Annotated in this window: 45 protein-coding genes and 1 tRNA gene (1 of these 46 running past the window's edge); 16 read left to right on the top strand and 30 right to left on the bottom strand. The window is 41.8% G+C overall.

Going from position 1 to position 57,671, the window contains the following annotated elements; genetic code table 11:
• Nucleotides 1-691: 691 nt before the first annotated feature.
• The 15 genes from AC1DYB_RS26425 to AC1DYB_RS26495 all read right to left on the bottom strand — a co-directional run bounded on the left by AC1DYB_RS26425 (nucleotide 692) and on the right by AC1DYB_RS26495 (nucleotide 19,823).
• A complete protein-coding gene (locus AC1DYB_RS26425) occupies nucleotides 692-1,936 on the bottom strand; it encodes an aminotransferase class I/II-fold pyridoxal phosphate-dependent enzyme (protein WP_295721509.1) in 1,245 nt (414 codons plus the stop codon).
• 274 nt (nucleotides 1,937-2,210) lie between these two features.
• The gene (gene ftsZ / locus AC1DYB_RS26430; protein WP_295721507.1) at nucleotides 2,211-3,824 is read right to left on the bottom strand and encodes a cell division protein FtsZ; all 1,614 of its coding nucleotides are present in this window, start codon (nucleotides 3,822-3,824) and stop codon (nucleotides 2,211-2,213) included.
• Between the two features lie 126 nt (nucleotides 3,825-3,950).
• A complete protein-coding gene (gene ftsA / locus AC1DYB_RS26435; protein WP_295721505.1) occupies nucleotides 3,951-5,291 on the bottom strand; it encodes a cell division protein FtsA in 1,341 nt (446 codons plus the stop codon).
• Between the two features lies 1 nt (nucleotide 5,292).
• Nucleotides 5,293-6,153, bottom strand: a complete 861-nt coding sequence (locus AC1DYB_RS26440) for a cell division protein FtsQ/DivIB (RefSeq protein ID WP_477439454.1) — start codon at nucleotides 6,151-6,153, stop codon at nucleotides 5,293-5,295.
• Nucleotides 6,146-7,504 carry a UDP-N-acetylmuramate--L-alanine ligase gene (gene murC, locus AC1DYB_RS26445; RefSeq protein ID WP_477439456.1) on the bottom strand — a complete coding sequence of 453 codons (1,359 nt, stop codon included), beginning with the start codon at nucleotides 7,502-7,504 and terminating at the stop codon, nucleotides 6,146-6,148. The genes AC1DYB_RS26440 and murC overlap by 8 nt, the downstream gene beginning before the upstream one ends.
• Nucleotides 7,505-7,557: 53 nt before the next feature.
• A complete protein-coding gene (gene murG, locus AC1DYB_RS26450) occupies nucleotides 7,558-8,661 on the bottom strand; it encodes an undecaprenyldiphospho-muramoylpentapeptide beta-N-acetylglucosaminyltransferase (protein WP_295721497.1) in 1,104 nt (367 codons plus the stop codon).
• Nucleotides 8,662-8,763: 102 nt separating this feature from the next.
• Nucleotides 8,764-9,909 (bottom strand): FtsW/RodA/SpoVE family cell cycle protein, encoded by a 1,146-nt coding sequence (locus AC1DYB_RS26455; RefSeq protein WP_295721495.1) that lies wholly within the window; start codon nucleotides 9,907-9,909, stop codon nucleotides 8,764-8,766.
• 125 nt (nucleotides 9,910-10,034) lie between these two features.
• Nucleotides 10,035-11,426 (bottom strand): UDP-N-acetylmuramoyl-L-alanine--D-glutamate ligase, encoded by a 1,392-nt coding sequence (murD, locus tag AC1DYB_RS26460; protein WP_477439458.1) that lies wholly within the window; start codon nucleotides 11,424-11,426, stop codon nucleotides 10,035-10,037.
• Nucleotides 11,427-11,507: 81 nt separating this feature from the next.
• Nucleotides 11,508-12,749 carry a phospho-N-acetylmuramoyl-pentapeptide-transferase gene (gene mraY / locus AC1DYB_RS26465; RefSeq protein ID WP_295721490.1) on the bottom strand — a complete coding sequence of 414 codons (1,242 nt, stop codon included), beginning with the start codon at nucleotides 12,747-12,749 and terminating at the stop codon, nucleotides 11,508-11,510.
• Nucleotides 12,750-12,898: 149 nt separating this feature from the next.
• Nucleotides 12,899-14,359: a UDP-N-acetylmuramoyl-L-alanyl-D-glutamate--2,6-diaminopimelate ligase gene (locus AC1DYB_RS26470; RefSeq protein WP_477439460.1), complete on the bottom strand. Its 1,461-nt coding sequence runs from the start codon at nucleotides 14,357-14,359 to the stop codon at nucleotides 12,899-12,901.
• Nucleotides 14,356-16,467: a penicillin-binding protein gene (locus AC1DYB_RS26475; RefSeq protein WP_477439462.1), complete on the bottom strand. Its 2,112-nt coding sequence runs from the start codon at nucleotides 16,465-16,467 to the stop codon at nucleotides 14,356-14,358. The genes AC1DYB_RS26470 and AC1DYB_RS26475 overlap by 4 nt, the downstream gene beginning before the upstream one ends.
• Nucleotides 16,457-16,870 (bottom strand): FtsL-like putative cell division protein, encoded by a 414-nt coding sequence (locus AC1DYB_RS26480; RefSeq protein WP_477396129.1) that lies wholly within the window; start codon nucleotides 16,868-16,870, stop codon nucleotides 16,457-16,459. The genes AC1DYB_RS26475 and AC1DYB_RS26480 overlap by 11 nt, the downstream gene beginning before the upstream one ends.
• Nucleotides 16,867-17,769, bottom strand: a complete 903-nt coding sequence (gene rsmH / locus AC1DYB_RS26485) for a 16S rRNA (cytosine(1402)-N(4))-methyltransferase RsmH (protein ID WP_477439463.1) — start codon at nucleotides 17,767-17,769, stop codon at nucleotides 16,867-16,869. Before rsmH ends, AC1DYB_RS26480 begins: the two co-directional genes overlap by 4 nt.
• A complete protein-coding gene (gene mraZ, locus AC1DYB_RS26490; RefSeq protein ID WP_477396125.1) occupies nucleotides 17,762-18,226 on the bottom strand; it encodes a division/cell wall cluster transcriptional repressor MraZ in 465 nt (154 codons plus the stop codon). The genes rsmH and mraZ overlap by 8 nt, the downstream gene beginning before the upstream one ends.
• 475 nt (nucleotides 18,227-18,701) lie before the next feature.
• Nucleotides 18,702-19,823 carry a lipoprotein N-acyltransferase Lnb domain-containing protein gene (locus tag AC1DYB_RS26495; RefSeq protein WP_477439466.1) on the bottom strand — a complete coding sequence of 374 codons (1,122 nt, stop codon included), beginning with the start codon at nucleotides 19,821-19,823 and terminating at the stop codon, nucleotides 18,702-18,704.
• Nucleotides 19,824-20,042: 219 nt separating this feature from the next.
• Between AC1DYB_RS26495 and AC1DYB_RS26500 the strand changes: the two genes are divergently transcribed.
• A complete protein-coding gene (locus AC1DYB_RS26500; RefSeq protein ID WP_477439468.1) occupies nucleotides 20,043-21,056 on the top strand; it encodes a methyltransferase in 1,014 nt (337 codons plus the stop codon).
• Nucleotides 21,057-21,562: 506 nt separating this feature from the next.
• Here the strand turns inward: AC1DYB_RS26500 and AC1DYB_RS26505 are convergent.
• Nucleotides 21,563-22,774, bottom strand: coding sequence for a PepSY-associated TM helix domain-containing protein (locus AC1DYB_RS26505; protein WP_477439470.1), 1,212 nt, complete (start codon nucleotides 22,772-22,774; stop codon nucleotides 21,563-21,565).
• A 67-nt stretch (nucleotides 22,775-22,841) separates the two neighbouring features.
• Entirely contained in the window at nucleotides 22,842-25,304 is a 2,463-nt protein-coding gene (locus AC1DYB_RS26510) for a TonB-dependent siderophore receptor (RefSeq protein WP_477439472.1), read from the bottom strand.
• A 172-nt stretch (nucleotides 25,305-25,476) separates the two neighbouring features.
• Between AC1DYB_RS26510 and AC1DYB_RS26515 the strand changes: the two genes are divergently transcribed.
• Nucleotides 25,477-26,787, top strand: coding sequence for a polysaccharide deacetylase family protein (locus AC1DYB_RS26515; protein WP_477439474.1), 1,311 nt, complete (start codon nucleotides 25,477-25,479; stop codon nucleotides 26,785-26,787).
• Between the two features lie 48 nt (nucleotides 26,788-26,835).
• Here the strand turns inward: AC1DYB_RS26515 and AC1DYB_RS26520 are convergent, their stop codons facing one another.
• Nucleotides 26,836-27,267 (bottom strand): hypothetical protein, encoded by a 432-nt coding sequence (locus AC1DYB_RS26520; protein ID WP_477439476.1) that lies wholly within the window; start codon nucleotides 27,265-27,267, stop codon nucleotides 26,836-26,838.
• A 283-nt stretch (nucleotides 27,268-27,550) separates the two neighbouring features.
• Nucleotides 27,551-29,416 (bottom strand): CocE/NonD family hydrolase, encoded by a 1,866-nt coding sequence (locus AC1DYB_RS26525; RefSeq protein ID WP_477439478.1) that lies wholly within the window; start codon nucleotides 29,414-29,416, stop codon nucleotides 27,551-27,553.
• A gap of 430 nt (nucleotides 29,417-29,846) precedes the next feature.
• Between AC1DYB_RS26525 and AC1DYB_RS26530 the strand changes: the two genes are divergently transcribed.
• Complete coding sequence (locus AC1DYB_RS26530) at nucleotides 29,847-31,085, top strand: endo-beta-N-acetylglucosaminidase H (protein WP_477439480.1); 1,239 nt, start codon at nucleotides 29,847-29,849, stop codon at nucleotides 31,083-31,085.
• Nucleotides 31,086-31,168: 83 nt separating this feature from the next.
• On the opposite strand, the gene AC1DYB_RS26535 is transcribed toward AC1DYB_RS26530, so the two are convergent.
• The 10 genes from AC1DYB_RS26535 to AC1DYB_RS26580 form a co-directional block, all read right to left on the bottom strand.
• Nucleotides 31,169-32,884, bottom strand: a complete 1,716-nt coding sequence (locus tag AC1DYB_RS26535) for a GMC oxidoreductase (protein WP_477439482.1) — start codon at nucleotides 32,882-32,884, stop codon at nucleotides 31,169-31,171.
• A 127-nt stretch (nucleotides 32,885-33,011) separates the two neighbouring features.
• The gene (locus AC1DYB_RS26540) at nucleotides 33,012-33,440 is read right to left on the bottom strand and encodes an N-acetyltransferase family protein (RefSeq protein ID WP_477439484.1); all 429 of its coding nucleotides are present in this window, start codon (nucleotides 33,438-33,440) and stop codon (nucleotides 33,012-33,014) included.
• Nucleotides 33,441-33,513: 73 nt separating this feature from the next.
• Entirely contained in the window at nucleotides 33,514-34,704 is a 1,191-nt protein-coding gene (locus AC1DYB_RS26545; protein WP_477439486.1) for a phosphoglycerate kinase, read from the bottom strand.
• Between the two features lie 100 nt (nucleotides 34,705-34,804).
• The gene (locus AC1DYB_RS26550; RefSeq protein ID WP_477439488.1) at nucleotides 34,805-35,239 is read right to left on the bottom strand and encodes a GNAT family N-acetyltransferase; all 435 of its coding nucleotides are present in this window, start codon (nucleotides 35,237-35,239) and stop codon (nucleotides 34,805-34,807) included.
• A 27-nt stretch (nucleotides 35,240-35,266) separates the two neighbouring features.
• Entirely contained in the window at nucleotides 35,267-36,274 is a 1,008-nt protein-coding gene (gene gap, locus AC1DYB_RS26555) for a type I glyceraldehyde-3-phosphate dehydrogenase (protein WP_477439607.1), read from the bottom strand.
• A 108-nt stretch (nucleotides 36,275-36,382) separates the two neighbouring features.
• The gene (locus tag AC1DYB_RS26560; RefSeq protein ID WP_477439490.1) at nucleotides 36,383-37,486 is read right to left on the bottom strand and encodes an MraY family glycosyltransferase; all 1,104 of its coding nucleotides are present in this window, start codon (nucleotides 37,484-37,486) and stop codon (nucleotides 36,383-36,385) included.
• 751 nt (nucleotides 37,487-38,237) lie between these two features.
• Nucleotides 38,238-39,236: a GTPase ObgE gene (gene obgE / locus AC1DYB_RS26565; protein ID WP_477439492.1), complete on the bottom strand. Its 999-nt coding sequence runs from the start codon at nucleotides 39,234-39,236 to the stop codon at nucleotides 38,238-38,240.
• 111 nt (nucleotides 39,237-39,347) lie between these two features.
• A complete protein-coding gene (locus AC1DYB_RS26570; RefSeq protein WP_477397613.1) occupies nucleotides 39,348-39,920 on the bottom strand; it encodes an adenylate kinase in 573 nt (190 codons plus the stop codon).
• 56 nt (nucleotides 39,921-39,976) lie between these two features.
• Nucleotides 39,977-40,050, bottom strand: a tRNA-Arg gene (locus tag AC1DYB_RS26575).
• A 266-nt stretch (nucleotides 40,051-40,316) separates the two neighbouring features.
• The gene (locus AC1DYB_RS26580; protein ID WP_477397610.1) at nucleotides 40,317-40,778 is read right to left on the bottom strand and encodes a redoxin domain-containing protein; all 462 of its coding nucleotides are present in this window, start codon (nucleotides 40,776-40,778) and stop codon (nucleotides 40,317-40,319) included.
• Nucleotides 40,779-41,008: 230 nt separating this feature from the next.
• Between AC1DYB_RS26580 and AC1DYB_RS26585 the strand changes: the two genes are divergently transcribed.
• The 6 genes from AC1DYB_RS26585 (at nucleotide 41,009) to AC1DYB_RS26610 (ending at nucleotide 48,494) form a co-directional block, all read left to right on the top strand.
• Nucleotides 41,009-43,399, top strand: coding sequence for an ABC transporter permease (locus tag AC1DYB_RS26585; protein WP_477439494.1), 2,391 nt, complete (start codon nucleotides 41,009-41,011; stop codon nucleotides 43,397-43,399).
• Between the two features lie 84 nt (nucleotides 43,400-43,483).
• Entirely contained in the window at nucleotides 43,484-44,479 is a 996-nt protein-coding gene (locus AC1DYB_RS26590; RefSeq protein ID WP_477439496.1) for an NAD(P)H-quinone oxidoreductase, read from the top strand.
• Between the two features lie 151 nt (nucleotides 44,480-44,630).
• Complete coding sequence (gene atpD, locus AC1DYB_RS26595; protein WP_477397604.1) at nucleotides 44,631-46,136, top strand: F0F1 ATP synthase subunit beta; 1,506 nt, start codon at nucleotides 44,631-44,633, stop codon at nucleotides 46,134-46,136.
• 82 nt (nucleotides 46,137-46,218) lie between these two features.
• Nucleotides 46,219-46,473 carry an ATP synthase F1 subunit epsilon gene (gene atpC / locus AC1DYB_RS26600; protein WP_477439498.1) on the top strand — a complete coding sequence of 85 codons (255 nt, stop codon included), beginning with the start codon at nucleotides 46,219-46,221 and terminating at the stop codon, nucleotides 46,471-46,473.
• 275 nt (nucleotides 46,474-46,748) lie between these two features.
• Nucleotides 46,749-47,237: a hypothetical protein gene (locus tag AC1DYB_RS26605; RefSeq protein WP_477439500.1), complete on the top strand. Its 489-nt coding sequence runs from the start codon at nucleotides 46,749-46,751 to the stop codon at nucleotides 47,235-47,237.
• A gap of 306 nt (nucleotides 47,238-47,543) precedes the next feature.
• Complete coding sequence (locus AC1DYB_RS26610; RefSeq protein WP_477439502.1) at nucleotides 47,544-48,494, top strand: energy transducer TonB; 951 nt, start codon at nucleotides 47,544-47,546, stop codon at nucleotides 48,492-48,494.
• A gap of 20 nt (nucleotides 48,495-48,514) precedes the next feature.
• On the opposite strand, the gene AC1DYB_RS26615 is transcribed toward AC1DYB_RS26610, so the two are convergent.
• Nucleotides 48,515-49,303: a Fic family protein gene (locus AC1DYB_RS26615; RefSeq protein ID WP_477439504.1), complete on the bottom strand. Its 789-nt coding sequence runs from the start codon at nucleotides 49,301-49,303 to the stop codon at nucleotides 48,515-48,517.
• Nucleotides 49,304-49,824: 521 nt separating this feature from the next.
• Here AC1DYB_RS26615 and ilvD point away from each other — a divergent pair.
• The 7 genes from ilvD to leuD form a co-directional block, all read left to right on the top strand.
• On the top strand, nucleotides 49,825-51,537 hold the full coding sequence (gene ilvD / locus AC1DYB_RS26620) for a dihydroxy-acid dehydratase (RefSeq protein WP_477439506.1): 1,713 nt from the start codon (nucleotides 49,825-49,827) through the stop codon (nucleotides 51,535-51,537).
• Nucleotides 51,538-51,621: 84 nt separating this feature from the next.
• A complete protein-coding gene (gene ilvB / locus AC1DYB_RS26625; RefSeq protein ID WP_295719994.1) occupies nucleotides 51,622-53,376 on the top strand; it encodes a biosynthetic-type acetolactate synthase large subunit in 1,755 nt (584 codons plus the stop codon).
• A gap of 42 nt (nucleotides 53,377-53,418) precedes the next feature.
• A complete protein-coding gene (gene ilvN / locus AC1DYB_RS26630; protein ID WP_477398285.1) occupies nucleotides 53,419-54,021 on the top strand; it encodes an acetolactate synthase small subunit in 603 nt (200 codons plus the stop codon).
• Between the two features lie 153 nt (nucleotides 54,022-54,174).
• Nucleotides 54,175-55,233, top strand: a complete 1,059-nt coding sequence (ilvC, locus tag AC1DYB_RS26635) for a ketol-acid reductoisomerase (RefSeq protein ID WP_295719998.1) — start codon at nucleotides 54,175-54,177, stop codon at nucleotides 55,231-55,233.
• Between the two features lie 159 nt (nucleotides 55,234-55,392).
• Nucleotides 55,393-56,808: a 3-isopropylmalate dehydratase large subunit gene (gene leuC / locus AC1DYB_RS26640; protein ID WP_477439508.1), complete on the top strand. Its 1,416-nt coding sequence runs from the start codon at nucleotides 55,393-55,395 to the stop codon at nucleotides 56,806-56,808.
• A gap of 115 nt (nucleotides 56,809-56,923) precedes the next feature.
• On the top strand, nucleotides 56,924-57,334 hold the full coding sequence (locus AC1DYB_RS26645; protein WP_477439510.1) for a GxxExxY protein: 411 nt from the start codon (nucleotides 56,924-56,926) through the stop codon (nucleotides 57,332-57,334).
• A gap of 118 nt (nucleotides 57,335-57,452) precedes the next feature.
• On the top strand, nucleotides 57,453-57,671 hold the 5' end (the start) of the coding sequence (gene leuD / locus AC1DYB_RS26650; RefSeq protein ID WP_477439512.1) for a 3-isopropylmalate dehydratase small subunit. 372 nt of this gene lie beyond the right edge of the window; only the first 219 of its 591 coding nucleotides appear in the window; the start codon lies at nucleotides 57,453-57,455; its stop codon lies beyond the right edge, outside the window.

A 57,671-nucleotide genomic window follows, 5' to 3' on the forward strand; every position in this document is an offset into this window, starting at 1 on the left:
GTTATGTTATAATACTTTAAAAAACTTCTCGGATCGGTATCATGAGCTGAATAGAAATCTTTGGCAAACCTAAAAATAGTATGTTCACCACGCTTTACCTGTTCATATTCACCGATTAAAAAACGGTACTTGCTCAGGTAATTTCGCTTTAAGGTAAGATCGTTGTTTATGTTCCGCATAACTTTTAGCTTTATTAGTTAAAGCTAATTCTGTTACCGAATTATCTGACCTTTACAATTGCGAGGCACGAAATTTCGCGAAACCCTATAGGATGAAACGACGTTTTAAAAGGTTTGTCATCCTGAGTTTTAAAATCCGTTTTGGCCTCTGAAGGAGAAAATGACGTAACAAAAATGGCTGTCATCCTGAGCCTGTCGAAGGATAGTGGGCAAAGGCCTCTCCGCGCGAGTCTTCGACAGGCTCAGACTGACAAGCCCACACGCCTCAAAACCCAATACGTCATGGGTAGGAACGAAGGATCTATTCGCAGACTGTACAGGGCGAAAAAGCATGGCGAATAATAGATCCTTCACTACGTTCAGGATGACAAAAAATTTTTTAGCAATACATCAACGGAGACATATAAACCACAAATGGCTTCAAAATTGAAGCCATTTGTGGTTTATATTACGTTTATCCCAGTGCACAGATCATCTGCACATCTAAAATCTGCACATTTGCACATCTGAAATTACGCTATTTCCAGTTTGTTTTCTTTGTAAAAACCTGCTTTTAGTTTTTCACCCATTTCGCTGTAGGCATCAAGGGTGCGCTGTACATCCGCTAATGAATGTGAAGCTGTTGGTATCAGGCGCAGTAATATTAGTCCTTTAGGTATAACCGGATAGATCACTATGGAACAAAAGATGCCATAGTTTTCGCGCAGGTCGCGGGTTAGACTGGTGGCTTCGAAAAGGTTGCCCTCTAAAAACACAGGAGTAACCATGGTATTGGTAACACCCAGGTTAAAACCACGCTCCCTTAAACCTTTTTGCAGTGTTGACGAGATCAACCACAATTTTTCGCGCAGTTGTGGTTGCGTGGTTAATAGCTCGAAACGTTTTTTCAAGCCCAATACCATCGGCATAGGCAATGCTTTAGCAAATGTTTGCGAGCGCATGTTATAACGCAGAAAATGAACTATCTCTTCATCGGCAGCAACAAATGCGCCTATACCTGCCATTGATTTGGCAAATGTGGCAAAGTATACATCTACACCATCAATACAATCCTGTTCCTCATGTGTACCGGCACCGGTTTTACCCATAGTACCAAAACCATGCGCATCATCCACCAATAAACGGAAGTTGAATTTCTTTTTTAATTCGATAACCTCTTTCAGTTTACCCTGCGCTCCCGACATGCCAAAAACACCTTCGGTGATCAGCAGTATCCCGCCACCGGTTTGTTCGGTTAATTTTGTTGCACGCTCCAGTTGTTTTTCGCAACTTTCAATATCATTGTGCTGATAAACAAAACGCTTACCCATGTGCAGGCGCACACCATCAATGATACAGGCATGTGATTCTGCATCATAAACAATAACGTCATTCCTGTCAACCAATGAATCTATAATTGATACCATGCCCTGGTATCCGTAGTTTAATAAAAAAGCGGCCTGTTTACCCACAAATTCAGCCAGGTTATTTTCCAGCTCTTCATGGTGAATAGAGTTGCCAGACATCATACGCGCACCCATAGGGTAAGCCATACCATAATCGGCTGCAGCTTTAGCATCAGCTTCCCTTACTTCGGGATGATTAGCTAAACCCAGGTAATTATTAAGGCTCCAAACCAAATGTTCCTTGCCATTGAACTGCATGTGCGGTCCAATTTCCCCTTCCAGTTTAGGAAATGAAAAATAACCATGTGACCATTTTTGGTGCTGACCCAATGGCCCACCTAAGCTTTTTGTTATTTTATCAAATAAATCCAAAATAATTTACCTTTTAAATAGTGAATAATTGCAAATATAGCTGTAAATACGACTTACTACAATAGCTATAACTTTTTAGAATAGGTTATAACTAAGAAGGACGAAGGATTTTTGGAGCAAGGAACAAGGACTAATAGATTAAGGGCGAAACTTTAAATAATAATCTATTTAAACTAAAACAGGAAAGTTATCTTATTTAGATAGCTTTCCTGTTCTTATTATATTCCTTTATCTTCTAATCCTTGCTCTTTGCTCCATTAGTCCTTACTCTGTCTTAATCAGCATTATCATGCAAAAATGAGTTATTTCTGCGGATCTCGGTGTTGCCTTCATTATCAGGCATCAGGCTGAATCTTGATATCTGGCTCTCGTCAGATTGTGGTGTATCCTGCAGGGCTATTTCCTTACGTTTATAGGCCGGTACATTTTCCAACTCCTGTATGTTGCCTGTACGCAATTTCATGCTCAGGTCTTTTAAGCGCATGATCCGCTCGCGCGATTTTTTCAGCTGCTCCTCAATTGATTCATTTGTTTTATGATCATCAGCGCCAAAAGCAGGTGTAGGCTCGGGTGCTGGTTCTGGCACCGGCTCTGGCTTACGCTCCTCTTTTACCGGGGCGTATGATTCAGGCTCGGCCATTTTGAAGGTAAAACCAGCTGTATCCTGTTCGTGATCTTCTTCCTTATCTTCATCGGCAAGGTTGTATTTCACTACAGTTTCCTGTTTCTCATCAGGGCGGGCAAACATATCAAACAGACCGGTTTGCTTTGGCTCTTCTTTATGATGTTTAATATAAGGCTCGGCTGTAGCATTGGCTTTAACCGGGTTTATAAATTCATTAAAAGCATTAACAGGTTTTACCAAAGGTGTATTTTCCGGAACCAGCATCGATACTATCTTTTTGTTGCTGTGTTCTTTTTCACGCTCATCTTTGGTTTGGAAACCAGTTGCAATGATGGTTACCGAAAGTTTATCTTCCAGGTTTTCGTCAACACAATTACCCCATATCAGGTCGGCAGCCAAACCGGCTTCTTCCTGTATATAATCGGTAATGATGCTCACCTCATCCATAGTAACCTCTTTAAGGCCAGAGCTGATATTAAGCAAAATATAACGTGCGCCTTCTATCTCGTTATCTTTCAACAAAGGCGATGACAATGCACCCTCAACGGCTTTCAGCGCGCGGCCTTCGCCTTCGGCTGTGCTGCTACCCATGATACACACACCGCTATCTTTCATTACAGTGCGCACATCCTTAAAGTCAACGTTGATATAACCTGGTAAGGTTATGATCTCGGCAATACCTTTAGCAGCTGTGGTTAATATATCATCAGCCTGGCCAAAAGCCGAGCTCATAGTTAGGTTACCAAATATCTGGCGCAGCCTGTCATTTGATATCACCAGGAATGAATCAACATATTTTCTTAATTCCTCCATCCCGGCATCGGCCTGCATTTTACGGCGTTTACCTTCAAAAGAGAACGGCGTGGTTATAATACCAACCGTTAATATATCCATTTCGCGGGCAGCTTTGGCTATGATTGGGCTTGCACCTGTTCCGGTACCACCACCCATACCTGCGGTAATAAACAGCATCTTGGTATTAACACCCAACATCTGCTTAATATCATCGATATTTTCAATAGCTGAATTTTTCCCAACTTCGGGTATCGAACCGGCTCCCATTCCTTCTGTAAGGCTGGCACCCAATTGTACTTTGTTAGGTATGGGGCTAAGCTCCAATGCCTGGGCATCAGTGTTGCAAATAATAAAGTCAACACCGGTAATTCCTTGCCTGTACATATGGTTTACCGCGTTACCACCACCACCGCCAACACCAATTACCTTGATGATTGACGATTTTTCTTTTAACATCTCAAACTGCATAATCTTCGTTTTCAGCTATATGTGATTCAACCAATATTTAGATTTTACCATCGTAATAATAATACTTTTTCAACAATAGTTTTCCACAAATGTCAATATGTGGAAAACCTTAACTGTTGTGTATAATTATTTCAAAAAATCCTCGTCGTTTATATCGTCTTTAATAAATGTGATACTTTTTTTCAGCAACCTGTCAAACAAACCACCTTCTTTACCTTTAGTTTCAAACTTAGGCTTCAATGCTTTTTCTACAGGTATATCTACATTCATATATTCTGTTTTCTGGATCCCTTTTATCAGCAAGCCTATACCTGTTGCAAACGTTGGGCTTTGCAGCTCTTCGTAAATATTTTTAGGTAACACTTCGTTCTTAGCCAGGTGCTCTGTTGGGTAACCAACGCGGCAATCCAAACCGGTAACAAACTCTACCAGCTGGCGTAAGTGTTTCAGCTGTGCTCCTCCACCTGTTATTACTATCCCGGCAATCAGTTTTTTCTCGTAGCCTGATGATTTAATTTCGTAATAAACATGCTCCACAATCTCTTCCATACGAGCCTGGATAACGTAAGCCAGGTTTTTAACGCTGATCTCCTTAGGTTCGCGGCCACGTAAACCCGGTACACAAACAATCTCGTTCTCTTTGTTCTCGTCAGCCAGCGCCGATCCAAACCTTACCTTCAGCTGCTCGGCAATGTTGCGCATTACGGAACAACCTTCTCTAATATCCTCGGTAACACTATTGCCACCAAAAGGGATAACTGCCGTATGGCGGATTATGCCTTCATGAAAAATAGCCACATCGGTAGTACCGCCACCTATATCAACCAACACCACACCGGCTTCTTTTTCTTCTTCGCTCAACACAGATTCAGAAGATGCCAGTGGCTCCAATATCAGGTCCTGGCTATCCAGGTTGGCCTTATTAACACATTTAACAATATTTTTAATTGCTGTAACCTGGCCCGATATAATATGGAAGTTGGCCTCAAGCCTAACACCTGCCATACCAATAGGATCTTTAATGCCCGGCTCATTATCCACAGTAAATTCCTGCGGCAATACGTGGATGATGTCCTCGCCCGGAGGCATTACCAGGTTGTACATATCCTCTATCAGCTTATCAATATCTTTACGCCCTATCTCTGATTGCAGATCGCGACGGGTTATTAAACCGCGGTGCTGCAAACTTTTAATATGCTGACCGGCGATACCTACAAATACTACCTTTATATCCACATTTGATTGCGCGCCTGCAATCTCCACCGCCTGGGTAATACCTTGTACAGTTTTATCTATGTTTGATACCATTCCACGGGTAACACCCGCAGATTCTGCTTTACCAATTCCTAATACCTCAATCTTCCCATTCTTGCTCCTGCGACCCACAATGACGCATATCTTAGTAGTCCCGATATCCAATCCTACTACAATTGGTGAACTTTTTTCTTGAGTTGAGCTTTTGTCCATATTACAATTTTATTTGAGATTTCTCTTTTTTCATTTTTAGCGAATCCAGCTTAAGTGCCTTGGCTTTAGCCGAATCTGCTTTTGTCAATTCGTTTTTTATACCAATAACCTGGTTGGTATATTTAACATTTATTGTTTTGTATTTATCCCAGCCTACCTGTGGCAACACCTGTTTGTAAAAAGCTACCAGGTTTCTAAGCTTTATATTTAATGAATCGGCATTCCCTATCAGTATCCTTTGGCTGCCCACCCTTGGGATCAGCTCAATCTCCCGATCGGTATTTACATATATCTGCGCTATCTGTGCATCCCACAACGAATCTTTGCGAATAAAATCTGCCGTTCTGTACAGGTCCTTCGCCAACCGTGTGTGTAATGAATCAACATGATTGGTAAAAAGTTCATCAATAAAACCATTAGCCACCAGTACCCTTGCGGTAAAGTTTGATGAAAGCGGAATTTTTAAACCATGCTGATCTATATAAAAATCCATATCGTAATGGTTCATCACCCGCAATATGGGTTGGCGCTGGCTTACCTCAACCCTCAATATCCCATCCATCTCTGTATAAACTTTTGCAAACTCAATAAATGGATTTGCCTTCAATTTGTTCTCCAGTTCCTGAATATTTATATTCTCCAGTTTTCGCCCTATAAGCGTGTGACTGTTTGTCTGCAAAATCTGGTCGACTTCCTGCTTATCTATAAAATACTGGTTACCCGGAATATTTACCTTTACGGCAGTACAAACCACCGAAGCTTTTTTCTTTTCAATGAAACTCATCAGCACCACAAGGCCACCCAGGCAAATTACCCAGGCAAAACCTACTAACAGGCGCTTCCAGATGAGCTTTCTATCCATGTTGTAATATTTCGTTTAAAGGATGCACCAATGTATCAATATCACCGGCGCCTACTGTTAACAGCAGCTCGGGCTTTTCATTTTTAACGGTATCCAATGCTTGTTGCTTGGTTAGTTTACGTTTATTTACCAGCTGCATTTTATTTAATAACATATCTGATGTTACCCCTTCAATAGGCAGCTCGCGGGCCGGGTATATATCCAGCAATATCAACTCATCTACCATATCCAGCACTTCGGCAAAGCCATCGGCAAAATCGCGGGTGCGGGTGTACAGGTGCGGCTGAAAAATAGCGGTCAGCTTTTTATCGGGATACAATCTTTTTACTGATGATATGCAGGCCCTTAATTCTTCGGGGTGATGGGCATAATCATCAATATAAATATGCTCTGGTGTTTTCACAATGTATTCAAACCTGCGCTTAACTCCCTTGAAAGATGCCAGCGCGCTTTTTATGGAATCGGCAGGAATATCAAGCCTCAACACAGCCTCAATGGCGGCTACAGCGTTTTCGATGTTATGCGTGCCTGCAATACCCATTTTAATATCGCTAATACTTAAATCGGCGTTCACAAAATCGAAATAGAAATCCCCCCCTTCAATGCGAATGTTTGCTGCATGCGCATCGGCGGTTGCATCATCAATAGCATAGGTATAACCGGTATCTAAAGGCAAACCCTTTTTATGTACCAATGTACCGCCTACTTTTATCTGCGAAGCAAACAGCTTAAATGATTCTGTTAAATGCGCGTGATCACCATAAATATCCAAATGGTCGGCATCCATCGATGTGATGATGGCAACATCCGGGTACAGTGTTAAAAACGAGCGGTCATACTCATCGGCCTCAACCACCATTACATTATTTTTACCATACAACACGTTGCTTTGGTAGTTGGATGATATACCCCCCAAAAACGCCGAGCAATCATTACCCGAAGCTTTAAGCAAATGCGCTACCATAGTTGAGGTGGTAGTTTTGCCATGGGTACCCGCAACAGCAATAGTAAAAGAACTTTTACTTATTAAACCCAAAACCTGCGAACGCTTAAATAGTTCGAAGCCTTTATTTTTAAAATAGTTCAATATCGCCGAATCCTTAGGAATAGCTGGCGTGTATATAATAAGCGTATCATTGCATGGCTCCTGAAAACTCATTGGTATCCAATCCGCCTTATCATCAAACACCACCTGGATACCTTCGTTATGCAAATCGTTAGTCAAATCCGTCGCCGTTTTATCATAACCGCAAACAATACAGCCCAAATGTTGGAAATAGCGGGCCAGCCCGCTCATACCGATGCCGCCAATGCCCACCAGGTAAACCCTTTGTATGTCGCGTAGTTCCATGTTAGTGTTTTTTAAAAAAGGCCCTCCCCTTTTGGGAGAAGAGGACCATAATTTTAATTGTTATTTATTAATTGTATAAGCTCTTTTGCTATCACTTCATCGGCATTTGGCATAGCCATTTTACCTATGTTGGTGCTTAGTTTTTTCTGCAATGGTTTATCATCCAACAATTCAAGCGCCCTATCAACCAGCTTTGCTTCGGCATCTCTGTCGGCAACAAAAATGGCAGCATCTTCCTGTACCAGCGCCAAAGCGTTTTTAGTCTGATGATCCTCTGCCACATTTGGCGAAGGCACCAGGATCACCGGTTTTTTCACCATACACAACTCCGCAATAGTGCCCGCTCCGGCTCTTGATATAATAATATCGGCAGCTGCGTAAGCCAGGTCCATACGGGTTAAAAACTCCTTTATTTTAATATCCGGATGATGATCGTCGCCCAGTTTCTCTATGATCGTTTTATAATAAAATTTCCCTGTTTGCCATATAATCTGTACATCCGCAGCTATGAGTTTATCCAAACCAGCCATGATGCTGTTGTTCAAAGTACGTGCGCCAAGGCTGCCGCCGGTTATCAATATGGTTTTTTTAAACGTTGATAGCTTAAACAACTCCAGCGCCTGCATGTGCTTACCGCCAATGTTCACCGCATCCTTGCGGATAGGGTTACCTGTTTTGATGATTTTACCCGCAGGAAAAAACTGCTCCATATTATCAAAAGCAACACATATTTTTTTGGCGCCCTTGCCCAGCCATTTATTAGTAATACCGGCATACGAATTTTGCTCCTGTATCAGGTACGGTATCTTTTTCATGGATGCGGCATACAACAGCGGCCCCGAGGCATATCCTCCAACACCCACAGCGGCATCGGGTTTAAAATCCTTAATAATTTGCAGGGCCTTGCGTACACTGTTCACCAGCTTAACCGGGAACAGGACGTTTTTCCAGATAGAATCGCGCTGAATACCCCGGATATCCAACCCGATGATCTTATACCCCGCCGCCGGAACTTTTTCCATTTCCATGCGACCTAAAGCCCCCACAAACAGAATTTCGGTAGCCGGATCAATATTTTTTAAAGCATTGGCAATAGCAATAGCAGGGAAGATATGTCCTCCTGTTCCGCCACCACTGATGATAATTCTCTTTGCCATGTTTTTTAAAATTCTAAACTCTAATTTCTAAATCCTAAATTAAGCAGCCCATTTTCTTACTCACTACTCACTACTCACTACTCACTACTCACTACTCACCACCTAAACCGTCCTTATCTCTCCAACTACTACCTTCTTCGGCTCTTCAATATCGCGGCTTACCGATAGTATGATGCCGAAAGCCACACTCGTGAATAATAACGATGTCCCTCCCATGCTTACAAAAGGCAGCGGCACCCCGGTTACCGGACCAAGCCCTACTGCTACCGCCATATTCGCGAACGCCTGTATAGCAAGGCTGAAGCTTAGCCCACAGGCCAGCAATGCGCCAAACGCCTTTGGCGCTTTGGTTACTATTTTAATACACCTGTATAGTAAAAACAGGTAAATACCTACCAATACAAAACCACCTAACAGGCCATATTCTTCTACAATGATGGCATAGATCTCATCCGAGTATGACTCGGGCAGGTAATTTCTTTCGGTACTGTTACCAGGGCCCTTACCAAAAAGACCACCACTGGCGATAGCTATTTTGGCATGATCGGCCTGAAATGATTTATCAGTCTTAGTTGAATCCGGATGCAGAAAGGTATTTACGCGTGATACGTAAGTATGCCTTCTCGGCCCCAAAAAGATAACTCCCAATAATAATATAAACCCTGCCGCACATACTATGGCTATTTGCTTTATACTGATACGCCCTATGATCAACAGCAAAATGCTTACGCCAAACAACATCAGCGCGGTTGATAAGTTAGCCAGCGCTATTAATATAAATACCAAACAAACAGAACCCATGATAGGTAAAAACGATTCCTTTACATCCTTAATATTCTCCTGCTTGCGCGATAGTGTACGCGCCAGGTAGGTGATCAAAGCCAATTTGGCCAAATCGGATGTCTGGAAGCTTAAACCTATCACCGGGATATTGATCCAGCGACTGGCGTTATTGATGTGGCTACCAAATACCAATGTATATATCAACAATGGTATAGTAACGATCATCATAATTTTCGACAGGCCGGCGTAGTAACGGTAATCCAGCTTATGCGAAATATACATCAGCATAATACCACCTACTACCATAGCCAAATGCTTCATCAATATCGACTCGACCCCTACACCCCGCTTATAAGCCAGTGTACCGGTTGAACTGTATACCGCCAACAAGGATATAACAGAAAGCAATATGACTATAAGCCATATCCACCGGTCGCCTTTTGTGTTATTTAATATCCTATGCATTGAGCCCCCTCTAAATCTCCCCCTGAAGGGTGAGACTTTTTCTTTTATGTTCGTTAATAATCTCTTCTATAGTCAAACTTTACTTTTTCATCATCTGCACATCTGCTTATTTGAAATCTGCACATTTACAATTCCCTTACCGCCGCTTTAAACTGGTTTCCCCTGTCTTCATAATTTTTAAACAGATCGAAACTGGCGCAAGCCGGTGATAACAATACGGTATCGCCTTTAGTAGCCAGGTGATACGCCACCTGTGCTGCTTCCTGTGCCGAAAATGTATTCACAATCACATCTACATCGTCCTCAAATGCATCATGGATGCGCTTGTTATCCTTACCTAAGCACACAATGGATTTTACCTTGTGTTTAACCAGGTCTTTAAGCATACCATAATCGTTGCCTTTATCAACACCGCCTAATATCAGTATTACATCGCTGCTCATACTTTCCAAAGCGTACCAGGTTGAGTTAACGTTGGTGGCTTTTGAATCGTTGATGAAACGGATGCCTGAAATATTGGCAACAAACTCAAGCCTGTGTTCAATGGCTTTAAAGTTGCCCATGCTCTCCCTCATCGTTTCATTGCGCAACTCCAGCACTCTGGCTACAATACCTGATGCCATAGAGTTGTAAATGTTGTGCTTACCCTGCAGGGCCAGTTCTTTAATTGACATTGTAAAATGTTCTTGATTTGTGTTGATGACAATATTGTCGTTTTCGAGATATGCTCCCGGTTCAATCTTTTTTTCAATGGAAAAGGGTAATAGCTGTGCCTCAAATTTCCTATCAGCCATACCTTTTATGGTTTCGGGGTCATCGGCGCAGTAAATAAAATAATCTGCCGCTGTTTGATTTTGCGTTACCCTGAATTTGGATGCCGCGTAATTTTCCAGCTTATAATCATACCTGTCTAAATGATCGGGCGTGATATTGAGCAATACTGCTATATCCACCTTGAACTTAAACATATCATCAAGCATAAAACTGCTTAGTTCCAGTACATACAGGTCAAACTTTTCGGTAGCTACCTGGTAGGCAAAGCTTTTACCTATGTTACCCGCCAGCCCAACATTTAAACCCGCATCTTTAAGGATGTGGTAGGTTAAGCTACTGGTAGTAGTTTTACCGTTAGATCCTGTAATGCCGATGATCTTAGCAGTGCAGTACCTGCCTGCAAACTCTATCTCGGATATTACGGGAATACCCTGCTCTTTAAGTTTTTTAATGATCGGCGCCTTATCAGGTATCCCCGGGCTTTTGATCACCTCAACCGCGTTCAGTATCAACTCCTCGGTATGTTGTTTTTCTTCAAAGCTGATGTTCCAGTCTTCCAGCTGTTTTTTATAATGATCTGCAATAGCCCCAAAATCAGACACAAAAACATCATAGCCCTGCTGCTTGGCAAGGTATGCCGCACCTACACCACTTTCGCCAGCGCCAAGAATAACAAGGCGCATAGCCCCCCCCGCCCCCTGAAGGGGGTGCTTTTGATTGGGTATATTGTTATTCTCGTTCATCCTTCTTCTTTAAATCTTTTAATTTTTCTTCTCTATCTATCTTCACCATTGTTCCCCCTTCAGGGGGTTAGGGGGCTTCTTCTACCTTAATTTCAATGTTATAATCGTTATTATCGCCAGCAATATCCCGATGATCCAAAACCGGGTTACTATCTTGGCTTCATGGAAACCTTTCTTTTGGTAATGGTGATGTAGCGGCGCCATTAAAAATACCCGCCTACCTTCGCCAAATTTCTTTTTGGTGTACTTAAACCAGCCCACCTGCATAATTACCGACACATTCTCCACCAAAAACACACCGCATAATACCGGCAGCAACAATTCTTTACGTATCATGATAGCAAAAACAGCTATGATACCACCTATTGCCAGGCTGCCCGTATCGCCCATAAATACCTGTGCGGGATAGGAGTTATACCATAAAAAGCCTACACAAGCACCTACAAAAGCACCCGCGAAAATTACAAGCTCGCCCGAGTTGGGGATGAACATGATATTGAGGTAATCGGCAATCTCTACGTTACCGGATACGTAGGCCAGTATAGCCAGCGTAATCCCGATGATGGCCGAGGTGCCCGTCGCCAGTCCGTCTATACCATCGGTTATGTTTGCCCCGTTGGATATAAAGGTGATGATGATAATTGCAAAAAACAGGAATACCACCAGCGCGTATTGCTCATAACCTGTACCTATAAACTTAAGTACCTTGGCATAATCAAACTCATTGTTTTTGTAAAAGGGCATGGTTGTTTTGGTCGACCGTACATCCTGGGTATATACCGGAACATTACGTTTCAAATGAAAATCAACCGGCACATCGGCCTTTACGGGCAGCTTTACTTCCTGCCTTATTACAATATTGGTATTGAAATACATTGTCCACCCAATGATGAGCGACAAGCCAACCTGGCCAATGATCTTGAACCTGCCGGCCAAGCCTTCCTTATTTTTCTTAAATACCTTAATATAATCATCTAAAAAACCAATGGCACCCAGCCATACGGTGGTGATGAGCATTAAAATAATATAAATATTACCCAGCTTGGCAAACAGCAATGTTGGCACCAAAATACCCAGCAAAATAATAAGACCACCCATAGTAGGTGTACCCGATTTTTGCATCTGACCTTCCAGTCCCAGGTTCCTTACCGTTTCACCAACCTGTTTAAAACGCAGGTAATCAATTAAACGGCGACCGTAAACCGTGGTTACTACTAACGATGTTATAACAGCCAATGCCGTACGAAACGTGATATACTGAAATACCCCGAATCCAGGAATGCTGTAATTTTTATTTAAGTATGTAAACAGGTAGTATAACATCTTTTGCTTTTGATTACACCGATTTAATATGATGATTCACCGATTAAAGGTGAATCATTGATTCTGTTAATTTTTTAATTCTGTTAACGGCAACGCCTTCTTGAACACCGTCGAAACAAACAACAAGTGAAAAATTCTGATTCAGACAATTACAATAACAATTTAAACTGCTCTTCCAATTCTTCCATATCATCAAAGTGATTTTTCACTCCGTTTATATCCTGGTATTTTTCATGGCCTTTACCGGCTACTAAAATAATATCACCGGGTTGAGCCAGCATGCAGGCGGTTTTAATGGCCTCTCTTCTGTCAACAATACTTACGGTATGCCTTTTAAATGCCGGGTCAACGCCTTCAATCATATCTTTAATAATCTGGGCCGGATCTTCCGAACGGGGATTATCAGAGGTAAGGATCACCTTATCGCTCCACTCACTGGCTACACGAGCCATAATAGGACGCTTGGTTTTATCCCTATCGCCACCGCATCCAATAACAGTTATTACCTTTTCGGTACCCTTGCGGATATCGTGTATGGTACTCAGCACGTTTTGTACAGCATCAGGCGTGTGGGCATAGTCAACTATACCTATTACTTTATTTGGTGCTACTATATACTCAAAGCGACCTTCGGCACCTGTTAATTTACTCAGGCTGGTTAGTACTTTGGCTTTGTCCTGCTCCAACAACATGGCTGTAGCATACACAGCAAGCAGGTTGTAAGCGTTAAAGGTGCCTACCATTTTAAACCAAACTTCCTCGCTATCTATGTGCAAAAGCAGGCCACCAAACTGATTTTCAAGGATCCGGGCCTTATAATCTGCCATGCTTTTTAATCCGTAGGCTTTTTTGTGGGCCTGGGTATTTTGCAGCATCACGTTGCCATTTTTATCGTCACTGTTGGTAAGGGCGAAAGCACTTTTAGGCAAACCATCAAAAAAGGTTTTTTTGGCCTTTAAATAGCTATCAAAGGTTTTATGATAATCTAAATGATCATGTGTAAGGTTGGTGAATACACCGCCCGAAAACTGAAGATTAGCTATCCTGTGCTGCGCCACCGCGTGCGAGCTCACTTCCATAAAGCAATAATCACAACCCTGTGCTACCATTTCTTCCAACAAGCGGTTAAGCTCAATAGGATCAGGGGTAGTATGTGTAGACGGGATCACCTGGCCATTGATCTGGTTTTCTACCGTTGATAACAAACCGCATTTATACCCCAGATCACGAAACAATTGATATAATAAGGTAGCAATAGTTGTTTTACCGTTGGTGCCGGTGATGCCTACCAGTTTTAACTGTGCCGATGGATTACCATAAAAATTGGCCGCAACCAAGCTTAATGCTTTACCAGAATCAGCAACCATTAAAAAATCAACCTCACCTGCTGTATGCGCGGGCAGATCTTCGCAGATAACTGCTATAGCTCCTTTTTTAATCGCCTGCTGAATGTAATCGTGCCCGTCAACCAGAGTTCCCTTTACGGCAACAAACAACGAACCCGGAGTTACCTGCCTCGAATCAAAAGCTACCGAAGATATTTCCACATCGGCACTGCCCTGCAGTTCTGTAAAGGCTAATCCATCCAATAAATCACTTAAATACCTCATTGCAATTCAATTGTTATGCGTGAACCCTTTGGTATTAAACTGCCGCCAGTAACCGATTGTGTGGTTACCATGCCGCTGCCGCGTACCGTTACTTTATAACCTGCATTGCCCAAAACATACAAGGCATCGCTTAAGCCCATTCCGGTTACTGCCGGAACGGTACCTTCTTTAAATCTTACTTCCTCAAACGGAATACCGTTACTGGTATCAACACCGTTATTTGCCGCATTTGCAGATGCGTAAAGTGGTTTTACACCCAATTTACTGTACACATGCTTTAATGCTTTTAAGTTACCCTGCTTTACTTTAGGCATTGATGTATTGCCTACAAACCTTACCGGCGCGGGTTGGTTTATTTCCATATCATTGGCATAAACCATATCGGCAACCTGCCTAAACACCGGACCAGCAACTTTTGCTGCCAGATATGAGCCTCTGGTAGGGTTATTAATAACCACTATCATAGAATATTTAGGACGATCGGCTGGAAAATACCCGCAAAATGAGGCCTGGTACCTTTTCATTTTATATCCCTTTGTACCATCCGCTACCTGTGCAGTACCTGTTTTACCAGCTACACTATATAGTTTATTCTTGATTACGTTTTTACCGGTACCATTAAGTACTACGCCCTCGAGCATACCTCTTACTTTGCCCAGTGTAACATCAGAGCATACATTATCTGTAATTACCCTCGCTTTAAACTGCTCAATAGTATTACCCATTCTACGAATTTCGCGCACAAAAATCGGCGCTATCATTTTGCCGTTATTAGCTACCGAGTTGTAAAAAGTGAGCATCTGCAAAGGCGTAATGTTCATTTCATATCCGTAGGCCATTTCGGGCAGGGTGTAATATTTGTTCCAGCTGCGGTTTGATGGATTTTTTATGACTGGCCTGCCTTCACCCTGAATCTGCAATCCCAGTTTCTCATTTAAATGATAGCTATACAGCTTATTGATAAACTGCCATGGATTATCCTTATAGTTACTATAAACCAGTTTTGCCGCCGCCACATTTGATGACTCTTCAAAAGCGCGCTTAACACTCATTTCGTAGTTATCATGTTCCGTATCGGTAATGGTTGGGCCTTTTGGAAATTTGTATTTACCTCCCTCTGCATTCACAACAGTGCTGGTATCCAATTTATGCTGATCAAGCAGGGTCATATACGATGCCAGCTTAAAAGTTGAACCCGGGTCAATAGCATTGCTGATGGCATAGTTCATTTTTTCCTGGTACAAACCATCTTTTGATCTTGTAAAGTTTGCAATAGCACGTACTTCGCCGGTGGCCACTTCCATTAACACCACGCAACCATGATCGGCCGCGCTTGAATCCAATTGACGTAAAAGAGCAGCCTGGGCTATCTCCTGGAAGTTTACGTTAATGGTTGATATAATATCAGCTCCGTCTTTCGCGGCTATTTCATCCTCATCATTATTTACAGGCATCCAGGTACCACCGGGAATACGCTGCATTAAACGCCTGCCGTTTTCGCCATTGATATAAGAGGAATAGGCACCTTCAAGCCCTACCGGGTTTTTTACATTTTCGTTTTTATAACCGATGGTACGCGCAGCCAATGAGTGGAAGGGAAGTATACGCCTGTTCTGCTGTAATACAATCAGGCAGTTCTTGGTTTTCCTGCTTTTAAATATCGCGAACTCGCGGATCTTTTTTAACTCCTGGTAAGTTACCCTGCGTCTTAATAACTGGTATCGCGAACCGTCCTTTCGGGCATCACGCAGTACCCTTGAATATTCACGGGGTGTTCTGTCGCCAAACATTTTGGATAAGTTTGCCGCCAGTATATCAACATTATCATTAAAAACACTATCAGCAGCAATGCCGCCGGCCAGCATATCCATGTGCAGCTCATACTCTGGTACCGATGTAGCCAACAGGCTGCCATCTTCAGAAAAAATATTACCGCGTGCTGCTTCAACATCCCTGAATTGCGCAGACATATTAACAGCCTTAGCCCTCCACTTTGCACCCTGTACAAATTGAACCCGGCAAAGCTGCACCACAACCGCAAACGCGAAAAACAATATCAGGCCAAAGGCGATGTACACCCTCAGCAATATATTGGTTCTAATTTTCATCCTTCTCCTCCTTCACAGTTATCTTCTTCGGCGGCTCAACAGATTGCCTGATCCCAATGGTATCGGCACGTTTGGCCACTTCGGTTAATGTACTTTTAAAAGCCATATCGGCTTTGGTGGTTTTAAAATCCCAACCACGCTCTTTTACCTCTTTTGTGAGATCATCAATATCACGGATAGTTTTTTCGGCAAGGTGCATATTGCCAATGTACACCATACCTAAAAAAGCCAGGAACAACACAAACGGTAATGCGTTAGTAGCCTTTTCGCTACTAATAAAACGTTTGGTGAAAAATTGCGTAAAAAAGTTGTCAGGAATTTCCCGTTTGGGTTTTTCCTCCACAACAAGCTCTTCCGCTTCTTCTTCCTCCTCCTGAATTTCTGTACGCAAACGATTGGTCATCTTTTTACAGCTATTCTTAATTTAGCGCTCCGTGCCCTGTTATTGTTACTGATCTCCTCTGCCGATGCTGTGATAGCCCCGCGGCTTACAGCATCAAGCGGTTTATTATTGTTACCGTATAAGTCTTTCTCTACTTCTCCGCTGAATTTACCTTTGGCTATGAAATTTTTCACCAGCCTGTCTTCCAGTGAATGATAGCTCATAACTACCAACCTGCCGCCAACAGCCAATATATCAGCTGCCTGTACCAAAAACTCCTTTAAGGCTTCCAACTCCTGGTTAACTTCAATACGCAGCGCCTGAAAAACCTGGGCCAGGTATTTATTTTCTTTTCCCTTCGGGATGCGTGCACTTATCGCATTTTTTAAATCGGCTATGGTTACTATAGGCGCGTTAAGCCTCGCGGTAACAATAGTTTCGGCCAGCGATTTCGCATTTTGAATCTCGCCGTAAATGCCAAAAATGCGGTGCAGTTCGGCACCTGTATAATTATTTACAACATCTTTAGCCGTCAGGTCGCCCAATTGGTTCATGCGCATATCCAGCTCGGCGTCAAAACGGATAGAAAAACCGCGCTCGGCCTGGTCAAACTGGTATGATGATACACCCAGATCGGCCAGAATACCATCAACCGGTATAGCGCCATGCAGGCGACAAAAATTCTTCAAATACCTAAAATTCTGATCGATTAAAACAAACCGCTCATCATTAATTGCATTTTGCTGCGCATCAGCATCCTGATCAAAAGCAAGCAATGTCCCTTCAGGCCCTAAATGCTTCATGATCTCGCGCGAATGGCCACCGCCACCAAAAGTTACATCCACATAAGTGCCATCCTTTTTGATGTCAAGTCCTTCGATGCATTCCTGCAACATTACCGGTGTATGGTACTCACTCATCTATCCTCCTTGCTTTACTACCCATTACCGCCTCTGCCAACTCGGCAAAATTATCGGGCTCATTATTTATCATTTCGGTATAGGCAGCCTTATCCCACACTTCAATTTTGTTTAATACACAGGTTAACACTACATCGCTGCCAATGCCTGCAAATTCAAGCAAACCCTTTGGCAACAGTACGCGGCCGGCTGCATCTGGCATCAAAGCCGTCGCGCCACCGGTGAAATATCTTATGAAACGCAGATTTTGTCTGTCGTATTCGTTAAGTTTGCTTAATTCATCCAGTCTTTTGTCCCATTCGGATTTTGTGTAAATAACCAAATACTTCTCCAGGCCGCGATTGATCATAAGGCCCTCTCCGTCAGCTTCAGGAAGCTGCTTTTTGAGGCCCGCCGGGATCATCATCCGCCCTTTGGTATCCAGTTTACATTCAAATTCTCCGGTTAAATGCGGCATTATTAGACTATGGCTTAATTTAATAGGTAAAAGTAATTTTCTTTTACCACTTTTTACCACTTTCTACCACCAAAAAGTTTTCAACATTTTTGGTGGGTTTAAGGCTGTACACATAAATGCAAAAAACCGGGCGGGCGCCTGGTTAAAGATTATAGTTCCTAATATCAAACAATCATTTTATCCACATAATTACCTGATTATTAAATAGATAATACAGACAAGCCGATGGCGTACCTGTTCGAGATCAGGCCTGGATACAGGTAGTTAACTGCCAGAACGCGGCGGTAGCACACCTCTCAACCGGTTCAGCAAAAAAGAGAATTAATACTAAACAAAATGCGAGAAATCAAATTGCCAATTCCCACAATAGGAATAGGCGCATAACTTGCCGTTATTTCGTTAACCGCTTGATTTTCCTGCAATAATTGATGTTTTACAAGACAGCTAACCATGGTGGAAAAGAGAACTTGGCTTTCTACGTAGGTTGATGATCTATTGAGTGACTTTGTCCGCTACAGTCCAAATTACTGATCATATATTTCTTTAACTTGTATAGCAAAATGAAAACATTTAGCACTATAAGTGGAGGATAATCTATTTTTAGAAAAAAGTACAACAATATATATAATACATTGAACAGAAGAGAAATAAGAATAAAGCCTTTATAGTTGCGAAGTTTAAAAATAAGAAATATGTCTATTGGATTAAAAATTAAGATACTGTAATTAAATTTAAATTCGCTTCGAAAACTAAATATCATCAAGCCTATCAAGAAACTACCTAAGATCAGATTGATGATGGCTTGTGACTTGAAATTTGACCAAACCATCACACAAATTATGGTTATTACCAATATAATCTCCAATAGGTAGCTATTTGATCGTTTGAGCAATTTATCAAATAAGATATTTGGTGGGCCAAGCATCGATTTGTAGGTAGATTTCGCTGAAACTTTAGATAATTCTGTAACGAGTGAATCGGGAAGAAAAGAATTAGTGGTAGAATTTAATTTCGTTTCACCTAAGACTCCCAAAAGAACATTAATGCCAAATCTCGACATCGGGCTATTATTTAAGTTAGCGTTAATCGATTCTCTAAAAGTAGTTTTATATACCTTTTTTGGCCAATTAAACGAATGATTATTGCCATTGAGTAAAGCGTAAATCCTCGTTGAGCAGTTGTCTTTAAGAAATTGATATTTGTAAATCCTATCAGCAGCATTACTATAAGTGGCTTCCAAAGATTTCTTTAGTTTCAATGCGTCGGCTGAAGTGAGTATGATTGGATACTCTGTAACACTTCGGGATTCACTAACATACTCATCTAAAAAAGAATGAAAGCTATCTTTAGAAAGGAAATAGTTTAGATCACCACTAATAAATTTAGATCCAAATCCAGGAGTTTCAATATCAAAAGTACCAAAATTGAAAACCACATCACTTGTGTCGCATTTTATTCGAACTGCAGAATGGCCAAATATTGAATATAAATCATTCCCCTTGCCGCAAATTAATATAGAAATGCGCGGACTCGTAGAACCTAATAACTCTGTTGATAATGATAGTAGTATAGATATAAAGCAAACTATTTTTTCCACTTATTTATATGTAGTTCATAAGTAAAGTTCTCAAAAAAAACGAGAAGACAATATTTTGTTTTAGACGACGTGACACAATTTATTTGAATAAGGAACGCCAAACCCGCCACAAGCCTCCTGCAGGAGAAACCTTCACAGGAAACATATTATCATTTTTAAACCTCATTTATTTACCAAAAACTTATTGTAAATTGCTATACCATTATAAAACAACCTCTTATGACACAAGAAACCCCTCCCCCAGTTCAGTTAATGCAATTGCTTTTTGGTTTTGCTGTTTCACGTGCCATTGGTGTAAGCGCGGAACTGCACATTGCCGATCTTTTAAAAGACGGAGCAAAAACAGCGGAAGAATTAGCACGGCAAAAAAGTGTTCATGCCCGTTCCCTTTACCGGGTATTGCGGGCTTGTGCCAGTGTGGGCGTCTTTTCAGAAGATGCTGAAAAAAGATTTTCACTTACCCCTTTGGCTGAGCCTTTATTAAGCGATGCACCGGGCAGTTTACGTGCTTTTGCAGAAATGATCACTACCGATTGGCAATTCCAAACCTGGGCAGAATTACCCTATAGCGTAAAAACAGGGAAGCCTTCTTTTGAAAAAGTGCATGGTATGCCCGCCTTTGATTATTTCTGGAGCAACGAGAAAGCCGGCCGGGTATTTAATGATGCCATGACAAGCAATAGCGCCTTTTCGAGTGTGGCTGTAGTGAATGGCTATGATTTTTCGTCCATAAAGCTCCTGGCTGATGTAGGAGGAGGGCATGGCTTTTTACTGGCATCCATCCTTGCCAAATATGAAACAGTAAAGGGCGTGCTGTATGACAGGCCGGCTATTGTTTCGGAAGCAAGAAAGTTATTAGTGGCACATGGCGTATCAGACAGATGTGATTTGGTAGGCGGTAATTTTTTTGAAAACGTACCGGCAGGTTACGATGCCTACATCATGAAACATATTATTCATGATTGGAATGATGAGCAATGTATTACACTGCTCCAAAATTGCCGTAAAGCCATGGCCGATGGAGGCAAGGTACTGGTGGTAGAAATGGTAGTACCCGAAGGTAATGAACCATCGCCCGCAAAGCTCCTTGATTTACAAATGCTGCAATATCTCCCCGGCTGCGAACGAACAGAAAATGAATACAGGCAATTGTTTGATAATGGAGGTTTCCATTTAACCAGGATAATACCAACAATGTCGCCCTTTAGCATTATAGAAGGGGTAAGTAAGTAGTATATATAACCTATACATATAGGCTTGCGTCGCGGTTGTTTGTGGCCTCGGTATAGGTGTTCGGAAGATATAAAAAGGCATGGGCAATGTGCGATTCCTTCCTCGGGGAAGGGGAGGTAGGGGTTAAATCAGGCGTTCAAGTACCGCTGCAGATGGCATGTCGGCGAAACCCCTCCCTGCCATTGCGCGCATTTCGGCCGCACCCCTCCCGTTGGGAGGGAATAAAAAACCGTTAACAAAACTTTCTGAAGGCCTATGATGTGGTTACCATAGGCCTTCGGAAGATATAAAAAGCGGGGGCAATGTGTGATTCCTTCCTCGGGGAAGGAGGAGGAAGGGGTTAGATCAGGCGTTCAAGTACCGCTACGGATGGCATGTCGGCGAAACCCCTCCCTGCCATTGCGGGCATTTCGGCCGCACCCCTCCCGTTGGGAGGAAATTAAAAAAAAGTTAACAAAACTTCCTGAACACTTACGGCGATGAACCAACCTTAGGCCATGAAACACCTATACCAAAGTCAGCTTACTTACCTGTTTACCCTTTTTCTTTGTGCGGTTAAGCCACATCATTATCCCGGTAACCGGGAATATCAACGATAGTAAACATATTATAAAACTAATGATCCTGGTTGGCAAACCATATACCGAACCGGTATGCACGGGTTTTACCAATGCCCGTACCCGCTGCCCTAAACTTTTGGCAGCAAACGTTTGCGACCCAGCCAGGCTACCGCTATATTGATCTATATAATAGGTATCGCCCGCGTTTTCAATAGCACCCTGGGGCAAAATATTTACACTGTAAGTTCCGGCGGAATCTTTTGGTATGCGCACCGTATAGTATTCGGCCGATTGGGTTTTAGCTGCTACATTTTGTAATGCGGCATCAACAGTTAATGCCTCAACCCCCACCTGGTATTTTGACTGTGGCGACTTAGGCTGCTCTTTTTCAAGCTTTGAACCTGTAATGACAAACAAGGCCTGGTTGGCCCATTTAAACGTCATGATTAACCCGGTTAAAACAATGATGATTAAAAAAACCGAAGTGTAAAAGCCGGTAACTATATGCAGATCATGCACCAGTCGTTTAGTGCTGCCATCCCACTTTATTTTTAGCCTTTGGCGCATAATGTTTTTAGTTTTTGGCCACCATAACACTACTCCGGTTATGAGTATGAACAGGAAAATGAAGGTAGAGATTCCAACTATCCAATCGCCAACACTATCCTTCCCGGCTAACAAAAACCGGTGAAACATCTCAACGTTATACAGGAACGTTTGCCTGCGGTTATATTCGCCCGTTACCTGGCCGGTATACGGATTTACAAAAACCGTTAAATTGGGCTTGCCACTATCTTTACCATCCTTACCTGCTTTACCCGGTGCGCCTGCATGTTTTTTTCCATCTGCCTGGGCCGGCTTCTCTTTTTTGTCTTTATTCCCGGGCACTATTAAACCAATTTCTACAGTTCTGCGGGCGTCGCCATAAACCATAGCCGTAGCAAACTTAGCTTTTGGCTTTTCTTTTAAAGTACCTTTTATCAGTTGAGCTAAAGGCATTCGTACTTGCTGCGCTTCCACATAGTACCGTTTGGGGTGCAGCGTATGCTCTATCTCCTTTTCAAAAACCAGCAGGGTACCGGTAAAGCACGAGCAAAAAATGATAATACCTGCCGCAAGGCTTAGGTAAAGGTGTATGGTGCGGAAAAATACTTTCATAATTTTTTATTACAAAAACCGGGTATGCCTAAGCACATCCCGGTTTTACATTTATTTTGCAAATTTATTAAAAGCTATATGCCAGGGTAGTTAAAAACTGTCTCGGAGGAATTGGGTTGATGCTGTAATTTTCATGCACGTTATAATTTAACACATTACCGATATTAGATACCTTACCTATAATGGAGATCTTTTTATAAGTATATCCTACTGATGCATCAACAGTGGTAAAGCCCGGTACGTTAACCAGCCTTGATATAGTTTGTGCCTGCCCCACGGTATTAGCATTCCCTGCAATGCGGTTACCTAAATAATATACTGATGCGCCCACTTTAAAACCGCGCAGGTCGCCGTTATAAAAATTATAAAATGCGCTGGCATTGGCAGTATGCTTTGGCACATTAATTAACGGTTGCCCAGCTATGTTACTGCCCACAGAAGTTGACGTTTTTGAATAACGCGCGTTGGTATAGCTATAACCGGCCAACAGATCAAGACCTTTAACCGGGTGCCCGGCAATATCAAGCTCTACACCATCACTTTTGGTTTGGCCAACAAGTTCTTTAATATTGGTATTGATGTTTACCGTTGTACCATCGGCCAAAAATGGCGCTGTTTGCGCAAGATTATTATTGATGATACGGTACGCCGTTACATTTATCGCCAGATTACCATTCAGGAAATCATTTTTTATGCCTGCTTCAAACTGATCAACCAATGATGGAGAAAGCGGTTTGTTGTTAACATCTGTACCTGTATTGGTTATAAAAGAATTGGAGTAACTGGCAAACAGTGATGTATTGTTTATTGGTTTATACACTATACCAACCCTTGGCGAAAATGCTTTATCTGTTTTGCTTGATGCAGGCGCAGCCAAAGCCGGTAAATAATAATTAGTAACCGCAGTTGGTGCAATATACTGGTATGACCAACGGATACCCGCAAGTACTTTTACTTTATCAGATACACTGATGAGATCATTAAAGTAAGCGCCAAAACGGTTGGTTTTTGTAAGGATGCTATAAAAAGGATTCATCACAGGCTTATCTGTGCGCAGGTTATATTTATCTACATTAAAAATATTAATAGTGTCATAAACGGCTGATTTTATAGAAGTACCCTGATCCCAGTAGCTCGAAACCTTATTAACTGTAGCTACATAGGTATAAGCTGTATTGTTATATCTATCCGCATCAACCCCTACCAAAATATTATGTTTAATGGAACCTGTATTGAACTGGCCGGTAACATTAAACTGGCCGGTGTAATAATCTTCCAGTGTTTTTGCACGGTTAAGGGTACGGCCCCAATCGCCGGTTGCATTTGGCAATACACGCTCTGTTGTTTGGTACTGCCTGTTAAAGTGCTGGTAATTGATACCTCCACTTATTTGCCATAAGCTATTTATCTGGTGATTTATAGTAGCAGTGGCTGTACTTTGCTTGGTATTACCGGTTGACCATGATGCGCCCAGGTAACGGTTACGTGGTACATTGGCTATTACGTTATTAATTTGGCCGGTACCAAAATCGGGGGTAAAATTATAATTCAGGTAGTCACCTTCAACAATGATGGTTGTTTTATCGCTTACTTTATACAGGAACGAAGGATTGATATACTCCCTTTCGGATTTTACATGATCGCGGAAGCTATTTGCTTTTTCATAAGTACCATTCACGCGGTACGCCAGTTTAGAAGATATAGGACCGTAAACATCAAACGAAGGACGATACAGGTCATAGCTGCCATAAGTCATGGATACCTTGCCGCCTTGTTCAAACAATGGCTTTTTGGTAACCATATTTAAAATACCACCAGGTGCAACGTTGCCGTATAATAAAGCCGCGCTGCCTTTTAAAACCTCAATACGATCCAAAGAGCTCACTTCCGGTACTACGCCGGAGTTAATACGAAACCCGTTTTTGAACATATTGGTGCTTGAAAAATTATATCCCCTTGCGCCAAATGTTTCCTGGGTATTGCCGCGTGCGCTGTACAGGTAAACTCCATTAACATTCCTGATCACATCGCTTAAACGAATGGATTGTTGCTGAACAAGTGTATTGCTGCTGATAACCATAGCACTTTGCGGAAGATCCATAGGTGCCACGTTCATCTTGCCTGCGCTTAGCGTTTTACGATTAATAGTTTTTGTGGATGCTATGATCACCTCATCAAGCTGCGATGCGCTTTCGTTCAGCGTAATGCTTACGCGGGTAGTTTGATTGGCAATAACGGTAACTGCCTGCTCGGCACTTTTGGTACCTATAAAACTAATCACCAATGTATAAGCACCTGGTTTTATATTAAAGAAAGTAAATGATCCGTCATCAATGGTAACAGTACTTTTGTTAAGCCCTTTTATGGCTACATTAACAAGAGAGGCCGGTTTGCCATCGTTGGTTTTAACAAAACCGCTTATCTTACCGTTATTGCCATCGTCATCGGCCTTTAAAGTGAGGATATTTATAAATACAAATAAAACTAGGAGAGTGAATTTTTGCAGGTAGTTATGTAATTTGTTTGCCATTCTATTTATATTAAGTCTAATTAAGCGCAAAAATAAGAAGACATTTCTTTTCTGCAAGTTTTATTTAGAATTAGTTTAAATAACATTAGCCTGAGTCAATGGGATAACTATTTCGTTACACGCCCCTAAAGCCTTTATCTTCTGATTATATTAGCCTCATAAACCTATTGTTATGAAAAAGTCACTACTCGTTTTTATTGTTTCGCTGGCATTTACAGGTTATTTAAAAGCACAGCCGGGTAAAACGGAAATAACACCCTGGCAGTACGCCCGTAATGGCGCGGTTTCCATTACCTGGGATGATGGCTCTATCAACCAATTTAAAATAGCGATCCCTATCCTGAACAAGCTTAATATCAAAGGCACTTTTTTTATTATTACCGGGCAGATACCCGGCTCGCAATATCATGGTAAGTTTATTGGCCGACCAGTAAAAGAGATCATTTCAGAAACAGCAACTATACCTACCAATAAAACCAATTTTTATGAACGCGCTTCGGCGGCCGGTTATTTAGGGCTTGTTGGCACACTGGATTACCATTACAAAGCCGGCTCATTAATTGATGATAACAAGCCCGAAGCGGCTTATAAAGTGATTGACGATCTATACAGCAAGGTACGCCATGGCGATTTTAAACCCGGCATCGAGCATAACACCGAATATAATGATGCGCACGGTACAACCTGGCCCGAGATAAAAAAGTTCGCCGCCCAGGGTCATGAGTTTGCCAGCCACATGATAACCCATCCCCGCCTGGCCGCGCTTGATGAACCGAATATTATGTACGAGATGGAAAAAAGCAGGCTGGATATTTTGCACAACCTGGGCCTGCGTTATACTTTTAGCGCCGAAGGCCCATTTGGAACCGAAAATGAACGCGCCGTGAGTTACTTAAGCAAGGTTTACCCCGCCCTGCGTAACCGCATGCCCGAGCCCTGGCTAAAGGAAATAAGCCGCGGCAACAAAGAGACGCCCGGCAATACTAATAAAGAGTACGTTCAATACCAGCGCGGTGCTACCACCAAAACGCCACTGCCAATGATGAAGGCCTGGGTTGATACTACCCTGAACCGACACGATACATGGCTGGTGCTTACTCATCACGGTGTAGAAGGAATTGGCTGGGAAGCCCTGCCTGCTACAGAACTTACGGAGTATTTCACCTACATCAAAAATCACGAAGACAAGCTTTGGATTGCCACCTTTGCCGATGTCACCAAATACATACGCGAACGGAAAAGCGCAAACCTGACCTCTGGTGTTGTAAATGGCAAATTGACTATAAAAGTTAGCCACCCGCTGGATAAGCGTTTTTATGATATCCCCCTTACGCTTAAAACTTATTTGCCTGCAGGATGGAGAAAAGTGGGCGTTATGCAGAACAGTAAAAAAATTGAGGTTAAATTTATGACGGATAATAAAGGCGACTACCTACTTTACCAGGTAAAAGCCAACATACCTGTGGTTATAACAAAACTATAAACCTTTTATAAAGATGAATTAATTGTGCCCGGGAAGCGCTCGATTGTCTTAATCAAACACAACCTTATCCGGACCAGAAACTTTGGTTACATGGCAGCCACAACCACCTGCTATTTTTAAAGTTGCTGTCTTGGTTTGATTTGTTGCCGTATTTGTTGCAGAAATTTTAACATCATCCCCATCGGTAGAAAAATCTTTGATGTTGGCATCTGAAGCCAATAATACAAAACCTGCTACAAAATCAATATTAATGTTAGGCGGGTATTGAAGCGGCGTTAAGGACTTGTTGGTACGTAAATTAACAGCGGTAAAATTTGAAAACGAAACGGGCTTACTTTCCTTATCAATAAACCTAATCCCTAAATAAGCATAATTGGCCGTACAAGTTTGCAAGCCACATCCGTTTTTTTGTTTATCGGTTTTGCACGCTGATAGGAAAGCAATGAGCAACAGCAGGTATGTAATTTTTTTCATCATCATAATGGGTTTATGATATTACGGTGAGTAAAACACGAACGCTACAGCAATAGCCGAATTTAGCCTGGCAGGCTAATCAAAAACCACCGTATCCGGTCCGGAAACTTTGCTGATATGACAGGCGCATCCACCTGCTATTTTTACGATGCCTGTTTTAATTTGATGGCTGGATGGATCTGTTGCCGAGATCTGAACATTATCGCCCTCGGTTGAGTTCTCCCAATTATCGAGAAGTAGTTTCGTGAAGAGAACACAAAACTACTTCTGATGTGAAATTTGGTGGTCATTATTCCATCACCCTAACCTTCAAAAAGCTTGGCTCATCTTTGGAGGTATAAACCTTATGGGTAGCTTTTTTAAAGTCGGTATCTTTGGCTTTCATAATATCCTGAAACTGCTGGGTATTCCTGTCGATAAGCGGGAACCAGGTGCTTTGAACCTGTACCATCAAACGGTGACCTTTTTTGAATGTATGCAATACATCCTGTAGCTCGAAGTTAACCGGTGTAACTTTGCCGGGTACAAAGGCCTCGGGCTTATCAAAACCATTACGGAATTTGCCGCGCATAGCCTCGCTGCGTACCATTTGCTGATAGCCGGATAAATAAACTTCTTTACCCGTAAACTTGTTATTTTTTGTTGAGTCGGGATATACGTCAATTACCTTAACCACCCAATCCGCATCGGTACCGGTGGTTGATACTTTAAGGTTTGCCCATATATTGCCGGCAAGCGTTACATCCTTGTCCAGTATATCAGTTTCATAAGTTAACACATCCGGGCGTTGTGAAGCAAAACGCTGATCGCCAGTCATGTATTCCCGCTTCATGTCGTTATCAATAGTATTGATGAATGGAACAGGCTTGTTAGGGTCCGAAACAAATTCATCAAAACCTTCGCCCGCAGCCGGAGCATCAAATGATAATTTGCCGCCAGGCATCAGGTATAAATTTTTGTCGATAGCTTCTTTCGGCGGCCATGTTTTATAGGTTTTCCACTGGTTAATCCCTGTTTCAAAAGTTGATATAGGTTCCAGGCTTAACTCTGTTCCTTTTAAATAATGGCTAAAGAAAGCGAACTCAATTTTCTCGCGGTAAAACGGACCAGTTGGGCCGCCAAAGCTAACATCGCCCAAATGGTCGCCATCGCCACGTGACCAACCACCATGTACCCAGGGGCCCATGGTAAAGTAAACCGGCGTTTTAGGATTTTCTTTAACCAGTGTTTTGTAGGTATTAATTGCGCCATACAAATCTTCGGCATCATACCATCCTCCGGTAACCAGTACAGCTGTTTTAATATCGTGCAGATGATAAAGTACATTTCTATCCTTCCAATGCTGATCATAATTAGGGTGATCCAACATCTCGTTCCATAAACGGATGGTATCCTTATAATATTTATCATTAGTATTTTTCACCGAGCCCATCCTCAGGAAAAAATCATAGCCATCCTCGGTACCGGCATCAAATCTCGATCCACGGCGCTGGGTAGGTTTATCGTCCTGCCTGTTGGTAAAGCCAGGGTAAAACCCAAAATTGGCGGTAAGCATAAACGCGCCGTTATGAAAAGCATCATCACGATACAAATCGGCCATTGGGGCCTGTGGCGATGCAGCCACCAATGCCGGGTGACGGCTTAGCAATGAGGCTGTAGTATAAAAGCCGGGATAAGAGATACCCCAAACACCAACTTTACCTGTATTATTGGGGATGTGTTTTAACAGCCAATCAATAGTATCATAGGTATCAGTGCCTTCGTCAACATCATTTTTGGTTTTGTGCACTTCCTTTTCGGGTGTCATCTCTTCAAAAATACCTTCGCTCATCCAACGGCCGCGCACATCCTGGTAAACAAAAATATAACCATCATGCACAAATAATGATGACGGCCCCAGGCCGCCTTTATACAGATCAACCCCATAAGGTGCAACGCTATAGGGCGTCCTATCCATCATTATAGGATATTTTTTAGTTTGATCTTTGGGCACATACACCGATGTAAACAGTTTTTTACCATCGCGCATGGGTACCTGGTACTCGTATTTAATATAATTGGCCTTTATATAATCGGCATCCGGGCCTTTTGGCTGTGCCTGCAGGCAGCATGCAGAGAGCAAAACACTTAAAGTTATGAGGAGAAGTTTTTTCATAAAATCTATTAATCCCTAAAAGTAATTGAATAAAACAAAAAGGGCAACCCAGTAAAGCCGGATTTATGAAAACTCTTGGTTTTGTTACAAACACGATTGCCTCAATCTTTATTTTAAACTATTACTATATTTTATATTAATCAATATTTATTTTAAATAAATAATAATTAACCCTGTAGGCAATTTGTTCAAAATAATTGTCTATTCCTTTACAAACCAATTCATTCCGCACATATTCCCAAATATGTACAGGCAACCTAAACTCAATAAATACAAAAACGCTATGCCAATAACCACGCTATGGCCGCTGCTTAATTCCTTTTATACATACCTCTCTGTTAACAACCAATTAAAAACATGCCTATGAAACAGCGTCATGCTCAACCAGCATCTAAATTTTTATTCACCAAATTAAAACCAACCAAAAACCATGAGAACAAATTTTAATTTACACCTAAACAAAACGCTAACCGCCACATTTGGCTTATTGTTACTACTCAATGCGGCCTGTAAAAAAGAAAGCGCCCCCGCTCCATCCGAATCAATCAAATCAGGCGCTACATCAAAACTCAGTACCAATGCTATTGGCGTAAGTGGCCCAAAAAGCGTGTGTTATGTGGAGGTGAATAATAATGATATCCGTAACGTGGGTAATTACTACCTTTCAACCGGCCAGCAATTGTTTGATATTGCTATTATTTTTGCAGCTAATATCAACTTCAACACTGCAACTCAAAAGGCCGAGCTATTTTTTAATACACAGGTAACCAATGTACTGAGCAACAAAGCCACTTATATACAGCCCTTGCAGGCAAAAGGTATTAAAGTACTGTTATCCATTTTGGGTAACCACCAGGGCGCCGGTATCAGCAATTTTCCAGATCAGGCTTCGGCAACAGCCTATGCGCAGCTGCTGAGTAACGCCGTTACAACCTACGGCCTTGACGGGATTGATTTTGATGATGAATATGCTGATTATGGCACCAACGGAACCGGCCAGCCCAATTCCAGTTCGTTTGTTTACCTGGTAACGGCGCTTCGCCAGTTAATGCCAACAAAAATCATATCATTTTACTATTACGGACCAGCAGCATCCCGTTTAAGTTTTAATGGTGTAACAGTTGGTTCAAAAGTTGATTACAGCTGGAATGCCATTTATGGCACTTACTCGGTACCAAATGTACCCGGCCTTGCAGCCAGCAACCTTGGGCCGGCGGCTATTGATATCCAAAGTACCAGTTCATCAACAGCGGCATCACTGGCTACACAAACTGTAAATAACAGCTATGGGATTTACTTGTATTACAACTTGCCAAATGCCGATTCGCATACTTATTTAACCAGCGTATCAAATGTGCTGTATGGTAAGGCTACCACTTTTAGCACGGGCACGCCCATTACAGGAGTTAATTTTTATCAGAATACAAACTATGCCGGCACTGCAACAGCTGCTATACCTAAAGGCAATTATACCCTGGCCCAGCTGCAGGCTTACGGCTTTGTTAATGATTGGGCATCCTCAATGACGGTGCCATCCGGGTGGACGGTGACCATGTACAGCAACGATAATTTTACCGGTACCTCTTGGATACGTACGGCAAATACTGCCAATTTCACCACCCTATCGCCAAACGCGAATGATGTAGTAACATCAGTTAAAATACAATAAATAAAAAAGGGACTTTTCGGGTAGTTGTTACACTTCTTGAAAAGTCCCTTTTGCGTTTATAAATTTTGGGGGATTATTAATAATTATAGCGCTCCCTTCTTTAGCTCATTGGCGGCATAATTTGCTGCCCTGGCTGTTAAAGCCATAAATGTTAATGAAGGATTTTGAGTTCCGGTAGATGTCATACAAGCGCCATCGGTAACAAAAACATTAGGGCAGCTACGCAGCTGATTCCAATTATTTAAAAGCGATGTTTTAGGATCTTTCCCCATGCGTACACCACCCACCTCGTGAATATCCAGCCCGGGAGCCTGTTTACTATCATTTGTGGTGATGTTTTTACACCCAGCTTTATCCAGCATTTCGGCACCTTGTTGCAAAAAATCATTCAGCAATTTCAGGTCGTTATCGTCATAATCTACCGAAAATGACAATAACGGCATACCCCACTCATCCTTTTGGTCATGATTGAGGCTCACCATATTTTCTACCTTCGGGATAGTTTCACCCTGCATCATCATATAAATCCCCCAGTTTCCCGCTTCGGCAATACTATCTTTAAAATTAGCTCCCACCTGTTCAGCTTCGGTTTGATGGCCCCAGCCTGCACGGGTTGCCGTATAGAAAGTCATGTACCCGCGTAAAAAGTCTGTTTCCTGTTTGTATACGTTCCTAAAATTAGGCATCATAACAGCTGTAGGCCGCCTGCCGTAATAATAGCTATCCAGGTAACCATCCATACTTGCAGATAACGATCCCCGGTAATTATGAAAAGCGATGTATTTACCAAGCAGTCCGTTGTCATTCCCCAATCCCCGGGGAAACCTGGATGATGTTGAGTTGAGTAAAATAAGGTTGGTATTTAATGTGGCTGCATTTACAAATATGATCTTAGCATAATATTCCGTTACTTTTTTGGTATGCGCATCTATTACCTTTACCCCTGCTGCCTTACCTTTTTTTTCATCATAAATAATGGAGTGTACAACAGAATCTGGCCTAAGTGTGAGATTCCCTGTTTTTGCAGCCCAAGGTAATGTTGATGAATTTGAACTAAAATAACCGCCAAACGGGCAGCCCCGATCACATAAACTACGGGCTTGGCATTGCCCCCTGCCTTGTTGCAGGTGAATACCTTTAGGTTTAGTTAAATGGGCGCATCTCCCAATCACCACATGGCGATCATGATAAGTAGCCATTATTCTTTTTTGTATCGTTTTTTCAACCACATTCATTTCCCAGGGCGGTAAAAAATCACCATCGGGTAATGTTTCCAAACCATCCTTATTGCCTGCGATTCCTGCAAAAGCTTCTACGTGACTATACCACGGAGCAATGTCATCATACCTGATTGGCCAATCAACAGCAAAACCATCCCTGGCAGGCCCCTCAAAATCAAATTTACTCCAGCGTTGGGTTTGCCGGGCCCATAGCAACGATTTGCCGCCAACCTGATATCCGCGAATCCAATCGAAAGGTTTTTCCTGTACGTAGGGATGTTCTTTATCTTTAACAAAAAAATGGTTTGTAGCTTCGGAAAAGGCGTAACATTTTTCGGCTATTGGGTTTTCCGTTTTCACGGTCAATGGCACATGCCCACGATGCGGAAAATCCCAAGGATCTTTTGTTGCTGTTGGATAATCTTTTAAATGAGTAACATTTCGCCCACGTTCAAGCACGAGGGTTTTTAAGCCCTGATCACATAATTCTTTTGCTGCCCATCCACCGCTTATGCCCGATCCAATTACTATTGCATCATAAGTATGCCCGTCAGTTCCATTTGAATTTATATTCACCACAATTTAGCTTTTTAACCAATCCCAAAACGCCTTATAAAAGTCAAGTTAGGATAATTTTACAACTAAAAAAAAAATCGCTGTCTATAATAGCCTGCGGATACAACAAAAAGTCTTTGTGAAATATAATTTACCGGTAGCTCATTAAAAAATACTCGCCGGGCTTACCTTCCCCCTTTTCCTCTATTTGCCAGCCTTGCGAGCGGTAAAAAGCAATCGCATTTTCATTGCGGATTAAACACTTAAGGGTAACGGGTTTGTTGAGCATTGCAATGGCGGCGTTTAACAACAGTTTGCCTGCTCCTTGCTTTACATAAGCCGGGTGAACAAACAGGTGATGGATAAAATTATCGGGCAACCAACAGGATATAAAGCCAACTACTGCGCCACCGTAGTCGGCCACCAGGATCTGTTCGTCTTCGGTATCCTTGTCAAAATCGGTTAAGGCATATTCCGAAGTATCAAACCAGGTAAATGTATCCCTGCGACTTAAAAGATAAATATCCCGAAGCGCATGACGGTCATCTTCCTTAAAATCCCTGATCTGCAAACCAATCATTTTATTTTTCTTTTAAATACGAAAAGTCCAGCCGTTTAGGGCTGAACTTTTCATTTTTATATTGCTAAAAATATTATTCGTTAATAGCTTTCACACCCGGAAGCTCTTTACCTTCCATGTATTCCAGTAATGCACCACCGCCGGTTGATACGTAGCTTACCTCTTCGGTAAGGTTGAATTTAGCAACTGCTGCTGCCGAATCGCCACCACCAATTAATGAAAATGCGCCATTTTCAGTTGCTTTTACTACTGCCTCGGCAATGGCTTTGGTACCTACCAAAAATGTTTCCATTTCAAATACCCCCATAGGGCCATTCCATAAAATGGTTTTTGATTCTTCAACCACCTTGCTAAATATTGCTACTGTTTCGGGGCCAATATCTAATCCCATCCAACCATCCGGAATTTGGCCGGTTTTGGCAACGCCGGTTTTGGCATCATTTGAAAAAGCATCGGCAATTACGTTATCTAATGGCAAATAAAGCTTTACACCTTTGTCTTTAGCTTTTTGCACCAGGCTGGTTGCAAGGTCAAGCTTATCAGCCTCTACCAGTGAGGTACCTATACTGCCACCATCTGCTTTTGCAAAGGTATAAGCCATACCGCCACCAATAATCAGGTTATCTACTTTATCCAACAACTTCTCAATCAGTTCTATTTTATCAGATACCTTAGAGCCACCCATGATAGCTGTAAAAGGTTTTGCAGCATCATTAAGTATTCGCTCGGCATTGGCCAACTCAGCTGCCATCAGGTAGCCAAAGTATTTGGCATCAGGGAAAAACTGCGCTATGATAGCTGTTGAAGCATGTGCACGGTGAGCGGTACCAAAAGCATCGTTCACATATATGTCACCTAATTTTGATAGTTTTTCGGCAAAGGCTACATCGCCTTTTTCTTCTTCCTTGTAAAAACGAAGATTCTCTAATAACAACACTTCGCCATTACCTAAGTTCTTTGCTTTTTCAACAGCTTGCTCGCCAATACAATCATCGGCAAATTCAACCTGCTGACCCAACAAATCTGACAGATGAGCTACTACATGTTTTAATGAAAATTCAGCTGTTGGACCATTTTTTGGTCTGCCCAGGTGCGACATCAGGATCACCCGGCCACCATCTTTTAATATTTTTTTTATGGTTGGTAACGCGGCGGTCATCCGGTTATCATCGGTAATGTTATAGTCTTTATCCAAAGGCACATTAAAATCAACCCTGATTAGGGCTTTTTTGCCTGCGAAACTAATTTGATCTACAGTTTTCATATGATTATATGGGTCATTATGTATGAGGGCTGCAAATTCAGCATTTTATTCTAAATTCTTAATGAAAAAGTAAAAAAGGAGTCCTTTTTTGGCTAAAACTTCATTTTAATTTAACATACATCACATAATGGGGCCCAATTCCAGGCACGTCAAACTCTGTTGAAACTATCTCGAAGCCTGTATTATGATAAAAAGGAACCGCCTTTTTGCGCGCGTTGCACCAAACATAGTTTGTTTTTTGTCCGCGCAGGTAAGTAAGTGCAAAATTTACCAATTGATTGCCCAGGCCCTGCCCCCGATATTTATCAATAGTGGCCATACCGCGCAGCTGGTAACCTACACCGGTAAATTCGCCATAAGTTTGCGGATGGAATGATACGATGCAGGCCAGTTCATCATTTTTATAATATCCTAAGTGGAAAGCGCCAACTATCTTATCTGTTGGGAAACGGCATTCATCTAATGTAAGCCTGCCCTCGCGTAATACATCGTTGCGGATAGATAATAAATCCTCAACCTCAATAAATTTTATCACTAAATTTTGATACTAAAAATGAAAACTTTAGGCTACTTCTGTTTTTAGCGCTGCTATTTTTACAACAAGATCTGCAAGGCGGCTGCTGTAGCCCATTTCATTATCATACCAACCAACCACCTTTACCAGCCCGCCAACTATTGAAGTAAGCTGCGCATCAAAAATGCAGCTATGCGGATTGTCAAGTATATCGGTTGATACTATAGGATCTTCGGTATATTCCAGTACATTTTTCATCGGGCCATAGGCGGCCTGTTTAAATGCCAGATTAATTTCGTCAATAGTGGGCTGCTTTTTAAGGCTACAGGTAAAATCTGTTAAGGAGCCGTTAAGTACCGGCACCCGGATACCAGCACCACCAAGGCGTCCTTCCAGGTGAGGAAATATGGCCGTAATGGCTTTTGCAGCACCCGTAGTTGTTGGGATGATAGAAGCCGATGCAGCACGCGCACGCCTCAAATCCTTATGCGGCGCATCGTGAAGATTTTGATCACCGGTCATAGAATGCACCGTTGTGATATAGCCATCAATAATACCCCAGTTTTCGTCAAGAATCTTAACCATAGCAGCCACGTTATTAGTGGTGCAGGATGCATTTGATAATATGGGAGATGTAAGATCAACCAGCCCGTCATTAACGGCCAGTACTACGGTGGGTACACTTTTATCTGTTGATGGGGCCGATATGATCACCTGTTTAGCTCCGGCTGTTAAATGCAATTGCGCTCCTTGCTTTGAGGTAAACTTCCCGGTAGCTTCAATCACCAAATCAATATCAAGATCTTTCCAGGGCAGGGACAGCGGGTCACGTTCGGCAAGTACCTTTATTTTTTGCCCGTTGATGATTAAGTTATCGGCATCAAAACTTACCTGGCCTTTATAGCCCCGGTGAACAGAATCATATTTAAATAAATGCGCAAGCGTTTGGGTATCTGTCAGATCATTAATTGCTACAACCTGTATTTCTGTGTGGGATAATATATTCCTTAAAAATATACGACCTATACGGCCGAATCCATTTATGGCGATCTTCATCATTATTTTATAAAGGCAACAAAGTTAATGAAGAGGAATGGCTATTTACCAGTAACTGAAATTTAGTGACGCTAAAACTACTTAAGGTACTATTGTATAAAGCTTATTTTAAGCCAAAAAATTGCGTAAAGCCCGGCTTTCGCGCTCTTTTGATCGCAGGCAAAAAGTTATTACCCAGTTGGATACAACCGAAATTAACAATATGATAACTATTAGCAAGGAGTTACTCAGGTTACTAAATATAAACACCATGCTTATTGATAATAAATTAATTACCGATAAGCATATGGTAGTTTGCAAATGATTAAGACCCAGCCTTAAAACACGGTGATGCATGTGGTTTCTATCAGCCTCAAATGGTGATTTGCCGCTAGCAATCCTTAGCGTAAACATTCTTAAAGTATCAAAAACAGGGCCTACCAACACAGCCATTGTTAAGGCCGGGCCAAAACTTATTACAGGTATACCAACACCGGTAATTTTACTCACCTCGATAAATTTAATTGCCATAACCGCCGATACAAGGCCTATTAACAATGCGCCGGTATCGCCCATAAATATTTTGGCGGGTGTAATATTATACTTTAAAAAACCAATAACAGCACCCACCATAGCCAACGAAATAGCTGCAAGCTCATATTGATGGATATACATAAATAACAGGGCAAAAGCACCGTTTACGATAATACCGGTAGCTGCCGCCAAACCATCAATACCATCAATTAAATTAAAGGAGTTAACGATGAGCATAATAAGCAGTATGGAGAATATAGCACTTGGAATATACGGCAGCTCAAAAATACCGAATACGCCGTACATACTGGTTAGGCGAATATCTCCCAATAACACCAATATAGCTGCTACCACAAACTGAATAAAAAATTTTGTACTTGAATTTACCCCCGAAAGATCATCTTTTAGCCCCATTGTAAAAAGAATGATGCAAGCCAAAAGCAGGTAACTAATAGGCAAGGCCTTATCAATTATACTAAATAATAAAATAGTAATGGTAAAACTTACAAAAATAGCCACCCCACCTAAACGCGGTATACCATGATCATGCTGTTTTCTGAAATGGCCCACATCATCATAAAGGTGTCTTGAACGCGCCACATGTAAAATGGATGGAATAGATAACAAGGTGATCAACGTTGAAAAAGCTATTATTAAAACGTTGTAAATAAAATGATACGAATGTAAAAGTTCAATCATACTTGGTATTTAGATCTGTTCAGTTTTATTAGCCCCGACTTAGTACGTAATTATCATAAAAAAGGTTTAATTTGAAATTAAATATTTTAATACTTTTCAGCATCTCTTATAATTCAAACTACAGGCTTCGAAGCCTGTTTCACCCTTTTTATACTTATACCACTGCCCTCATAGCAACCTAATTAGTTAATAAAGTAACATTGGATACTGTACAGATACATAAACCTTACCATTATTCTAATTCAGCCTCAGAACGATAATCAAGGCTATTAATCATGCCTTTTTCAATAATTTACATTAGCTATAAAACATAGCGATCGGGGCATATATCCCCGGTTAAGGGAATTTATTCCACACTTGTTTAAAATTGCATATTGGGGTTGTTTCTGTGTTCATACTCATGGGGAGTTATGAAATTTCGCGAAACTTGAAGGAGAAATGACGTTTTTGAAAGCTTGTCGGCCTTTTAAAAAGTCTGTCATCCTGAGGAACGAAGGATCTATTCGCAGACTGTAAAGAGCGAAGAAGCATGGCGAATAACAGATCCTTCACTGCGTTCAGGATGACAAAAAGTACTTTTTTACGAGGACCGAAGGATCTATTCGCAGACTGTACAGGGCGAAGAAACATGTCGAAGAATAGACCCTTCGCTGCGTTCCAGGATGACAAAAAGTATTTTTTTTGCAAGGAACGAAGGATCTATTCGGAGACTGTACAGGGTGAAAAACTATCGCCTTGATGGCTGATAAGTTTATTTATTTATCTCGGCCCAAAGGAGATCCTTTAAACCCATAAGATTTTTTTGTGCTACTGATGATATGAATATGGAAGGAATCCCGGTGGGTAATTCGTGCTGCATTTCTGCCTGCAATTCCTCGTCAAGCAAATCCATTTTGGTAACCGCCAAAACGCGGGGCTTATGCATCAGTTCGGCGTTATACTCCTGCAACTCGTTCAATAATATTTCGTATTCCTCTTTTATGGTGCGGGTAGTATCAGCAGGTACCATAAACAACAATACCGAGTTACGTTCGATATGCCTCAAAAATCTAAATCCCAAACCTTTCCCTTGTGAAGCACCTTCAATAATTCCCGGAATATCGGCCATTACAAATGAACGGTTATCACGATAAGATACGATACCCAGGTTAGGCACCAATGTGGTAAAGGCATAATCGGCAATCTCGGGCTTGGCAGCAGACACTACCGAAAGCAGGGTTGATTTACCTGCATTGGGGAAGCCTACCAAACCAACATCGGCCAGTATTTTTAGTTCGAGTACGTTCCAGTCCTCTTTACCATCTTCGCCAGGTTGGGCAAAGCGGGGGGTTTGTTGTGTTGGTGTTTTAAAATGCCAGTTACCTAAGCCACCACGACCACCCGGAGTTAATATTTTGGTTTCACCATCCTGGGTTATCTCAAAGAGAATTTCCCCGGTTTCGGCATTTTTAATGGTGGTACCTAAAGGCACTTCCAGTATTTCATCCCTACCGGTTTTACCGCTTCTTAGTGAGCTACCACCAGAATCGCCGTCACCGGCAATTACGTGTTTGCGGTATTTAAGGTGCAGCATTGTCCATAACTGGGCATTACCTTTAACAATCACGTGACCGCCACGACCACCGTCGCCGCCATCCGGACCGCCCTTTGAAGTTAATATATCACGGTGTAAATGCGCAGAACCCGCCCCTCCGTGGCCACTACGGCAACAGATCTTCACATAATCAACAAAATTGGAACCTTGCGACATAACTTTTATTTTTTTTGAAGGGAAAGTCCGAAAGTCAGTAAAGTCCGGAAGTTTAAGATTTTTAACGCTCTTAACTTTCGGACTTTACTGACTTATTACTTTCCCGACTTCTTAATACGCTTCGATAACTTCACCTATCTGGCCAAAAATATGGTCGATAGAGCCGATACCGTAAACGCTTTTAAATTTATCCTGGTTTTTATAAAACCCGGCCACAGGTGCCGTTTTATCATTATATTCTTTAATACGCTTGCGTATCACCTCTGGGTTAGCATCATCTGGTCTGCCAGAATCTTTCCCCCGCAACAATAAACGTTGTTCAAGCTCATCATCGTCCACTTCAAGCGCTATCATTCCGGATATGGCTTCACCTTTACTGATCAAAAGATTATCCAAGGCTTCGGCCTGCGCAACTGTACGCGGGAAACCATCAAAAATAAATCCCTTTGCATCTTTATTGGCATCCAGCTTATTGCTGATCATACCTATAACTACCTCATCAGGAACCAGCACCCCTTCATCCATCAGCTTTTTAGCCTCTAACCCAAGTGCTGTTCCCTGCGCAATTTCGCCACGTAAAAGATCCCCTGTTGATAAATGGATTAAACCATGTTTTTCAATAAGCTTTTGTGACTGAGTCCCTTTCCCGGCTCCGGGAGGACCAAACAATACCAGGTTTAGCATGCTCGTAATAAATTAAAAGCCTTTCGGTACAACACAGAAAGGCTTAACGTTAAGGGTGCACTTGAAGGGAGTCGAACCCCTAACCTCCTGATCCGTAGTCAGGTGCTCTATCCAATTGAGCTACAAGTGCATTATTTCATCTATTCACACAAAATAGGAAGCTTCCTTATTTCCGTGCTTTTTGAAATGGAATGCAAAGATAGAATTACTTTTCAATCTATCACATTTTTTTTCAAAAAAATACACAATTTCATGCTTCACCATTATTGATATCGATCCATTTATATTGTGTATGAATTACTTAATTGTTTTTATACCTTTTAAAAAAATTAAATAACCGCGTAAAGAAGGCCGGCCAAACTTTATGTTTGGCCACCTTATATAAATTAAAAGCCTTTATTTAACTATAGCTGCAATTGCTTCAAAATTTGGCAAATCGGTAGCTACTTCCAAAACCTCTGCGTAAATGATATTTTGCTCTTCATCAATTACAAAAGCAGCACGCTTTGATACACCTTTTAAGCCCATTACAAAATTACTGTAGATAGCACCGTAAGCAGTTGATACTTCCTTGTTAAAATCCGACAGCAGATCAAACTGGTAGTTATTCTCTTCCTTAAACTTAGCCAGTGTAAAAGGCGAATCAACAGAAATCCCTAATATGGTGGCATTTAAACCATCATAATAGCCAAAACTATCGCGCATGGTACATAGTTGCGTGGTGCAAACACCTGTAAATGCAAACGGAAAAAAGTGCAGCACTACTTTACGGCCTTTAAAATCGGCCAGTGATGAACTTTGTAATGATGATGATACTAACGTAAATTGTGGCGCCGCCTGGCCGGTTTGTAATGACATATTGTTTTTTTATTGCAAATAAATTGTATTTGAACCGCAGTTACTAATCGTGCTCATAATTGAAATGTCAATTTATATCAACGCCATTAGTCAGCGCAGACCCTTCTGTAGTTTTAACTTTATTTAACAATCAGTTTTACAAAGCATTACATAGCTTAGTGATGCAGAAAATGCGCCCCTGGCTGCAAACTCTTGCCTGTTGATCCACGAGCCTTATTAAATTACATAACATGTTTAAAAACTTTATCAAAACCGCATTTCGCAGTCTTTTAAAAAACAAAGGATTCACAGCTATAAATATATTGGGCTTAGCATTAGGGCTGGCAACCTGCCTGCTGATTATATTTTATGTAGTTGATGAATTAAGCTACGATAGGTTTAATACTAAAGCCGACAGGATATACCGCGTAAATATGGATCTTAAATATGGCGGCAATGTAGCTTCATTTGCTATTACTCCCCCACCCCTGGCTGCAACATTGGTTACTAATTTCCCCGAGGTTGAAAAATGCGCCCGGCTGATACATGACACCGGCGTGCGAATTAAAAAAGGCGACGAATATATACAGGAAGAAAAAGTAGTTTACGCCGACTCTGAGCTTTTTGGCGTATTTACCTTACCGTTGGCAGAGGGTGATGCTAAAACCGCGCTATCGGCACCCAATACCGCCGTAATTACCGAGCGTACTGCCAAAAGATATTTTAACAATACGCATGCTGTGGGTAAAACGCTTACACTAAGCAACAATACCAGCTATAAAATTACCGGGGTAATGCGCGATATCCCTAATCAGTCGCATTTTAATTTTGATTTTTTCCTGTCGCTTGCCGCACGCGAGGATGCCAAAAGCAACGATTGGAATAACTTCAGTTATAGCACCTACATTTTATTTAAACCCGGAGCAGATCCTAAAAAGCTGGAAGCAAAATTACCGGCATTGATGAAAAAACAGCTTGGAGCAAATTATGACAGGCTTGAAAAAAGCGGCAATTACTTTAAGCTAAACATCATGCCACTGACTGATATCCACCTCAAATCAAACCGCCAGTATGAGCTTGGGGCAAACAGCAGTATATCTTACGTGTACATCTTCTCTGCAATCGCGCTATTTGTATTGCTGATAGCCTGCATTAATTTCATGAACATGTCTACCGCCCGCTCGGCCAACCGCGCAAGAGAAGTAGGCGTACGCAAGGTATTAGGATCATCGCGGCAATACCTGATAGCACAGTTCCTGTCCGAATCTTTATTGGTAACCATAGGGGCGGCCATCATTGCAGTAGTAGCGGCATGGGCATTACTTCCCCTATTTAACCAAATTGCCGGCAAGCAACTGGCTATTACTACGCAAACGCTTATGTGGCTGCTACCATCATTACTGGTTATTATTGTGGTTGTGGGCGTATTGGCTGGTTCATATCCTGCGTTTTACCTGTCGGCATTTCACCCCATCGCGGTATTAAAAGGCAAAATTGCTACGGGCTTTAAGGGTGGCAATTTCCGCAACATCCTGGTTGTTTTCCAGTTTGCTATCTCTATTTTTCTGATCATCGGCACCTTGGTGATTTATAATCAGCTAACCTATATCCAGCATAAGGATTTAGGTTTTAACCGTAACCAGGTATTGGTTGTTAAAAATGTGGATGTTTTACAAAACGCCAAAACCTTTAAACAGGAAGTAATGCAGGTTGCCGGAGTCAAAAGCGCTTCATTAAGCGGCTTTTTACCAACCGGGGTTGTAAGGCAGCCCGATGCTGTTTTCCGAAATAAAACGCCCGACCCTAAAAACGCCCTCTTTACCGAAATATGGCCCATTGACGAAGATTACCTAAGTACCATGGGCATGAGCATGGCAAAAGGCAGGGGGTTTTCCAGCCAGTTTACTACAGATTCGGCTGCCATCGTCATTAATGAAACGGCTGCGCGGATGCTGGGTTATGGAAACGATCCGCTGGATAAGAAACTATATCGCCCAACAGGAGGAGCCTTAAAGGAGTTTCATGTTATCGGCGTAGTAAAAGATTTTAATTTCAGCTCGCTCCGGGATAATATTACGCCTGTTGTGATGCTGCTGAGCGAAGATAAAGGCGCATTAAGCATTAAAACCAGTTCAACAAATATGAAGGCATTTGTGGCACAGGTTGAGCATAAATGGAACGGCATATCGCCCAACCAACACTTTGAATACTCCTTTATGGACCAGGATTTTAACGCCACCTATCGCACCGAGCAACGCACCGGAACGCTATTTTTAACATTTACCACCCTTGCCGTTGTTATTGCATGTTTAGGTTTGTTTAGCCTGGCTGCCTATGCTGCCGAGCAGCGCAATAAAGAGATCGGCATCCGTAAGGTATTGGGAGCAAGCGCATCGGCCATAGTAACCATGCTTTCAAAAGATTTTATAAAACTGGTATTGATCTCTTTTGTTATTGCAGCACCGCTGGCCTGGCTGGTCATGCAAAAATGGCTGCAGGGCTTTGCCTACCGGCAAAACATCCAATGGTGGGTACTTGTACTTTCGGGTCTGGGTGCTCTTGTTATCGCCTTTATTACCATAAGCGCTCAGTCATTCAAAGCCGCTATGAGCAACCCGGTAGATAGTCTAAAAAATGAGTAATCCATTAGTCAAAAATCTAAGATTTTGGGGTTGGGGTATTGGAGTTTTTAATTTAGGTTACCTTTGCCGCATATCATTTTTACTATGAAAGCAGTAATTATAACCAAGCCCGGCGGGCCTTCTGTTCTGCAAATAGCCGAAAGGCCCAAACCTGCCTATAGCGATAATGAAGTACTCATACAGGTGATGGCAGCAGGCGTAAACCGCCCCGATGTTTCTCAGCGGAAAGGCAATTACCCACCACCTGCAGGTGCGCCGCAGGATATTCCTGGGTTGGAAATTGCCGGTATTGTAGTTGCAATTGGCGCAACAGTAACCCACTTAATGGTTGGCGATAAGGTTTGCGCCCTGGTACTGGGTGGTGGCTATGCCGAATACTGTAACGCGCCTGAAGCGCAATGCTTGCCCATACCTGATAGCCTTTCATTTGATGAAGCGGCCTCACTGCCAGAAACTTTTTTTACCGTTTGGAGTAATGTGTTTGATAGGGCCGCCTTAAAAAGAAAAGAAACATTGCTGGTTCATGGTGGCTCAAGCGGCATTGGTGTAGCTGCTATACAAATGGCGCAAACGCTGGGACACAAAGTTTATGTTACAGCCGGATCTGATGATAAATGCCGTTTTTGCGAAACTTTGGGCGCTGTAAAAGCCATCAACTATAAAACAGAAAACTTTGCCGATGTGATTATGGAAATGACGGATGGGAAAGGAGTTGATGTAATCCTGGATATGATAGGCGGCAATTATACAGAAGGTAATATTAAATCGCTTGCAACGGAAGGAAGACTGGTACTAATCAATACCATGAATGGCAACAATGTACAGGTTGATCTGGCCCAGGTGATGAGGAAGCGGCTGGTAATTACCGGCTCGATGCTGCGTTCAAGAGAAGTGGAATTTAAAGGAAAAATAGCCCAAAACTTAAAAGAAACTATCTGGCCATTGTTGGCATGTGGTGATATTAAGCCGGTTATCCACGCCGTTTTCGCGGCTGCCGACGCCGGCAAAGCCCACGAGCTGATGGAGAGCAGTACTCATATTGGCAAAATTATACTCAATTTCGAGCATCTGGAACAATAATTTAAGCGGGTAGAAATTATCGTGCAAAAATGTTGCTTTTGGTATTTAAATATTTGGATAGAAATCATAACTTTGCGCCTCTGAAATAGCATCTTATATTTTTACGTAGGAACTATTAAAAAGGAAAATTTTTAAAAACACCAGGTTATATATGCCAAACATTGGAAAAATATCACGGATCATCGGTCCGGTAGTTGACGTAAGTTTCGCTGATGACGCTCATCTTCCCAGAATTTATGATGCGTTAGAGATCACGAAAGATAATGGCCAAAAAATCATTTTAGAAGTTCAACAGCATTTAGGCGAGGATCGTGTACGTGCGATTGCGATGGATTCAACAGACGGATTGCTACGTGGCATGCCGGTTGTGGATCTGGAATCGGCTATTAAAATGCCGGTTGGCGAAAACATTAAAGGCCGTGTATTTAACGTAGTAGGCGATGCTATCGATGGTATACCAAACCTTGATAAAACCAATGGCCGCCCTATCCACAATACTCCTCCGCGTTTCGAAGATCTATCTACCGAAACTGAAGTATTGTTTACAGGTATCAAAGTTATCGACTTACTGGAGCCTTATGTAAAAGGTGGTAAAATCGGTTTGTTTGGTGGTGCTGGTGTAGGTAAAACAGTATTAATTCAAGAGCTGATCAACAACATCGCGAAAGCTTATGCCGGTCTTTCGGTATTTGCGGGTGTTGGCGAGCGTACACGTGAAGGTAATGACCTTTTACGTGAGATGCTTGAAGCAGGCATTATAAAATATGGTGATGCATTTATGCATTCAATGGAAGAAGGTGGCTGGGATTTGTCTAAAATAGACAAAGAAGCTATGAAGGATTCCAAAGCGACATTTGTTTTCGGACAGATGAACGAGCCTCCTGGTGCACGTGCACGTGTGGCCTTATCAGGTTTAACTATTGCTGAGTATTTCCGTGATGGTGATGAGGATGGTAAAGGTCGCGATATCCTCTTCTTTATCGATAACATTTTCCGCTTTACACAAGCAGGTTCTGAAGTATCAGCGTTATTAGGTCGTATGCCATCTGCGGTAGGTTACCAGCCAACACTGGCAACTGAGATGGGTACAATGCAAGAGCGTATCACTTCAACCAAACGTGGTTCAATTACATCTGTACAGGCCGTTTACGTACCTGCGGATGATTTAACTGACCCTGCACCGGCAACAACATTTGCCCACTTAGATGCTACAACTGTATTATCCCGTAAAATTGCCGAGTTAGGTATTTATCCTGCTGTGGATCCTTTGGATTCTACATCACGTATCCTTAGCCCAGCTATTTTAGGTGATGAGCACTACAATACAGCTCAACGCGTTAAAGAAACATTACAACGTTACAAAGAGCTTCAGGATATCATCGCGATTTTAGGTATGGACGAGTTATCTGAAGAAGATAAACTGGTTGTATCACGTGCGCGTCGTGTTCAGCGTTTCCTTTCACAGCCGTTCCACGTTGCTGAGCAGTTCACCGGTTTAAAAGGTGTATTGGTCGACATTAAAGAAACCATTAAAGGTTTCAACATGATCATGGATGGCGAAGTTGATGAGTACCCAGAAGGTGCATTCAACTTAGTTGGAAGCATTGAAGATGCCATTGAAAAAGGTAAAAAATTATTAGCAGAAGCTAATAACTAATAGAATCAAGACATAAGAATCAAGAATCAAGAGAAGAGAAAAATCTTAACTCTTGATTCTTGATTCTTGAATCTAACAAAACATGACTTTAGAAATTCTTACTCCCGATAAAAAGATCTACGAGGGCGAAGCCACATCGGTAACCGTTCCTGGTACTTTGGGATTATTTGAAATATTAAATCACCACGCCCCTATCATTTCAACTTTACAGGATGGTAAATTAACCGTTCGTGGCGGCAGTGCTGCTAAAGAAGAAGTGTTTTTTATTAAAGGCGGTGTTGTTGAAGTACTAAACAATAAGGTCATTATTTTAGCCGAAGGAATTCTGCATAAATAAACTATACCCTTATTTTTCAGAAAAAACGTCCGGGTATAACACCCGGACGTTTTTTTTTKATCGTTTTTTTWATATTAGTATCTATTGCAATAAATATTATTAGAATTGTCGAAACCAAACCAATCACATGAAAAGAAACTTCATATTTTGCTTATTTCCAGAAACTTGGATCCCTGTCCAAAACGAGATCACGGAGGGAGACCACTTTTTACACAATCAGTCAGAAGTAATAAATATATGGAAAGGCACCGGAACACCATCTCCAAACAATTAAAATGAAAAAGATAATTTTAATCTTAACGTTAATTCCTTTTATAAGCACTTGTAAAAAAGGTGATGGTGCAAAAGAAGCACTACCAGACCACTTAATTTCATTTAAAGTTGCAACTGTTGATAATGAACAATTATCTGTTTATTACATAGATAGTATTAGTAATCAACAAATAGTTGTTAAGATACGGCCTTGGACCATTGCAGAAAATGTTGCCGATTCGGGCTATGCTACATACCTGGCCACCGGCAATTTTACTTCTAAATACTTGTTTGACGCATGCAGCAAAGGCGTCAAAAATTTCACCGTTCAATTTAAAAAAAACAATGTTTTAGAAAATCACAAATTGTTTATAAATTTTAAATACTTATCTCCACCAGGAGGATTTGAGATAGATGAAGTCCGTGTCGATAATACGTTGTTAACTAAGCTTCCACCCTCCGATTCAAGTTTAACAGGGCATTATGACACCGGCTTTATTTATGATCGGTAATTTCAAAACGGGTTGTTAACAATTGATATTCGGTATTTAAAATTGAAGCTACATATCCTTTTAGTCAAAAATTCAAGAAACAAGGAAACTTTTGACTCGCCCAACAAACAATTCCTTTACTTGAAAATAAGCGTGAATTTTATGTAACCAATAAGGTTAAACAAAACAATTAAAATGTTAAAAAATATCGCACTGAAAAAATTTGGGTGGTTTCTATTAGTAAGTTGTCTTATCCCCAAATTAGGATGGTCGCAATATGCGATAAAATTGGATGGCAGCAATACCTTCAAGCATAACCAATCGTACATGATTGATATTGCGGTAAAGCCAAAAGTTAAAACCTTGTTTATATCAGACCCGCAAGGATTGGTACCAATTGTTGCTTTTACAAAATACGCTGGTCCCTGGCTTAAAACAATAGATTCCATAATCATCCTCCGACCAGTAAAACCCGTATCACCGGAAAAAAAAGCACTAACCAACAGGCACATGAGAGCTTATTTAATCACTTCAAAAAGAGGTAGAGATTTCGAAATAGACTCTGCTGCTGACGTAAATCATCATGTCTATAACAGTCAATATCTTTATATAGTTAAGCCATCTTCCTCTACAGATTCAGTTTTAATATATTACTCGGAAGATGACGCAAGCTCTGCATGCTGTGATATTAAGCCAGATACAAATACTTTAACAAAGTACATCAACAACTTTGAAAAGAAATACCATGTAACGGTTGGAAGAATTTTCACTTACACCTACGGAGACGAAGGCGAAAACACTAAATATCTTACGCTCTCAGGACTAACACAAGAGCAAAGGATAAATTTTATTGATGAGAGGATACTATCGGTAAGTCCGGATCATATAGCACCCACAGTTTACCGGCCATTTTGGATATCTGTAGCAAAGTTTAATCACCTTCAAAAACGTTTTTCTGAACCACATATAGATGACCCAAATATGATTTTCATGTCGGTTGAGAATCCGCCTTATTATCCAAAAGGACGAAAAGCATTCGAAGAATACATTTATAGGAAGATGAATCTGCCTTCTCCTCCTGACGCCCCTATTATTATTTCGTTTGTTGTAAATAAGGACGGTACTTTAACTGATGAAAAAATTGGAAGAGGGACAAATGATCAGCTAAATCAAAAAATACTTTACATAATATCCCATTCATCCAAATGGAAGCCAGGAATTAATAATGGAAAAGCTGTAAGAGTAAAGTATACGATGTCCTTATACAACTTAAAATAATCGGTCATAATTAAAAGAAATTATCTGATCTCCAAAGCCTGCGGCAACATCAATAAAAACGCCAAAGCTTTTGAATAATCCAAAGTATCATACTCCAGGCCCAGCAACCTGATGTTGTTGTAATAGGTTTGATGCTGATTGTAGTACAATTTTTCTGATTGAAGGAACCATGCTTTTCCGCCTAATTTTTGCGCTACAAACCATTTCTCGAGTAACCGGGCTGTTCTGCCGTTGCCATCCTCAAAGGGATGAATCTTTACAAATACCAGGTGGACTAGCGCGGCAAAAAAGAATACTTCTGCTGTGCTTAACTCCGCTTTTAGCAGAACTTCAATATCAGCGTATAATTTGTTTAATTCCTTCTCAACCAGGTTGGGCAAACATGCAACATATTCAATTTTACCATCGGGAGTAATTACAAACATATTACCGGTTCTTAAATAGCCCCGGCGATGTTGTTGCAGGATGTGTGTAGTAAGTAAGGCATGGACCTGATTTACAGTCGCAGCATTCAATACCGAACGTTGGGCTAACTGGTAAGCTTCATAAAGGTCATCGATCTTTTGGGTATAATCGGGCAGGAATTTTACACCAAGCATTTTGTGCTTCATAAAAGAATCGAGCTCTATATTTTCCCCTTCTATTTTTGAGGAAAATACCGCAGATACCGAAGTATAGAAACTAAAGGTATCGGCAGAGAGTTCACTTTCTTTTAAAAAGCTAAACTTTTGAGCTAAAGAATCATCAACCTGCTGCAAAAAATCGCCCAGTAAATCAGTTGTTAATATATTTAAATGAATGTCTATCACAATAATCAATAAGAAACTTTACCGTGGCCCTTTAAGCCTTCGTAAAATTAGCAAAAGAAGCGGGATAGATGTGCGGATTTTAGATTACAAATGTGCAGATGTGAATTTTTTGATGTGTGAATTTTGGAATATAGACTTGCAAATTTTGACTCGAAGCAAATGCAGCTTCACCTGCATATCTGCACATTTAAAATCTGCATATCTAAACAACTTTTCCTGTCATCTACCCCATTTCAGGAAGAAAATCGGCAACTTACTATGCATGCATAAAACACGTACCGAATACCGTTTTGAACTTTGGTCTATTTTATGAAAATTTATATATTGAATAAACATAAATTAACGTAACTTTATATTGATTAAACATGAAAATACAATATAATATACTTTTTGAAAAAATAAATCTTAACTATTGTTATTCGCGGTTGCTATATCTACCTTACGTTTATTGATTCGCGTAATCACATAAACCTGATCAACAACCAGAATAATTTACAAAGTTAGTCTATCTAAAAAATAAAATGAGTTCATCATCAGATACCACAGCGGCTATAGAATTGAATAAGTATAGCAAAACTTTCACCCAGGATCCAACACAGCCTGCCGCGCAGGCCATGCTTTATGGCATCGGTTTAACAGACGATGACATGCGCAAAGCTCAGGTTGGTGTGGCAAGTATGGGCTACGATGGCAATACCTGCAATATGCACCTGAATGACTTGGCTAAACTGGTTAAACAAGGTATCTGGGATGAGGACATGGTAGGTTTGATATTCCACACCATTGGCGTAAGTGATGGTATGAGCAACGGTACCGAAGGCATGCGCTACTCTTTAGTGAGCCGCGACATCATTGCCGATTCTATCGAAGCTGTTACCGGCGCCCAGTATTATGATGGCTTGATTACTTTGCCTGGTTGTGATAAAAACATGCCGGGCTCCATTATGGCAATGGGCCGTTTAAACCGCCCGTCTATCATGGTATATGGTGGTACTATTAAACCTGGTCACTGGAAAGGTGAAGACCTGAACATTGTATCGGCATTTGAGGCTTTGGGCAAAAGAATGGCGGGTACTATTGAGGATGTTGATTTTATGGGCATCATTAAAAATGCCTGTCCAAGCGCGGGTGCATGTGGTGGCGTTTATACGGCCAACACTATGGCTGCCGCTATTGAGGCTTTGGGCATGAGTTTGCCTTACTCATCATCAAACCCCGCATTAAGCGAAGATAAAAAAGCTGAATGCCTGGCAGCAGGTAAGGCTATCAAAATATTATTAGAGAAAGACATTAAACCATCAGACATCATGACCCGCCAGGCATTTGAAAATGCCATAGTGGTAATCATGGTACTGGGCGGATCCACCAACGCGGTATTGCACCTGATAGCGATGGCTAAAAGTGTTGATGTTAAGGTAACCCAGGATGATTTCCAAACCATCAGCAACCGTATCCCGGTATTGGCCGATATGAAGCCAAGCGGTAAATACATGATGGAAGACCTGCATAACGTTGGCGGCGTACCCGCCGTAATGAAATATTGCCTTAAACAAGGCTGGCTGCATGGCGATTGCCTTACCGTTACCGGCAAAACCATTGCCGAAAACTTAGCCGAAGTTCCTGAGCTTGATTTTGATGCTCAAAAGATTATATGGCCGGTTGAAAGCCCTGTAAAAGCTACCGGTCACTTACAAATACTTTATGGCAACATTGCCGAGAGTGGTAGTGTAGCCAAGATCAGCGGTAAAGAAGGCACTCATTTTGAAGGCCCTGCCCGCGTATTTGATGGTGAGTTTGAACTGATACATGGCATACAAAGTGGTCGAGTCAAAAAAGGTGATGTGGTGGTTATCCGCAACGTAGGCCCTAAAGGCGCACCGGGTATGCCCGAAATGCTTAAGCCAACATCGGCCATTTTTGGCGCAGGTCTAGGTAGCTCTGTAGCATTAATTACCGACGGACGTTTTAGCGGTGGTACGCACGGTTTTGTGGTAGGCCACATCACCCCTGAAGCTTTTGACGGGGGCGCCATAGGTTTAATTAACGACGATGATAAGATCATTATTGATGCAACAAGCAATACCATCAATGTGATATTAACAGACGAAGAAATGGCAGCACGCAAAGCCGCCTGGAAACAGCCCGCTTTAAAAGCAACCAAAGGCTTATTATACCGTTACGCCAAAACTGTAAGCTCTGCTGCTGAAGGTTGCGTAACAGATGAAATGCCTTAAGAGGATTAAGGAACAAGGATTAATAGAAAAAAGATATAGGAACAATCGGTGAAATCAAAAATCACCGGTGAAATCAAGATAAAAATGGAGACGCAAACAATAGTTCAGGAAATCGGTGAAATCGCAGGAGAATCTGAGAAAGCACCAATAGTTGAAGTTTCAGGGTCGGTAGCATTATTGGAGGCATTGATTGTTGAAGGTGTTGATACCATCTTCGGCTATCCGGGTGGCGCAATTATGCCCATCTACGATGCTTTGTTTGATTACAAAGAAAAGCTGAATCATATCCTGGTTCGCCATGAGCAGGGTGGCATCCATGCTGGGCAGGGCTATGCACGCTCATCTGGCAAAGTAGGTGTTGTGTTTGCTACAAGCGGTCCGGGTGCTACTAACCTGGTAACCGGTTTGGCCGATGCGCAAATTGACAGCACACCATTGGTATGTATCACCGGGCAGGTTTTCGCGCATCTTTTAGGTACCGATGCCTTCCAGGAAACAGACGTGATCAATATTACAACCCCGGTAACTAAATGGAACTACCAGGTAACTGACGCCAATGAGATCCCTGAAGTAATTGCCAAGGCTTTCTATATCGCCAAAAGCGGCCGCCCCGGACCAGTATTGATCGACATTACAAAAAATGCGCAGATCCAGTTATTTAACTATAAAGGGTATACACCTTGCAACCATATCCGCAGCTATCGGCCAAAACCTATAGTTCGCCCGCAATACATACAGGAAGCTGCTGCTTTAATTAACGAAGCCAAAAAACCATTTATTCTTTTTGGACAAGGCGTTATTTTAGGCAGCGCCGAGCAGGAATTTAAAGCTTTTGTTGAAAAAAGTGGTATCCCTGCAGCATGGACAGTTTTAGGCGCCGGTGCTATCCCAACAAGTCATCCGCTAAACGTGGGCATGCTGGGCATGCATGGTAACTACGGCCCTAACGTATTAACCAACGAATGTGATGTATTGATAGCTATCGGTATGCGTTTTGATGATCGTGTAACCGGTCGTTTGGATAAATACGCTAAACAGGCTAAAGTTATCCATTTGGATATTGACCCGGCCGAGATAGACAAGAACGTAAAATCAACCGTGCCTGTTTGGGGCGATTGTAAAGAAACTTTACCCTTGCTTACAGCCGCTATCCAGCAAAAACAACATACCGAATGGCTGGCCAAATTCAATGAATATACCCGCCAGGAAGTTGAGCAGGTAATTGAGCCCGAATTAAACCCAACCTCATTAGAAATGACAATGGGTGAGGTTATTAAACAACTGAACGAAATTACCAAAGGCGAAGCGGTAATAGTTACCGATGTGGGTCAGCACCAAATGGTGGCCTGCCGCTATGCTCAATTCAACAATACCCGCAGCAATGTTACCAGCGGTGGTTTAGGTACTATGGGCTTTGCCCTACCAGCTGCCATTGGTGCTAAATTTGGCGCTCAGGACCGTACAGTTGTGGCTATCATCGGCGATGGTGGCTTTCAAATGACCTGCCAGGAACTGGGTACTATTATGCAATGCGGCATTGATGTAAAGATCATTATCCTGAACAATCGTTTCCTGGGTATGGTGAGGCAATGGCAGGAGCTGTTTAACTCTCGCCGCTATTCGTTCGTTGATATCCAAAGCCCCGATTTTGTGGCGCTGGCAGCAGCATACCGCATCCCCGGTAGAGTGATCAACGACCGTAAGGATCTTCCATCGGCATTAAATGAAATGCTAAACAACAAAGGATCATTCCTTTTGGAAGTAATGGTTACCAAAGAGAACAACGTGTTCCCGATGGTGCCACAAGGATGCAGTGTAAGCGAGATCAGGTTAAAATAGGCCCCCTAACCCCCTGAAGGGGGAACTTAAAAAAAAGAAATCATGACCCAGGATATAGAAAAACAGGAATTTAACATCACGGTTTATACCGAAAACCAGATTGGTTTATTGAACCGGATAGCCATTATATTTACCCGTCGTAAAATCAATATAGATAGCTTGAATACTTCTCCTTCGGAGATAGAGAGCATTCACCGCTTTAATATTGTGATCACCGAATCGGAAGATGTGGTACGCAAGTTAACGCGCCAGATTGAGAAACAGGTAGAAGTATTAAAATGCTATTATCATACCAACGAAGATGTGATTTGGCAGGAAATGGCGTTATATAAAGTATCGACAGATGTTATTGCCGAAAAGGTGAGCGTTGAGCGTTTATTGCGCGAGAACGGTGCCCGCGCGGTAGTGATTCGTAAGGATTACACGGTGTTTGAAACTACCGGTCACCGCGAGGAAACCGATAACCTGATCAGCATATTACAGCCTTACGGTTTGATAGAATTTGTACGTAGCGCACGTGTTGCAATTATTAAAGATAGTGATGGATTTAACCGTAAATTGCGCGAGTTTGAGCGCCTTGAACCGGGCGAAGACGTTATCGAAAACGAATATTTAAACCAGGGACAAAAAGTATTTACGATGTAAGGAAAAGGTGAAAGGCTAAAGCTGAAAGGTAAAAGGCCCAACCCTAATCAACGAAATCACCTTAACCGGTGAAATCAAAAAATAAAATATAAACTTTAACAATAAAATCGGTGAAATCATCCTTAATTGGTGAAATCACAAAAATTAAAAATCATGGCAAAATTAAATTTCGGCGGTACCGAAGAAAATGTGGTTACCCGCGATGAGTTCCCTTTATCAAAAGCTCAGGAAGTACTAAAAGACGAAGTTGTAGCAGTAATTGGCTATGGCGTTCAAGGTCCGGGTCAGGCGTTAAACCAAAAAGACAATGGCATTAATGTAATTGTTGGTCAGCGTAAAGGCACCAAAACTTGGGATAAAGCTGTAAGTGATGGCTTTGTACCGGGCGAAACCCTTTTTGAAATTGAAGAAGCTTTAGAAAGAGGAACAGTAATTTGCTACTTATTAAGTGATGCAGCACAGATTGCCTTATGGCCAACTGTTAAAAAACACCTTACTCCGGGTAAAGCATTATACTTCTCTCACGGGTTTGGTATTACTTTTAACGAGCAAACAGGTATCATTCCACCGGCTGATGTTGACGTATTTTTGGTTGCCCCTAAAGGCTCTGGTACATCATTACGCCGTATGTTTTTGCAAGGCCGTGGCTTAAATTCAAGCTATGCAATCTTCCAGGATGCAACAGGTAAAGCATTTGATCGTGTTATTTCGTTAGGTATCGCTGTAGGTAGCGGTTATTTATTCGAAACCAACTTCAAAAAAGAAGTATTCAGCGATTTAACCGGCGAGCGTGGTACACTAATGGGTTGTATCCAGGGTATTTTTGCTGCTCAGTACGAAGTATTGCGCACCAATGGTCACTCTCCATCTGAAGCCTTTAACGAAACTGTTGAAGAGTTAACCCAATCATTAATGCCTTTAGTTGCAGAAAATGGTATGGACTGGATGTATGCCAATTGCTCAACTACAGCACAACGTGGTGCTTTGGATTGGTGGAAAAAATTCCGCGATGCCACTAAACCGGTATTTGAAGAATTATACAAAAGCGTTGCAACAGGTGTTGAGTCACAACGTTCAATCGACTTAAACAGCCAGCCTGATTACCGCGAAAAATTAGACGCGGAATTAAAAGAATTACGCGAAAGCGAATTATGGCAGGCAGGTAAAACTGTACGCAGCTTACGTCCTGAAAACCAGGTTGTAGAAGCTTAAAATAAGTATCAAGTAGTTAGTATCAGGTAGCAAGACTTTTTTGACTTGCTGCTGGTACTAACTACTTGTTATAAATACCAATGCAGTATCAAAAATCAAGCTGGCCGCCCGCTGTCAGGTACTTGATACTTGATACTAACTACTTGATACAATAAAACCATGGGACAAACATTATTCGATAAAATTTGGGATGCGCACGTCGTCAGTAGCAACGAGGGTTTTCCTGACATTTTATACATCGACACACACTTTATTCACGAGGTAACCAGTCCGCAGGCATTTGATGGTTTGCGTACAAGAGGTTTACCGGTTTTCAGGCCCAAACAAACAGTGGCCACTGCCGATCATAACGTTCCTACAATTGATCAGCACCTCCCCATTAAAGAAGAACTTTCCCGCTACCAGGTTGATATGCTCACCAAAAACTGTGCAGAATTTGGTATCGAGTTGTATGGATTAGGTCATCCTTTCCAGGGTATTGTACACGTAATAGGGCCCGAGCTGGGTATCACCCGTCCCGGAGGCACTTATGTTTGCGGCGATAGCCATACCTCAACACACGGCGCTTTTGGTGCCATAGCATTTGGTATAGGCACCTCACAGGTGGAGCAGGTAATGGCTACACAGTGTTTACTGCAATCGCGCCCAAAACGCATGAAGATTGAAGTTAACGGCAAACTGCATAACGGCGTTGGCGCTAAAGATATCATCCTGTACATCATTGCAAAGATCTCGGCCGCAGGCGGTACGGGTTATGCTGTGGAATATGCAGGCGATACCATCCGCTCATTAAGTATGGAAGGCCGCATGACTATCTGTAACATGAGCATCGAAATGGGTGCCCGTTGTGGTTTGATTGCTCCCGATGAAACAACTATTGAATATGTAAAAGGCCGCGAATTTGCTCCAAAGGGCGAAGAGTGGGATAAAGCAGTAGCTTACTGGAAAACTTTATACTCAGATGCTGATGCAGCTTTTGATGAAGTATTATCCTTTAATGCCGAAGATATTGAGCCAATGATCACCTACGGAACAAATCCGGGTATGGGTATCGGCATAACACAACACGTTCCCGAAACTGCTTCGTTTGAGGCAAAAGAACAGGGATCGTACAAAAAAGCCCTTGACTACATGGGTTTGCATGATGACGAACTATTATTAGGTAAGCCTATTGATTACGTTTTCATCGGCAGCTGTACCAACTCGCGTATAGAAGATTTACGCCAGGTTGCCGAATTTGTAAAAGGCAAACACAAGGCAGATAACGTAGTAGCATGGGTAGTTCCCGGCTCCAAACAAGTACAGGAACAAGCCATCCGCGAAGGTCTTGATAAGATATTAGGTGAAGCAGGTTTCCCTCTGCGTGAACCAGGCTGCAGCGCATGTTTAGGCATGAACGAGGATAAGATCCCCGCAGGTAAATACTGTGTATCTACCTCCAACCGTAACTTCGAAGGCAGGCAGGGACCAAACTCACGCACTTTCCTGGCAAGCCCGCTAACCGCAGCTGCTTCTGCAATTACAGGTAAGGTGACGGATATAAGGGAATTTTTGTCTGAATCAGAATTAGCATAAGTCTGAACCGGAATTAAACGAATTTGTTGAATTAACAGAATTTTAAAACATCGCTTCGAGAATTCTAAAATTCAGGTAATTCAACAAATTCAGGTTCAGAAAAATAAAATGATAAATGGACACCTTTAAAAAGACGCCTGAAGAATTTAAAGATTGCAGCAGCAGAATCATTGGATGTGCAATGCGGGTCCATTCTTCTTTAGGCAATGGCTTTCAAGAGGTGATCTATCAAAGGGCATTAGAGATAGAGATGGCCTTAGCTGGGTTGGTTTTTACAAGAGAGATGGAAATGCCAATCTTTTACAGAAATGAGCAGATTGGAGCAAGGCGGGTTGATTTCTTTGTAGAAGGCGAAATAATGGTTGAGTTGAAAGCCCTTATTCTTTTAGAGGATGTTCACCTTACACAAGGCATTAACTATCTTGAAGCTTATAATATTAAAATAGGATTACTTATAAATTTTGGAAGTAAGAGCCTGCAATTTAAAAGACTACTGAATAAAAAATACATTCCAGATACTGTCTGAAACGAAATTAAACGAATTAAAGAATGAATAAGAGTTTTAAAATTCTAATTCAATAAATTCTAAAATTCGTGTAATTCCAAAAATTCGACAAATTCCGGTTCAGAAAAAAACAAATATCATGAGTACCAAAATATTCAAACATATCCAAACCAGCGTGGTGCCTTTGCCTATCGAGAATATCGATACGGACCAGATCATTCCTGCCCGGTTTTTGAAAGCCACTACCCGCGATGGTTTTGGCAATAACTTATTCCGCGACTGGCGTTTTGACGGCGACGACAACCCTAAACAGGATTTCGTACTCAATAACCCAAATTACAGTGGTAAAATATTGGTT

Source organism: Mucilaginibacter sp. P2_A4, assembly GCF_056405015.1.

Coding starts and splice junctions, on each gene's coding strand:
- ftsA (WP_295721505.1), bottom strand. CDS start 5,291: ATGGACAAAAGCTCAACTCAAGAAAAAAGTTCACCAATTGTAGTAGGA.
- AC1DYB_RS26500 (WP_477439468.1), top strand. CDS start 20,043: ATGACACAAGAAACCCCTCCCCCAGTTCAGTTAATGCAATTGCTTTTT.
- leuC (WP_477439508.1), top strand. CDS start 55,393: ATGGGACAAACATTATTCGATAAAATTTGGGATGCGCACGTCGTCAGT.
- gap (WP_477439607.1), bottom strand. CDS start 36,274: ATGAAGATCGCCATAAATGGATTCGGCCGTATAGGTCGTATATTTTTA.
- AC1DYB_RS26475 (WP_477439462.1), bottom strand. CDS start 16,467: ATGAAAATTAGAACCAATATATTGCTGAGGGTGTACATCGCCTTTGGC.
- AC1DYB_RS26510 (WP_477439472.1), bottom strand. CDS start 25,304: ATGGCAAACAAATTACATAACTACCTGCAAAAATTCACTCTCCTAGTT.
- AC1DYB_RS26610 (WP_477439502.1), top strand. CDS start 47,544: ATGATTGATATTGCGGTAAAGCCAAAAGTTAAAACCTTGTTTATATCA.
- AC1DYB_RS26480 (WP_477396129.1), bottom strand. CDS start 16,870: ATGACCAATCGTTTGCGTACAGAAATTCAGGAGGAGGAAGAAGAAGCG.
- AC1DYB_RS26520 (WP_477439476.1), bottom strand. CDS start 27,267: ATGATGATGAAAAAAATTACATACCTGCTGTTGCTCATTGCTTTCCTA.
- AC1DYB_RS26515 (WP_477439474.1), top strand. CDS start 25,477: ATGAAAAAGTCACTACTCGTTTTTATTGTTTCGCTGGCATTTACAGGT.
- AC1DYB_RS26525 (WP_477439478.1), bottom strand. CDS start 29,416: ATGAAAAAACTTCTCCTCATAACTTTAAGTGTTTTGCTCTCTGCATGC.
- AC1DYB_RS26470 (WP_477439460.1), bottom strand. CDS start 14,359: ATGAGGTATTTAAGTGATTTATTGGATGGATTAGCCTTTACAGAACTG.
- rsmH (WP_477439463.1), bottom strand. CDS start 17,769: ATGAGTGAGTACCATACACCGGTAATGTTGCAGGAATGCATCGAAGGA.
- mraY (WP_295721490.1), bottom strand. CDS start 12,749: ATGTTATACTACCTGTTTACATACTTAAATAAAAATTACAGCATTCCT.
- AC1DYB_RS26530 (WP_477439480.1), top strand. CDS start 29,847: ATGAGAACAAATTTTAATTTACACCTAAACAAAACGCTAACCGCCACA.
- AC1DYB_RS26585 (WP_477439494.1), top strand. CDS start 41,009: ATGTTTAAAAACTTTATCAAAACCGCATTTCGCAGTCTTTTAAAAAAC.
- AC1DYB_RS26455 (WP_295721495.1), bottom strand. CDS start 9,909: ATGCATAGGATATTAAATAACACAAAAGGCGACCGGTGGATATGGCTT.
- AC1DYB_RS26570 (WP_477397613.1), bottom strand. CDS start 39,920: ATGCTAAACCTGGTATTGTTTGGTCCTCCCGGAGCCGGGAAAGGGACT.
- ilvB (WP_295719994.1), top strand. CDS start 51,622: ATGGAGACGCAAACAATAGTTCAGGAAATCGGTGAAATCGCAGGAGAA.
- AC1DYB_RS26580 (WP_477397610.1), bottom strand. CDS start 40,778: ATGTCATTACAAACCGGCCAGGCGGCGCCACAATTTACGTTAGTATCA.
- murD (WP_477439458.1), bottom strand. CDS start 11,426: ATGAACGAGAATAACAATATACCCAATCAAAAGCACCCCCTTCAGGGG.
- murG (WP_295721497.1), bottom strand. CDS start 8,661: ATGGCAAAGAGAATTATCATCAGTGGTGGCGGAACAGGAGGACATATC.
- mraZ (WP_477396125.1), bottom strand. CDS start 18,226: ATGCCGCATTTAACCGGAGAATTTGAATGTAAACTGGATACCAAAGGG.
- AC1DYB_RS26590 (WP_477439496.1), top strand. CDS start 43,484: ATGAAAGCAGTAATTATAACCAAGCCCGGCGGGCCTTCTGTTCTGCAA.
- AC1DYB_RS26545 (WP_477439486.1), bottom strand. CDS start 34,704: ATGAAAACTGTAGATCAAATTAGTTTCGCAGGCAAAAAAGCCCTAATC.
- AC1DYB_RS26440 (WP_477439454.1), bottom strand. CDS start 6,153: ATGGATAGAAAGCTCATCTGGAAGCGCCTGTTAGTAGGTTTTGCCTGG.
- AC1DYB_RS26505 (WP_477439470.1), bottom strand. CDS start 22,774: ATGAAAGTATTTTTCCGCACCATACACCTTTACCTAAGCCTTGCGGCA.
- atpC (WP_477439498.1), top strand. CDS start 46,219: ATGACTTTAGAAATTCTTACTCCCGATAAAAAGATCTACGAGGGCGAA.
- AC1DYB_RS26540 (WP_477439484.1), bottom strand. CDS start 33,440: ATGATTGGTTTGCAGATCAGGGATTTTAAGGAAGATGACCGTCATGCG.
- atpD (WP_477397604.1), top strand. CDS start 44,631: ATGCCAAACATTGGAAAAATATCACGGATCATCGGTCCGGTAGTTGAC.
- ilvC (WP_295719998.1), top strand. CDS start 54,175: ATGGCAAAATTAAATTTCGGCGGTACCGAAGAAAATGTGGTTACCCGC.
- obgE (WP_477439492.1), bottom strand. CDS start 39,236: ATGTCGCAAGGTTCCAATTTTGTTGATTATGTGAAGATCTGTTGCCGT.
- AC1DYB_RS26605 (WP_477439500.1), top strand. CDS start 46,749: ATGAAAAAGATAATTTTAATCTTAACGTTAATTCCTTTTATAAGCACT.
- ilvD (WP_477439506.1), top strand. CDS start 49,825: ATGAGTTCATCATCAGATACCACAGCGGCTATAGAATTGAATAAGTAT.
- AC1DYB_RS26645 (WP_477439510.1), top strand. CDS start 56,924: ATGGACACCTTTAAAAAGACGCCTGAAGAATTTAAAGATTGCAGCAGC.
- murC (WP_477439456.1), bottom strand. CDS start 7,504: ATGGAACTACGCGACATACAAAGGGTTTACCTGGTGGGCATTGGCGGC.
- AC1DYB_RS26560 (WP_477439490.1), bottom strand. CDS start 37,486: ATGATTGAACTTTTACATTCGTATCATTTTATTTACAACGTTTTAATA.
- ftsZ (WP_295721507.1), bottom strand. CDS start 3,824: ATGCAGTTTGAGATGTTAAAAGAAAAATCGTCAATCATCAAGGTAATT.
- ilvN (WP_477398285.1), top strand. CDS start 53,419: ATGACCCAGGATATAGAAAAACAGGAATTTAACATCACGGTTTATACC.